This is a genomic window from Collimonas sp. OK242, assembly GCF_900107095.1.
Taxonomy (GTDB): domain Bacteria; phylum Pseudomonadota; class Gammaproteobacteria; order Burkholderiales; family Burkholderiaceae_D; genus Collimonas.
Genome location: NZ_FNOR01000002.1, coordinates 115,344 through 173,014, shown reverse-complemented (window position 1 = coordinate 173,014; position 57,671 = coordinate 115,344). Strand labels below are relative to the sequence as shown.

49 protein-coding genes (1 of these 49 only partly in view) are annotated in these 57,671 nt (G+C 57.1%); 19 read left to right on the top strand and 30 right to left on the bottom strand.

All coding sequences use genetic code 11. The annotated features are described in order from the left end of the window. The 8 genes from BLV81_RS02370 to BLV81_RS02335 all read left to right on the top strand — a co-directional run. Positions 1–363: the final stretch of an isochorismatase family protein gene (locus BLV81_RS02370; RefSeq protein ID WP_255364880.1), read on the top strand. The gene continues 399 nt to the left of window position 1, outside the view; 363 of the gene's 762 nt are visible here — the last part of the coding sequence; its start codon lies off the left edge, out of view; the stop codon is at positions 361–363. A 59-nt stretch (positions 364–422) separates the two neighbouring features. After that, positions 423–2,309 carry an amidohydrolase gene (locus tag BLV81_RS02365; RefSeq protein ID WP_092352018.1) on the top strand — a complete coding sequence of 629 codons (1,887 nt, stop codon included), beginning with the start codon at positions 423–425 and terminating at the stop codon, positions 2,307–2,309. 255 nt (positions 2,310–2,564) lie between these two features. Further along, the gene (locus BLV81_RS02360; protein ID WP_092352016.1) at positions 2,565–3,743 is read left to right on the top strand and encodes an MFS transporter; all 1,179 of its coding nucleotides are present in this window, start codon (positions 2,565–2,567) and stop codon (positions 3,741–3,743) included. Positions 3,744–3,810: 67 nt separating this feature from the next. Then, a complete protein-coding gene (locus tag BLV81_RS02355) occupies positions 3,811–5,067 on the top strand; it encodes a c-type cytochrome (protein WP_092352346.1) in 1,257 nt (418 codons plus the stop codon). Then, complete coding sequence (locus tag BLV81_RS02350) at positions 5,064–5,549, top strand: (2Fe-2S)-binding protein (protein ID WP_092352014.1); 486 nt, start codon at positions 5,064–5,066, stop codon at positions 5,547–5,549. The genes BLV81_RS02355 and BLV81_RS02350 overlap by 4 nt, the downstream gene beginning before the upstream one ends. Before the next feature lie 109 nt (positions 5,550–5,658). Then, positions 5,659–7,779: a xanthine dehydrogenase family protein molybdopterin-binding subunit gene (locus tag BLV81_RS02345; protein ID WP_092352012.1), complete on the top strand. Its 2,121-nt coding sequence runs from the start codon at positions 5,659–5,661 to the stop codon at positions 7,777–7,779. 76 nt (positions 7,780–7,855) lie between these two features. Continuing rightward, positions 7,856–8,806 carry an MBL fold metallo-hydrolase gene (locus BLV81_RS02340; protein ID WP_369823789.1) on the top strand — a complete coding sequence of 317 codons (951 nt, stop codon included), beginning with the start codon at positions 7,856–7,858 and terminating at the stop codon, positions 8,804–8,806. Positions 8,807–8,950: 144 nt separating this feature from the next. Continuing rightward, entirely contained in the window at positions 8,951–9,355 is a 405-nt protein-coding gene (locus BLV81_RS02335) for a hypothetical protein (RefSeq protein ID WP_092352344.1), read from the top strand. Between the two features lie 46 nt (positions 9,356–9,401). On the opposite strand, the gene BLV81_RS02330 is transcribed toward BLV81_RS02335, so the two are convergent. Beyond that, positions 9,402–12,326: a sensor histidine kinase gene (locus tag BLV81_RS02330; RefSeq protein WP_176992709.1), complete on the bottom strand. Its 2,925-nt coding sequence runs from the start codon at positions 12,324–12,326 to the stop codon at positions 9,402–9,404. A gap of 258 nt (positions 12,327–12,584) precedes the next feature. Further along, entirely contained in the window at positions 12,585–13,673 is a 1,089-nt protein-coding gene (locus BLV81_RS02325) for a porin (RefSeq protein ID WP_255364877.1), read from the bottom strand. Positions 13,674–14,026: 353 nt separating this feature from the next. Here BLV81_RS02325 and BLV81_RS02320 point away from each other — a divergent pair, with 353 nt between their 5' ends. Further along, complete coding sequence (locus BLV81_RS02320) at positions 14,027–14,653, top strand: flavin reductase family protein (protein ID WP_092352341.1); 627 nt, start codon at positions 14,027–14,029, stop codon at positions 14,651–14,653. Positions 14,654–14,890: 237 nt separating this feature from the next. On the opposite strand, the gene BLV81_RS02315 is transcribed toward BLV81_RS02320, so the two are convergent. The 7 genes from BLV81_RS02315 to BLV81_RS02285 all read right to left on the bottom strand — a co-directional run bounded on the left by BLV81_RS02315 (position 14,891) and on the right by BLV81_RS02285 (position 23,026). Further along, complete coding sequence (locus BLV81_RS02315; protein WP_092352006.1) at positions 14,891–16,075, bottom strand: M20 aminoacylase family protein; 1,185 nt, start codon at positions 16,073–16,075, stop codon at positions 14,891–14,893. A 71-nt stretch (positions 16,076–16,146) separates the two neighbouring features. After that, positions 16,147–17,550 carry a M20 family metallopeptidase gene (locus BLV81_RS02310; RefSeq protein ID WP_092352339.1) on the bottom strand — a complete coding sequence of 468 codons (1,404 nt, stop codon included), beginning with the start codon at positions 17,548–17,550 and terminating at the stop codon, positions 16,147–16,149. Between the two features lie 89 nt (positions 17,551–17,639). Further along, complete coding sequence (locus BLV81_RS02305) at positions 17,640–18,515, bottom strand: ATP-binding cassette domain-containing protein (RefSeq protein WP_092352005.1); 876 nt, start codon at positions 18,513–18,515, stop codon at positions 17,640–17,642. Continuing rightward, positions 18,512–19,501, bottom strand: coding sequence for an ABC transporter ATP-binding protein (locus tag BLV81_RS02300; RefSeq protein ID WP_092352003.1), 990 nt, complete (start codon positions 19,499–19,501; stop codon positions 18,512–18,514). The genes BLV81_RS02305 and BLV81_RS02300 overlap by 4 nt, the downstream gene beginning before the upstream one ends. A 50-nt stretch (positions 19,502–19,551) precedes the next feature. Further along, complete coding sequence (locus tag BLV81_RS02295) at positions 19,552–20,448, bottom strand: ABC transporter permease (RefSeq protein WP_218134241.1); 897 nt, start codon at positions 20,446–20,448, stop codon at positions 19,552–19,554. A gap of 60 nt (positions 20,449–20,508) precedes the next feature. Then, entirely contained in the window at positions 20,509–21,426 is a 918-nt protein-coding gene (locus BLV81_RS02290) for an ABC transporter permease (protein ID WP_092351999.1), read from the bottom strand. 85 nt (positions 21,427–21,511) lie between these two features. After that, positions 21,512–23,026: an ABC transporter substrate-binding protein gene (locus tag BLV81_RS02285; protein ID WP_255364903.1), complete on the bottom strand. Its 1,515-nt coding sequence runs from the start codon at positions 23,024–23,026 to the stop codon at positions 21,512–21,514. Positions 23,027–23,205: 179 nt separating this feature from the next. On the opposite strand from BLV81_RS02285, the gene BLV81_RS02280 reads away from it, so the two are divergent. Next, entirely contained in the window at positions 23,206–24,114 is a 909-nt protein-coding gene (locus tag BLV81_RS02280) for a LysR family transcriptional regulator (RefSeq protein WP_092351997.1), read from the top strand. A 54-nt stretch (positions 24,115–24,168) separates the two neighbouring features. Here BLV81_RS02280 and BLV81_RS02275 read toward each other — a convergent pair whose 3' ends face one another. Beyond that, positions 24,169–24,684, bottom strand: coding sequence for an Lrp/AsnC family transcriptional regulator (locus BLV81_RS02275; RefSeq protein WP_369823783.1), 516 nt, complete (start codon positions 24,682–24,684; stop codon positions 24,169–24,171). 207 nt (positions 24,685–24,891) lie between these two features. On the opposite strand from BLV81_RS02275, the gene BLV81_RS02270 reads away from it, so the two are divergent. Further along, positions 24,892–25,908, top strand: a complete 1,017-nt coding sequence (locus BLV81_RS02270; protein ID WP_092351995.1) for a 1-aminocyclopropane-1-carboxylate deaminase — start codon at positions 24,892–24,894, stop codon at positions 25,906–25,908. A 59-nt stretch (positions 25,909–25,967) separates the two neighbouring features. Here BLV81_RS02270 and BLV81_RS02265 read toward each other — a convergent pair whose 3' ends face one another. The 3 genes from BLV81_RS02265 to BLV81_RS02255 are packed head-to-tail and all read right to left on the bottom strand — an operon-like array spanning position 25,968 to position 30,005. After that, a complete protein-coding gene (locus tag BLV81_RS02265) occupies positions 25,968–27,140 on the bottom strand; it encodes an NAD(P)/FAD-dependent oxidoreductase (protein ID WP_092351993.1) in 1,173 nt (390 codons plus the stop codon). A 35-nt stretch (positions 27,141–27,175) separates the two neighbouring features. Further along, positions 27,176–28,705 carry an amidase gene (locus tag BLV81_RS02260; protein WP_092351991.1) on the bottom strand — a complete coding sequence of 510 codons (1,530 nt, stop codon included), beginning with the start codon at positions 28,703–28,705 and terminating at the stop codon, positions 27,176–27,178. Then, complete coding sequence (locus tag BLV81_RS02255) at positions 28,698–30,005, bottom strand: MFS transporter (RefSeq protein WP_092351989.1); 1,308 nt, start codon at positions 30,003–30,005, stop codon at positions 28,698–28,700. Before BLV81_RS02255 ends, BLV81_RS02260 begins: the two co-directional genes overlap by 8 nt. 178 nt (positions 30,006–30,183) lie before the next feature. Here BLV81_RS02255 and BLV81_RS02250 point away from each other — a divergent pair, with 178 nt between their 5' ends. Continuing rightward, positions 30,184–31,065 (top strand): LysR family transcriptional regulator, encoded by an 882-nt coding sequence (locus BLV81_RS02250; RefSeq protein WP_369823782.1) that lies wholly within the window; start codon positions 30,184–30,186, stop codon positions 31,063–31,065. A gap of 33 nt (positions 31,066–31,098) precedes the next feature. Here BLV81_RS02250 and BLV81_RS02245 read toward each other — a convergent pair whose 3' ends face one another. After that, entirely contained in the window at positions 31,099–31,563 is a 465-nt protein-coding gene (locus tag BLV81_RS02245; RefSeq protein WP_092351985.1) for an Lrp/AsnC family transcriptional regulator, read from the bottom strand. Between the two features lie 157 nt (positions 31,564–31,720). Here BLV81_RS02245 and mdeB point away from each other — a divergent pair, with 157 nt between their 5' ends. Continuing rightward, positions 31,721–34,405, top strand: a complete 2,685-nt coding sequence (gene mdeB / locus BLV81_RS02240) for an alpha-ketoglutarate dehydrogenase (RefSeq protein WP_092351984.1) — start codon at positions 31,721–31,723, stop codon at positions 34,403–34,405. A 70-nt stretch (positions 34,406–34,475) separates the two neighbouring features. On the opposite strand, the gene BLV81_RS02235 is transcribed toward mdeB, so the two are convergent. The 4 genes from BLV81_RS02235 to BLV81_RS02220 all read right to left on the bottom strand — a co-directional run bounded on the left by BLV81_RS02235 (position 34,476) and on the right by BLV81_RS02220 (position 37,977). Further along, complete coding sequence (locus BLV81_RS02235; RefSeq protein WP_092351982.1) at positions 34,476–34,955, bottom strand: acyl-CoA thioesterase; 480 nt, start codon at positions 34,953–34,955, stop codon at positions 34,476–34,478. 248 nt (positions 34,956–35,203) lie between these two features. Continuing rightward, the gene (locus BLV81_RS02230; protein ID WP_092351980.1) at positions 35,204–36,220 is read right to left on the bottom strand and encodes an ABC transporter substrate-binding protein; all 1,017 of its coding nucleotides are present in this window, start codon (positions 36,218–36,220) and stop codon (positions 35,204–35,206) included. Positions 36,221–36,280: 60 nt separating this feature from the next. After that, complete coding sequence (locus tag BLV81_RS02225) at positions 36,281–37,165, bottom strand: ABC transporter permease (RefSeq protein WP_092351978.1); 885 nt, start codon at positions 37,163–37,165, stop codon at positions 36,281–36,283. Positions 37,166–37,173: 8 nt separating this feature from the next. Then, positions 37,174–37,977: an ABC transporter ATP-binding protein gene (locus tag BLV81_RS02220; RefSeq protein WP_092351976.1), complete on the bottom strand. Its 804-nt coding sequence runs from the start codon at positions 37,975–37,977 to the stop codon at positions 37,174–37,176. A gap of 134 nt (positions 37,978–38,111) precedes the next feature. On the opposite strand from BLV81_RS02220, the gene BLV81_RS02215 reads away from it, so the two are divergent. Together BLV81_RS02215 and BLV81_RS02210 are read left to right on the top strand one after the other, a co-directional pair. Beyond that, positions 38,112–38,777: a response regulator transcription factor gene (locus BLV81_RS02215; protein WP_092351974.1), complete on the top strand. Its 666-nt coding sequence runs from the start codon at positions 38,112–38,114 to the stop codon at positions 38,775–38,777. Next, a complete protein-coding gene (locus tag BLV81_RS02210; protein ID WP_092351972.1) occupies positions 38,774–40,141 on the top strand; it encodes a sensor histidine kinase in 1,368 nt (455 codons plus the stop codon). Before BLV81_RS02215 ends, BLV81_RS02210 begins: the two co-directional genes overlap by 4 nt. A 133-nt stretch (positions 40,142–40,274) precedes the next feature. Here BLV81_RS02210 and BLV81_RS02205 read toward each other — a convergent pair whose 3' ends face one another. After that, the gene (locus tag BLV81_RS02205; RefSeq protein ID WP_143036247.1) at positions 40,275–40,688 is read right to left on the bottom strand and encodes an ACT domain-containing protein; all 414 of its coding nucleotides are present in this window, start codon (positions 40,686–40,688) and stop codon (positions 40,275–40,277) included. Between the two features lie 145 nt (positions 40,689–40,833). On the opposite strand from BLV81_RS02205, the gene BLV81_RS02200 reads away from it, so the two are divergent. Further along, a complete protein-coding gene (locus BLV81_RS02200) occupies positions 40,834–41,310 on the top strand; it encodes a YbhB/YbcL family Raf kinase inhibitor-like protein (RefSeq protein WP_092351968.1) in 477 nt (158 codons plus the stop codon). 85 nt (positions 41,311–41,395) lie between these two features. Here BLV81_RS02200 and BLV81_RS02195 read toward each other — a convergent pair whose 3' ends face one another. Then, complete coding sequence (locus tag BLV81_RS02195) at positions 41,396–43,366, bottom strand: hypothetical protein (protein WP_092351966.1); 1,971 nt, start codon at positions 43,364–43,366, stop codon at positions 41,396–41,398. 455 nt (positions 43,367–43,821) lie between these two features. Further along, positions 43,822–44,886, bottom strand: a complete 1,065-nt coding sequence (locus BLV81_RS02190; protein WP_255364873.1) for a proline dehydrogenase family protein — start codon at positions 44,884–44,886, stop codon at positions 43,822–43,824. 368 nt (positions 44,887–45,254) lie between these two features. On the opposite strand from BLV81_RS02190, the gene BLV81_RS02185 reads away from it, so the two are divergent. Next, positions 45,255–46,733, top strand: coding sequence for a sensor histidine kinase (locus BLV81_RS02185; RefSeq protein WP_255364872.1), 1,479 nt, complete (start codon positions 45,255–45,257; stop codon positions 46,731–46,733). Positions 46,734–46,784: 51 nt separating this feature from the next. Here BLV81_RS02185 and BLV81_RS02180 read toward each other — a convergent pair whose 3' ends face one another. The 8 genes from BLV81_RS02180 to cyoA form a co-directional block, all read right to left on the bottom strand. Beyond that, positions 46,785–47,273: an acyl-CoA thioesterase gene (locus tag BLV81_RS02180; RefSeq protein WP_092351962.1), complete on the bottom strand. Its 489-nt coding sequence runs from the start codon at positions 47,271–47,273 to the stop codon at positions 46,785–46,787. A gap of 224 nt (positions 47,274–47,497) precedes the next feature. Then, a complete protein-coding gene (locus BLV81_RS02175) occupies positions 47,498–48,034 on the bottom strand; it encodes a response regulator transcription factor (protein ID WP_092351960.1) in 537 nt (178 codons plus the stop codon). Further along, positions 48,024–49,373 carry an ATP-binding protein gene (locus BLV81_RS02170; protein WP_092352333.1) on the bottom strand — a complete coding sequence of 450 codons (1,350 nt, stop codon included), beginning with the start codon at positions 49,371–49,373 and terminating at the stop codon, positions 48,024–48,026. The genes BLV81_RS02175 and BLV81_RS02170 overlap by 11 nt, the downstream gene beginning before the upstream one ends. After that, on the bottom strand, positions 49,363–50,214 hold the full coding sequence (locus BLV81_RS02165; RefSeq protein ID WP_092351958.1) for an SURF1 family protein: 852 nt from the start codon (positions 50,212–50,214) through the stop codon (positions 49,363–49,365). The genes BLV81_RS02170 and BLV81_RS02165 overlap by 11 nt, the downstream gene beginning before the upstream one ends. Next, complete coding sequence (gene cyoD, locus BLV81_RS02160) at positions 50,211–50,702, bottom strand: cytochrome o ubiquinol oxidase subunit IV (protein WP_092351956.1); 492 nt, start codon at positions 50,700–50,702, stop codon at positions 50,211–50,213. Before cyoD ends, BLV81_RS02165 begins: the two co-directional genes overlap by 4 nt. Continuing rightward, entirely contained in the window at positions 50,699–51,343 is a 645-nt protein-coding gene (cyoC, locus tag BLV81_RS02155) for a cytochrome o ubiquinol oxidase subunit III (protein WP_092351954.1), read from the bottom strand. Before cyoC ends, cyoD begins: the two co-directional genes overlap by 4 nt. Beyond that, positions 51,336–53,339 carry a cytochrome o ubiquinol oxidase subunit I gene (gene cyoB, locus BLV81_RS02150; protein ID WP_092351952.1) on the bottom strand — a complete coding sequence of 668 codons (2,004 nt, stop codon included), beginning with the start codon at positions 53,337–53,339 and terminating at the stop codon, positions 51,336–51,338. Before cyoB ends, cyoC begins: the two co-directional genes overlap by 8 nt. Positions 53,340–53,447: 108 nt before the next feature. Further along, positions 53,448–54,386 (bottom strand): ubiquinol oxidase subunit II, encoded by a 939-nt coding sequence (cyoA, locus tag BLV81_RS02145; protein ID WP_092351950.1) that lies wholly within the window; start codon positions 54,384–54,386, stop codon positions 53,448–53,450. A 223-nt stretch (positions 54,387–54,609) separates the two neighbouring features. Here cyoA and BLV81_RS02140 point away from each other — a divergent pair, with 223 nt between their 5' ends. After that, complete coding sequence (locus tag BLV81_RS02140) at positions 54,610–55,959, top strand: MFS transporter (RefSeq protein ID WP_092352331.1); 1,350 nt, start codon at positions 54,610–54,612, stop codon at positions 55,957–55,959. A 228-nt stretch (positions 55,960–56,187) separates the two neighbouring features. Here BLV81_RS02140 and BLV81_RS02135 read toward each other — a convergent pair whose 3' ends face one another. Beyond that, on the bottom strand, positions 56,188–56,538 hold the full coding sequence (locus BLV81_RS02135; RefSeq protein ID WP_092351948.1) for a hypothetical protein: 351 nt from the start codon (positions 56,536–56,538) through the stop codon (positions 56,188–56,190). A gap of 390 nt (positions 56,539–56,928) precedes the next feature. Here BLV81_RS02135 and BLV81_RS02130 point away from each other — a divergent pair, with 390 nt between their 5' ends. Then, positions 56,929–57,663 (top strand): SDR family oxidoreductase, encoded by a 735-nt coding sequence (locus BLV81_RS02130; RefSeq protein WP_092351946.1) that lies wholly within the window; start codon positions 56,929–56,931, stop codon positions 57,661–57,663. Positions 57,664–57,671 lie beyond the last annotated feature (8 nt).

Sequence of the window (57,671 nt, the reverse complement as noted above, 5' to 3'; positions counted from 1 at the left end):
GTTTGGGAAGACGCCGCAGGCGTCGCCGCCGTTACAGCAACAGGCAGGAAGAAATTGCTGTTCTCAGGCATGCTCACCGAAGCCTGCATCAGCTTCGCCGTGCTAAGCGCGATCGAAGCCGGCTATCAATGCTACGTAGTGGCAGACACCTGTGGCGGACTCACCAAAACCGGTCACGAACTGGCTTTACATCGCATGGCTGCGCACGGTGCGCAGATGACGAGCTGGGTTCAGGTCGTCCTCGAGCTACAACGAGACTGGACCCGCAAAGAAACCTACGACGGAGCCCGTGCGGTAATCGAAAAAAATGCAGGCGGCTATGGCGCCGGCCTGCGATATGCACGTCAAATGCTCCCCAAATAACCGCAACGCAAGACTGTAACGCATTCGCTCTTTCCTATAGTTCATTAATGGAGTAGCACATGGAACAAACTATCTCAACATCGACGTTACAAGGCGCTCCCGATGTCCTGATTCTGATGAATGGCTGCTTTCACACGGTAGATCGGGAAAAACCACAAGCGAGTGCCGTAGCAATCAAGGACGGCAAATTTTTAGCCGTGGGCGATACCGATGAGGTGATGCGGCATCGCACCGCTTCCAGCCGGGTAATCGACCTGAATGGCCGCACAGTCATTCCGGGCTTAAACGACTCACATTTGCACCTGATTCGCGGCGGCCTTAACTACAATCTTGAACTGCGCTGGGAGGGGGTTCCCTCGCTCGCCGATGCGTTACGCATGCTGAAAGAACAAGCGCTGCGTACTCCAAATCCTCAATGGGTGCGCGTCGTCGGCGGCTGGAATGAATTTCAGTTTGCTGAAAAGCGTATGCCGACATTGGACGAAATCAATCTTGCGGCGCCCGATACGCCAGTGTTTGTATTGCATCTATATGATCGGGCATTGCTGAACCGTGCCGCGCTCCGAGTGGTCGGATACACAAAAGATACGCCAAATCCACCGGGAGGCGAGATCGTTCGCGATGCGTCCGGCAATCCTACCGGAATGCTGATCGCGCGCCCCAATGCCATGATTTTATACGCTACCTTGGCGAAGGGGCCGACATTGCCGCGCGAATTACAAGTCAATTCCACGCGGCAGTTCATGCGTGAGTTGAATCGCTTAGGCCTGACCAGCGCTATCGACGCGGGAGGCGGATTCCAGAACTACCCGGAAGACTATGCCGTTGTGGACCAGCTGGCGCGCGATGACCAGTTAACGATACGAATCGCCTACAACTTATTTACGCAAAATAAGGGCAAGGAGCTCGAAGACTTCGAGAAGTGGACAGACATGGTCAGTCCAGGAGAAGGAACAGATTTTTACCGCCACAACGGCGCCGGCGAGATGCTGGTATTTTCCGCAGCGGATTTCGAGGATTTTCTGGAGCCGCGCCCGGACCTGGCTCCGGGCATGGACGACGAGCTGGAAAAAGTGGTTCGTCATCTGATTTCTAAACGCTGGCCGTTCCGCTTGCATGCGACTTATGACGAATCAATCGAACGCATGCTGAATGTGTTTGAAAAAGTGAATCGCGACATCCCCTTTGATGGCTTGCATTGGATGTTCGATCATGCGGAAACAATCAGCCCGAAAAACATAGATCGTGTGCGCGCCCTCGGCGGCGGCATCGCAATTCAACACCGGATGGCTTTCCAGGGAGAGTATTTCGTTGATCGCTACGGCGCGGAAGCTGCGAAAAATACGCCGCCTATCGCACGCATGCTGGAAGCAGGCTTACCAGTTGGCGCCGGTACCGACGCCACGCGCGTCGCCAGCTACAATCCCTGGACCGCATTGTATTGGCTGGTGTCCGGCCGAACGGTAGGCGGTCTCCGTATGCATGATGCCGGAAGCCGTCTATCGCGCGACACCGCGCTAGAGTTGTGGACAGCCGGCAGTTCCTGGTTCTCCAGCGAGCAAGGTAAGAAGGGCCGGATCAAAGAAGGCATGCTGGCTGACCTCGCGGTACTCAGCACAGATTTTTTCACTGTGGATGAGGAAGCGATCAAGTCAATTGAATCTGTATTGACGATCGTGGGCGGGAAAATTGTGTACGGGGAGGCAGAATTCAAACCACTGGCGCCTGCGCCTATCCCTGTTTTGCCAGATTGGTCGCCGGTAAAAACCGTACCAGGGCACTATCGGCCGTCGCTGAAAAAACAGACCGTCTCTATGCCGCATCAATGCCAAGGCGCATGCGGCGTGCATGCACACGCGCATGACGTCGCCCGTAAATCGAATGTCCCTGCGTCGAACTACTCCGGCTTCTGGGGAGCACTAGGCTGCAGCTGCTTCGCCTTCTAACGTATGGGGGCAGTTACGCGAATTTTATGTAACTGCCCATCAAACGACGCGAGATGCTCACGCCAGAGTTGATGCTCGCACCGATTGTTCAATTAAAACGAACAGTATGAGCGCATCACGCCCCAATTATCTTTGCACGTATTTTGCCTAGAATGGCCTCCAGTAAATTAGTAAAAGAATTCCTCCCCATTTTCATCATGGCATTTCAAAGGACAAATCGTGAGCAACACCACTGAATCGGATATTTCTCCTGGCATGGTATGGCTGCTAGCCATCTCTACCGGGCTTATCGTTGCCAATCTATACTACGCACAAACTCTGGTTGGTCCGATCAGCGCAGCTACCGGCCTTTCGCCCGAGGCGGCAGGGCTGATCGTCACATTGACTCAAATTGGCTACTGCCTTGGATTACTGTTCATCGTTCCGCTTGGCGACCTGATCGAAAATCGCCGCCTGATCACTACCGCCCTTGCATTTACCGCCGTGGCGCTGCTCGTGGCGGCGACCGCGGTCAATTCGACCATGTTTCTAGCGGCAGCGCTGGCGATCGGACTTGGCTCGGTCGCAGCCCAGATCCTGGTTCCTTTCGCCGCCCATTTATCAAAAGAAGCAACACGCGGTCAAACTGTTGGAAAAGTTGTCAGCGGTCTCTTGATCGGCATCATGCTGGCACGCCCCGTTGCAAGTCTGGTGGCTGATCACGGCGGTTGGCACGTGGTATTCGGCGCCGCCGCCGTGGTCGTTGCCGCGCTGGCAGCGCTGCTGCGAAAGAAATTGCCGCAACGCATTCCCGTTTCACCTCTCACTTATCCCGAACTGCTTGCATCGCTCTGGCATTTGTTTGTGCGCACACCAGTGTTGCGCCGTCGCGCCGCCTATCATGCGGGGCTCTTCGGCTCATTTAGCTTGTTTTGGACAACCGTGCCTCTTGCGCTTGCCGGCTCGGAACTACATCTGTCGCAGACAGGCATCGCAATTTTTGCCATAGTTGGCATCGCGGGAGCGGTCGCCTCCCCGGTCGCCGGACGCCTCGCAGATAAGGGCTTTACCCGGCCTGCCACGGGTGTGGCGTTGCTTTTCGGCGTCGTCGGTTTTGTATTGCCGTTGATTGTTACAGATTCACGCAACTCGGCTTTAGCATTACTGGTCGCTGCTTCCATTATTCTCGACATGGGAGTTGCCGCCAATCTGGTGCTTGGTCAACGCTCGATCTTCGCCCTGGGCGCAGAAGTGCGAAGCCGCTTGAACGGCATTTATTTCGCTATCTTCTTCGCCGGCGGCGCACTCGGTTCCGCATTGGGAGCCTGGATGTATGCCAACCACGGCTGGAAGGCCGCCATGCTGACTGGAATGGCATTCCCTGGCCTGGCGCTGCTTTATTGGGCGACCGAATTCATCCAGGGTGGGGTAAAAGCATATAAAAGCGCCAGGTAAACACGCACTCTGCGATGACCCGCCAAATGATCCTTTCCTGCCAAATCCATAGATGCTGATCAGGTCCATGAAAACAAAAATTGCGAGCTTGATTATCGTCGTCGCGATATGCGCTACGGCTGCTTTGATATGGGCATGGCAACCTGCGATTTCCGCCGTCGGCAGAGCGGCTACTGCCGGACAAGATCCGCAGCTCATACTTCGCGGGAAGCAGGTTGTCGCGCTCGGCGACTGCATGGTATGCCACACATCAAAGGCGGGCGAGCCTTATGCCGGCGGCCTGCCGCTCCGGACACCGTTTGGCACCATCTACACAACTAACATTACGCCCGATCCAGATACGGGAATCGGAAACTGGTCATTGGAAGCGTTTAGGCGTGCAATACGACATGGCGTTTCCCGCGACGGCCATCTTCTCTATCCGGCATTTCCATATATCCACTATACGCAAATGAGCGATACGGATATTGAGGCTGCGTATCACTATCTGATGAGCCGTACGCCCGTCAGTTATATGCCACCTGATAATGAACTTCTGCTTCCGTTACGTTTCCGTCCCATGCTGGCATTCTGGAATTTACTCTATTTACAGCCGGGAGAACGTCCAATAACGCCTGCCGCTGACCTGCAGATAGAACGGGGCCGTTATCTGGTCAACAGCCTTGGTCATTGCGCCTCCTGCCATAGCGCACTCAACGTCATCGGCGGCGAGGCAAAACCCGCGCTTGGAGGTGGTTCTGTCGACGCTTGGGAAGCGCCGGCGCTGACCGCGCTAGCCCATGGCAGAACTCCCTGGACGGCGGAGCAGCTGGAAACCTATCTGCGCACCGGAATATCCGCGCAGCACGGAGCTGCAAAAGGACCTATGCGCCCAGTCACCGATCGTTTGGCCGATGCCTCCCAGGCTGATGTCGCGGCTATCGCAAAATATGTCATGTCGATACAGGTTGCTGCTGCTCCGTCTCAGCAGCAGACTGCTTCTGGCCAGCGGTTACCTCAACAGGGAGCTGATCTGTTCGCCGCTGCATGTGCTTCCTGCCATAGCGCCTCAGCCCCGATGTCTATGATAGCTCGGCGCCCTTCCCTGACGCTAAGCCGTTCAGTCACCGCCGACACTCCTGTCAATCTTATTCAAACCGTGCTTGGTGGTGTGCCATGGACAGTTCCACATAGCGGCATTTACATGCCGCCTTTCGCAGACGTCCTGACCGACGAACAAATTGCGAGCGTCGCGCAATTTGTTCGCGTTGAGATCGGCCAGCGCCCGCCATGGCAAAATCTACCGCAGAACATCACCCATGCCCGCAAGGAAATGCTGCCATGACTACCCAGATACACCTCAACGGCGTCGTTAAAACTGTAGCGTCCGCAACGTCGACGCCATTGCTATATGTATTGCGCGATGAATTAAACCTTAACGGCGCAAAATTCGGATGCGGCTTGGGCCAATGTGGCGCGTGCACTGTCTTGTTGGATGATAAACCCGTTTTTTCCTGCCTGACTCCGCTCGGCGCGGCCGTGGGACGTCATGTCCGCACCATCGAAAGCTTAGGTTCGGCAGCGGCGCCAGGGGCCTTGCAAGCAGCCTTCATCAAACACCAGGCGGCTCAATGCGGCTATTGCATCGCAGGAATGGTAATGCGGGCGCAAGCCCTGCTTGAACGAAACACCGCCCCCACCGACGAACAGATCCGGGCACACATGGAGCCCAATCTGTGCCGATGCGGGACGCATATGCGGATTTTAGCCGCGATACGCGAAGTTGCGGCGGCAGGTAGCCTTCAGCAAACAAGGAAAGGAGGCTGACGTGGGTGATGCATCGACAAATTTCACGCGTCGCACTTTTCTTAAAGGAAGCGCGTTAATCGTCGCATTTTCTTTATTCCCAAAACAAGCGCGATCCGAACTGAACGCGATGGGGTTGCCACAGATTTTAAATAAAAATTTGCCCGGAAGTCTGAAAAGCACGCCATGGCTGGATGCATGGATCAAGATCGAACGAGATGGAAAAGTGACTGTTTGCAGCGGCAAGGTCGAACTGGGTACTGGCGTCCGAACCGCCCTGCTGCAAATTGCGGCGGAACAGCTTGAGCTTAAGCCTTCAAGCATTTTCTTTATTGCCGGCGACACTGGTTTAACGCCAAACGAAGGCTTTACAGCAGGCAGCCATACCATACCGGATAGTGGCACCGCCCTATTCTACGCGGCAGCCCAGGTTCGCGCATTGCTACTGGAGGGGGCTGCCGCAAAACTGAATGCCAGCGTCAGCAGTCTCGCCATCCGTGACGGAAGAATAACAAGCCAGGATGGACGTAGCATCGACTACGGCACAGCCATCACCGGCATTGATCTGCACCGGCAGGCGAATTCCTCGTCCCAGTTAAAACCACCTGACAGTTACCGACTAATTGGCCATCCGGTCCATCGCCTCGACATTCCTAACAAGCTAACCGGCGGCGCCAGCTACGTGCACGATCTTCGACCGCCAAAAATGGTGCATGCGAGAGTGATTCGCCCGCCAGTACAGGGCGCTCGCCTGACATCGGTCGATATCGCTGCCGCGGAGCGCCTGCCAGGCGTACTGAAAGTGATACGCGATGGCAGCTATCTCGCGGCAGTGGCCTCGGACGAATGGAGCGCCATAACGGCAATGCGCGCCCTGACAATCAGCGCACGATGGGATGGCGGCGGCAATCTGCCGAACCCGCAAACCATCCATGCAACCTTGCAGGCATTGCCTGCAGAGGACATCGTTATCCTCAATGAGGGCAACATGAAAACTCCGCAAGCGCGCTCGTTCAAGGCCAGATATACGAAACAGTACCTCATGCATGGATCGATCGGGCCGTCCTGTGCGCTGGCGCTGCTGGAGGGCGGCCAAATGACGGTCTGGACACATACCCAGGGAGTTTTCCCGTTACGCCATGCGCTAGCGGAACTGTTGGATATGCCCGACGAACAGGTTCGCTGCATCCATACCGAAGGCTCCGGATGCTACGGCCAAAACGGCGCCGATGACGTCGCCGCAGACGCGGTCCTGATTGCCCGCGCAATGCCGGGAAGGCCGGTGCGGGTGCAGTTGATGCGCGACCAGGAAAATCAATGGGAACCGTTTGCTCCGGCGATGATCACCGAGATCGAAGCGGGATTGGATAACACCGGCCGTATCTCGCACTGGCACTACGAATTATGGAGCGGCTCGCACAACGAACGCCCGGGAAATGCGGGAAAGCTAGTCCCAGGCTGGCTACTGTCGAATCCGCTCATTCCGAGTCCGTCCCTGCCGATGTTACAGCCGGAAGGAGGCGGCGACCGCAATGCACTCCCCTTGTACGCAATACCGAACGCGCGCATCACCAACCATTTTTTACCCCGCACGCCTTTGCGCACTTCTGCCATGCGCTCACTCGGGGCACATATCAACATCTTCTCCATCGAAAGCACGATGGATGAACTGTCGGCCATGGCCGCCACGGATCCGGTGGAATTCCGCCTGCGCCACCTGACCGATACGCGCGCGTTAGATGTCGTACATGCAGCGGCCAGGGAGTTTGGCTGGGAACATCGGGAAAAGAAACGTAATCGCGGCACTGGTTTTGCCTTTGGCCAGTACAAAAACCTGATGGCGTATGTAGCCATAGCCCTGGAGCTGGAGGTGCAGCCAGACACGGGAAAAGTGAATATTCTGCGTGTGGTCGCTGCTGTCGACTGCGGCCAGATCGTCAATCCGGACGGCGTAAAAAATCAGATTGAGGGCGGCATATTGCAATCGGCGAGCTGGACCTTGTATGAGCAATTGCAGTTTTCGACCGATGGCATCAAAAGCATTGACTGGTCCAGCTATCCGATCATGCGGTTCTCCCAGGTGCCGGCCAAGGTAGAGGTGCACCTGTTGGACCGGCCTGGCTTGCCATTTCTCGGGGTAGCCGAAGCTGCTCAGGGGCCAATGGCGGGAGCATTGGCCAACGCCCTGGCGCAGGCGACAGGCAAGCGCTTACGCAATTTGCCATTGGCCGGGCCGCAGTTGCGTTCATGAATTTCAAGTGTTGTACAGGGAAGGTTTTCTAAAGAAGAAAATTATGCACACCAAAAATTATTCTCACACCGGAATCATGAATTTCATAGCCTTGTTCCTATGGATTCTTGCCATGGCGCCTTTGCCGGCAAATGCCGCCGCGCCACAGGTGCGTACCCAAGGCCAGGGATTTTATCGAATGACGCTGGGTGATTTTGAGATTACCACTTTGCTTGACGGTACCCATCCTTTCCCTATCGATAAAGTCATGATTGAGGTCTCGAAAGAAGAAATTGCACGCGACTTGTCCCGTGATGGTTTGACGGCTCCGGTTCAAGGTTCGATCAATGCATTCTTGATCAATACCGGACCAAAGTTGATTCTTATAGATACAGGAGCCGGCACGCTGTATGGCGATTGCTGCGGACATTTGCTGGCGAATCTTCGCGCCGCGGGATATCAGCCGGAGCAGGTCGATGAAGTGTATCTGACCCATCTTCATAAGGACCATGTCGGCGGCATTTTTCTTGATGGGAAGATGGCCTTTCCCAATGCCGTCCTCAGAGTGTCGGCAACTGATGCGGATTACTGGCTTACACCTGCAAACAAAGCCACCGCACCGGAATTCCTCAGTACATTCTTCGACAGCGCGATTGTATCGGTCGCGCCTTATATCAAGGCTGGGCGCTTCAAGACATTTTCTGCGAATGAACAACTTATACCTGGCATAACATCAATGGCAACACCTGGACATACGCCGGGACATACCAGTTTTCTGGTCGAAAGCCAGTCGAACGCTCTGCTGGTTTGGGGGGACATCATTCATGTGGCGCCTATTCAATTACAAAACCCTAAGGCTTCAGTTGAATACGACAACAATCCGTTGTCAGCGCAGCGCTATCGTCGCGAACTATTAGACCTCGCTGCCAAGAAACACTACATCGTTGGCGCTGCCCATATCGCATTTCCGGGGTTGGGTCGCATACGTAAAAACAAGCATACATATGACTGGATCCCGGTGAACTACGAGGGTGCCCCCGGAAAATAGTCTATAGACAAACCGCCAAATTAGAAATCAAACAGAATGCTCTATCATTGCAAATTACATGAGTGCAAAACATAATTGAGCATTCAGCTATGGCGCCAGCTTTCGTTGCAAAGCCAGATCACTAGCCAATTTCAAAGGAGTTTCATGATGGATGCAGACCTTTCTCAACGCGCAAAACTGACCGCTCTAGGCCGAGTGCTGCGCGACTTACATAAGCAATTAATTCAAGTTGAAACTCAACACTTTGGCGTCGTCGGCAGCCCGCTGGAACATCTGCATCTGGTGGTTAATCACCCACATTTTTCGTGGTTGCAAAAATTATCAGGTTTGATGGCGCAGATGGATGAACGCCTTGATGAGCCGGAAGACATCAGTGTTGCCGATGCTTTTGCATTTCGTGCCGCAATAGAGGAGCTGATTGGACCAAACGAAAAGGGAGATATGGCATTTCGCGCCAAGTACAACGCGTTATTGCACGACTCCCCCGACATCGTGATGGCGCACGGCGCTGTGCGCCAAATACTCGTTGGCATTGCTCCGCAAAACTAGCATAGCAAGTAACCGCCTTCTTCCGCCAGAACCGCCGGGCGGCGGCTCACGTCGTCCGGCGAAAGATCCAGCCAAAACGGCTTGGCGACGGCTTGTAAGCCATTATGGCGGGGATACTCAACCGTAGCAGTGTTCCCTTTCCTGGCTCAGACTCTAACACCAAGGTGGCGCCGAGCTTGTTCGCACGCTCGCGCATGCCGGGCAGTCCCCAGTGCCCTGCGAGCTGGCCCGAGCGCATCACTTCCGCGGGTAAGCCGCGTCCGTTGTCCCGCACCACCAGAATCAAGGCTTTTCGCTCATGCATCACGTCAACCTTTACCTGGGTAGCCTGAGCGTGAAGGAAAGCATTGGTGAGCGCTTCATTCGCAATTCGGTACAACTCATGCCCGACAAACGGCATGATGCCGCGCTGTTGCGCCGATTCCACGAATTCGAACTGCACGCCGTTTTCCTTAGCCAAAGCCGCGCCGCTAAGCTTGATCGAAGCAGCTACACCAACTCCGAAATGGTCATGAGCGCGAAGGTCGTGCACCCGTTCTCGTCCTTCCAGCAACATGGTATCTGCGCCCTCCAACGCGCTGTCTATTTTTTCACGGACCGGGTCGTGCGGTGGAACGTGCGCCGTTGCAGCATGAACGCGCAGGATCATCGCCTGGATTCCCTGCAGCAAAGTGTCGTGTAATTCGCGCGCAATGCGTTCACGCTCCATGAGCCTCTCTTCGATGCGGGCGCGTATCTGCCGCGCGACCTGCGCCATGCGCAAATTATAGATCGCCCAAAGGATAGCGATGATTAACATCGCCATTAGTATTCGGAACCATAGCGTTTGATAAAAGGCAGGGATTACATAGAACGGCATAACTGCAGCCTCATCGTTCCATACGCCATCGTTATTGGCGGCCCTTACTTTGAATCGATATTCTCCCGGCCCCAGGTCGGTGTATGTCGCAGTTCTGCTGGTACCGGCGTCTTGCCAACCGCTATCCACGCCTTCCAACTGATAGCTGAATCGCATACGCTCAGGCATAGTCAAGCCCAATGCGGTGTAGTCAATCTGGATACGGCCTGGATGCGGGGGCAAGCGCGCCGGTGTTCCTGCAACAAATGGAAAGGCAGCATGTTCTGTGGTGATGCCGCGAACGTACACTGGTGGCGGAAGGAGATTCTTGATTACCTTCGAGGGATTCAGCCAGAATACGCCAGCTGTCGTACTGAACCACAAAACACCATCACTGCCAGCCACCGCAGACGGCAACGGCTCGTATTGTGTCGCCGTGCCGCGCATTCCATCTTTATGGTCAAGGCGACGAAACTGTATGCGATATCCAGGGTCTCTCTGCGCGTGCCTCAACTCATCCATATCAATACTGGTGATGCCTGCTGTGCCGTTCAGCCACAACGCTCCATTGAACTCCAGCATACCTGAGACGCCGAGCATGCTCTCATCGCCGACACCCAAAATGGAAGTGAATTTCTGGCCGTTAAAATGGAACAGGCCGTTTTCCCCACTTACCAAAATATCGTTGCCGTTACCGCTGATCTGCACAGGCGTGCCAACTTGAAGACCTTCGTCGGCGCCATATTGCTGCAGCTTTCCCCTGTTGAGCATCAGCACTTTATTGCCACGACATGCAAACCACATCCGACCATCTCGATCTGCGTGCATCCATAGAACCTTCTGCCTTAGTTCCGGGAAGCCGCCGCCAGCCTCCCATACGCCATCCCGTAGCCGATAAGTTCCTGCCCTTGACACGGCTATCCACAATGCCCCTTCAGCATCACGGACAATGGCATGAATGCGTGGAGACCGGACTTCCTTAGGCAGGGCAATTTGTTCTTGTACTAATCCGCGTTGATGAAACAGGCTCTCTCCTGCCCCGATCCACAAGCTGTCAGGCGCTTCCTTCCACAGCACTGTGACGGTATCTTCGCCACTTTCCGGCGGAATACTTGCAAATGCTTCTTTTGTCGGTTGGGCCAAAAGCTTTTTCCCGACCCATAAAGCGCCATTTTCACCGGCTGAAAGTGCCGGGCTGTCTCCATAAATTTGAGGCAATGCGACACCGGAAAGTGCGTTACGCCTGAAACGATCCAGTCCGTTCTCAGTTCCGACCCAAATATTGCCCTCTTTATCTTGCAGGATGCTATTTGGAATAGCGCCACTAAGACCATGTACGACGCCAAAAACCTCGTTGCTTCCGTCAGTACCAGCTCGGATCAACCCGTCTGCGCGGGTAATCCATAGATGTTCGGCGTCTCGGTCGAACAGCATGGTTCCTCCACTTACCCGAGGCTGTGGCCATGCATGTTTCGGCCCCTTCGCACCTACATTGTTAAGAGCGACAATCTCGCCTTTGGGACCTCCTACGCTCCATACGGTCATATCCGGCCCCTGAACCAATCGCCCCATACCCACGGGACCTGGCATCTGAACGAAGGCTTGTCCTTGCGGGGGCAATCTGAATGCCCCGGATTCGCACTGCGCCCAGACACTCCTATCTTTGTCCTGCAACAGCGTGCATGAGCCTTCCGGCGCATGATAGTGCTGTGCCGGCTCATGCCAACGCTTACCATCAAAAACACGTAATCCCTGGCTTGTCGCAGCCCAGACCCTATCGGCGCCATCCTCAGCAAAATCGTAGACCGTGGCCGTTGACATTCCTTCTTCAAGGCCGAAGTTGCGGAGATGTCCGTCTTTCCAGACGCTGGAACCGCCACCCGCATAGCCGAACCAGAGTGAACCCGATGTCAGCAAGCGCATGCCCCAGACATTGCTGGACATAAGCTGCACTCCGTTTGGGCGGAAGCGTTCAAAAGTAACACCGTCAAATCGAAAAATACCGCTAGGCGACGCAAGCCACAGCCAGCCATCAGAGGTCTGAGCGATTGCGATAATGACCGGGGGAGCCCCGTCCTTTGCAGTCCAGCTCGTGTGATGCATATCTATCGGGATGGCATTACTGGCGGTCATGGGATTTGGCGGAACCTGCGATGAGGAACGGCTAGCCGAGAAAGCAGTCTGCTGCAATAGCAGTGCCATTAATGCGACAACCCAACCCGCTATAAATTTTTGATACCCATTGAAAGCCACCCACCGGAAGGGTAATGCCTCGTACTTTCCTTCTACCCTCATGTTCCATCCCCGAAAAACGCACGCCGGCGGCCAGAGCGGTCTCTTTTGACCCGCTTGGGCAAACGCGTATATGGGGGTAAATGTTACGCTAAATTCTTAAAAAGAATGGCGCATCCCGAGAGCTGCGCCCTGAATCGTTGCGCCAGGTGTGACTCCCAGGCTATTTATTGCCATATCATAGATCCCGTTTTTTTCATTTCTCAAGTACGTGTAATAGACGAAAATGCTCGTGCGTTTGGAGAAATTATAGTCGTAGCCTAACGTCGCATGCATTGCTCCGGTATCTTTGCCTTTCTTCATGTAGCCGATTTTTTTGGTTGAAGCGCCGGTCACATCGTCCGCGAACGCAAGTCCGAAACGCAAGACATGCCTTTCTATCTGATGCGTGGCAGATATGTAGTAAGACTTCCGCTCCAGTCCCCCGGTCAATGTTTCATATCTCAGTTTTTCAGCGATTGCCGAAACGCGGCTATTTCCAAATTTGTAGGCTATTGCAATTTTTGTGCCGACATCTCTAAGTCCGGGGCCTTGGTATTCGTGATGAAGCTCCTGCGCAAGAGTCACATAATACGGACCGCTTTCATAGATGAATGCGGCGGAAGTGAGGGATGGCTTGGCGCCCGCCACCACTACTCCTTCATTAAAGCCGTGGGCGATCTGCGCCGAAAAGCCGCGCCACTCCGGTGTCCAGTAGTGCAAGCTATTCTGCTGACGCCTATCAAACGAAGAGGTATCGCTGACATTGTCTGCCGTGGATGCTGAACCATTTCCCATAATGCTCATATAGCCAGCCGTCGTCGGATAAAACGGATCGAGCGAAGACGTAGCCGAATTATAGGGGGTGGTCCAGTTTCCTGCGAACAAGGTCCCCCTTGGTCCCTGCAATCCCACGCGGGTGTCACGCGTTGCAATGCCACCGCCCCCCGTGTCCACAGATACCGCTCCTTCAATCTGGAAAATTGCCTGCAGACCGCCTCCCAAATCCTCATCTCCTTTGAACCCAAGGACAGAGCGATTGTTTGAGACGCGGTAGACCGTTGAATTCTGACCTTTCGCATCGCTAGTGTCGTGAAAATCTTCGACGGCTGCATTCATCCGGCCGTAGACTTGGACGGATGTGCTCTGTGCATGACAGATTGTGCTGGCGAACAGCATGCACATACTGGTTACGGACTTTAGTTTCATTCCAGTTCCTGGGATTCTAAGATCGACACTTCACTTTAAATGGTGGTGTGAGTCCTGCTAACGCTTCTGGATATTCTTGCGGATTGCCTTTGCGTACGCACTTAACGAGCTAAGCATCCCAAAAAATTACCGGAATGGCGACTAGAAAAAGGCTAGTTGTTTTTTCTCGTATCCGAGCCTAGATTTGAGGACCGCGCGCGAGATTTCTTATAACAAGGCCGGTGTCGCACTTGCGCTGAATTAGCTGTGCGAGTTCGGTTAGTATTAGCAAGAATTCGAATTGAAACAGAAGAAACTGTCGATCCGGAGCAAGACAACCTTATGCCTCACATTTGACGACGATGGAATTGCGCATGACAGACGAGAAGCATTTTTACGAGCCGGCCAAAGGACATGGATTGGCGCATGATCCCTTCAATGCCATTGTCGGCCCGCGTCCGATCGGCTGGATCGCGTCGCACGCGGCTAACGGCGTGCTGAATCTGGCGCCCTACAGTTTTTTCAATGCATTCAATTACACGCCGCCCATCATCGGTTTTGCCAGCATCGGCCGTAAGGACAGCCTGAACAATATTGAGCAAACCGGTGAATTTGTGTGGAATCTGGCGACTCGGCCCCTGGCAGAGGCAATGAATCGCAGTGCCGCGCCGGCGCCGCCCGAAACAGACGAGTTCGGTTTGGCTGGCCTAACTCCTGTGCCTGGACGTATCGTCAGGGTGCCGCGTGTGGCAGAAAGTCCGGTTGCGTTCGAATGCCGCTGCAGCCAGATACTGCAGTTGACCACCGCCGCCGGCGGCGAAGTCGAGACATGGTTGGTGTTGGGCGAGGTAGTCGGCGTGCACATCGACCAGGCTATGTTAAAAAACGGCAGCTACGATACGGCTGCTGCGCATCCGATCCTGCGGGGCGGCGGACCAGCCGACTATTTCGAAGTGACGGCGGACGCCTTGTTCCACATGCGGCGCCCGCCATATCCTTGATATACAAGACCGAAATACAAGGCCGAGCAAGTAGTGGGACCTGGTCGCGAATGTGCCAGCGTCGAATAATACCTAGTAATGCCACGTCGATCACTCCAATCCCCTACTCAATGTTGTGAGCAGGATTGTGTCTTAAACGTGGGGCAGTTTCGTGTGCAAATTATGCGGCAAAGTGGGTCCATTTTGGATGCAAATAAACACGGCCAGTTTCTAACGGGAAGTTTTCCATAATAAGGGTTAACGAGACAAAAACCGTTCAACCAGCCGGCTCCAGTAAGCCGCTCCGACGGTGACGTTATCATCGTTGAAATCGTAAGCGGCGTTATGCAGCATGGGCTTGCCCACTCCATTCCCCAGCCGGACGAAACAGCCGGGACGTTGCTGCAGAAAGTATGCGAAATCCTCGCTGCCGGCGATCGCTGGAAACGGCGACATCACATTTTCCGAGCCGACCAGCTCCTCGGCGACTTGCATCGCGAATGCCGTTTCCGAGTCGGAATTGACCAGCACCGGATAGCCGTGAATATAATCAATCCCGGCTTGCGCGCCATATCCTTCGACATGTGCCTCGATCAATGCGCGGATTCTCTGCTCCAGCAGGCGGCGGACTTCAGGATCGAATGAACGCACGCTCAGCTCCAGCGTGGCCTGCTCTGGAATCACGTTGGCGGCATGACCGGCGTGCAGCGCGCCCACGGTGACCACGGCCATCTCCGCCGGATCGATATTGCGCGCGACAATAGTCTGTAAAGCCATTACCAGGCTGCTGGCGACCACCACCGGATCAATCGACAGATGCGGCCGGGCTGCATGCCCTCCCCGGCCCGTGATGCAAACCTTTACCGTATCGCAGGCGGCCATGAAGGGGCCCGCGCGAAACATGAAGGTGCCGGTCGGGAAGCCGGGATGGTTGTGCATGCCGAAAATGGCATCGCAGGGAAATCGTTCGAACAAGCCGTCGCGCAGCATTTGTTCGGCGCCGCTGTTGGATCCGGCTTCTTCGGCCGGCTGGAAGATCAAGTTGACGGTGCCATGGAAATTGCGGGTACGGGCCAGATGCCGGGCTGCGCCCAATAGCATCGTGGTGTGTCCATCATGTCCGCATGCATGCATTTTCCCGTCATGACAACTGGCGTAGGGCAAGCCGGTTTTTTCACGGATAGGCAAGGCGTCCATGTCGGCCCGGATGCCTATGCAGCGCCGGCTGTCGCCGACCTTCAGGGTGCCCACCAGGCCGGTGCCGCCTATGTTGCGCGTGACCGCATAACCCCATGCTTGCAGCTTGGCTGCGACCAGGTCCGAGGTATCGAATTCTTCATACGATAGTTCCGGATGCCGATGGATATGGCGCCGAATCTCGATTAATTCATCCTTTGCGTCGTTCAAATCCGCCAACTGAGAATATTGTATTTCTTGTTTCATCGCTTGCCTCGATATTTTGTGAAAGACGCAAAATCGTAAGAAAGAATTGTAAACTTCCTGGCTACGCGTCCTTATGCCCTTTGCGCATGGACTTGTCCGCCCTCTTCGGCCAGATCCCAGAACATGCCGGCCATGATCTGCAGCGATTCGCGCGATACACTGGCCAGAATATGCTCGTTGGGCGCATGTTGCGAGCATGCAGGATAGGAATGCGGCACCCATAGCGTTGGCAAGCCCAGTACATCGGCAAAGACATCATTTGGCAGCGATCCGCCCAGATTCGGCAACAGCGTCGGCGCCGTACCGGTGGTGCGTTGCATCGAGGCCAGGCCCCAGCGCACCCAGGCGTCATCCGGATCGAGACGGGTGGCCTCGAATTGGGTCCCGGATGGCAGCACCTCGACATCATCGTAGCCATGCGCATCGAGATGGCTGCGGATGTGCGTCAGGAAATTCTTGCTGTCGCTGCCGACCACATAGCGGATCTGGCAATGCGCGAATGCGTGGCCCGGAATCGCATTCACCGGCGCCTCCGGATTGCCGGTCTTCATCGCCAGCACCTCCAGCGTATTCCAGCCGAATACGCGCTCCGCAGGCGATAGACCCGGTTCGCCCCAGCCGCTGTCGACATCCGGGTCGCCCGCAGAGCCGCCGACCTCGACGCCGTCAAGCGCGTCGCGCACGCTCTGCGGCAAGTTGTCCGGCAACAGCTGGGCGACGCGGATGCATCCTTTTTCATCGATCAGGCTGGCGATCGCATTGGCCAGCCGTACACCGGGATTGCGCAACAGGCCGCCCCAGTTGCCGGAGTGATGCGCACCATCGCGCAGTTTGACCCGCAGATCGAAATTGCAGCCGCCGCGCGAGCCCAGGAACATTGTCGGCTTGGCGGCGGCAACGCGCGGGCCGTCGGATGCGATGAACACGTCGGCCGCCAGACGCTCAGCCTGCAGCGCGCAGATTTCCTTCAGACCGGGGGAGCCGATCTCCTCACCCATCTCCAGGATCACCTTGACGTTGTAGCCGAGCTTGCCGTGGCGCACCGCCAGCACTTGCGCCAGCGCGGCGAAGTTGATCGTATGCTGCGCTTTGTTGTCGGCGGCGCCGCGGCCGTACCAGCGATCGCCCTCGACGATGATTTCCCATGGATTCAGGCCGCTGCGCCATTGGCTGTCGTAGCCGCGTACGACATCGCCGTGACCATAGGTAAGAACGGTGAATGCAGCGCCCTGCTCGATCCGCTCGGCAAGCAGGAACGGGCTGCCGCCAGCCAGCGGATTGGCGACGATCTGGCAGCTAAAGCCCAGCGTGCTCAGTTCAGGCACGATCTGCTCTTCCAGATACGCTCGCAGGATGGGCCCGCTGCCGGCCTCCTGGCTCTCGGTACGCAGCGCGACGCGGCGCGCCAGGGTTTCCCGGAATCGTCCGTCGTCGAAATAGGCGCTGGCCTTGGCGATAGCTTCTGTTCTGCTCATATTGTTTTCCTCGATTGACGGCGGCATCGGCGCTCAACCGATGCCAAGGGTAGATGGTTTTTGCGTTCCTGCAGCAGGTATTTATGGAGCTATTGCATGGCGTCCGCCGGCGAAGCCTGCAGGACGATGTCCGGAATGCCGAGACCAGGTTCCGGCGACAATGCCGACGCCAGCAACATCCGCGTATACGGATGCTGAGCCTGCGAAAAGATCTTTTCGCGCGTCTCCAGTTCGACGATGCTGCCCTGATGCATCACCGCGACGCGATCCACCAGATGTTCGACCACGGCGAGATCGTGACTGATGAACAGATAAGTCAGACCGAATTCTCGCTTCAGGTCGAGCAGCAGGTTCAGTATCTGCGCTTGCACCGATACATCGAGCGCAGACGTCGGCTCGTCGCAGATAAGGATGGCGGGCCGCAGAATCAGCGCACGGGCGATCGCCACGCGCTGGCGCTGTCCGCCGGATAGCTGGTTCGGGTATTGATGATGAGTGCGTTCCGGCATACCGACCAGATCCAGCATCTCGCGCAACTTGCTGCGTTGCTCGGCGGCGTTGCCGATACCATGCAGCTTGAGCGGCAGGCCGACGATTTGCGACACGGTCTTGCGTGGATTCAGCGACGAATACGGATCCTGGAATATCGGCTGGATATGGCGCGCCGCAGCCATGCGCTGCGCCGGATCGATCTCCATGCCATTGATCAGCACATTTCCTGAACTCGGTTCAAGCAGGCCCAGCAGCATTTTGGCCAGCGTACTCTTGCCGCAGCCGGACTCGCCGACCAGTCCCAGCGTCTCGCCGCGATACAGGCGCAGCGAGACATCGTTGACGGCTTTGATTTCACCTTCGGCCTGAAAAAAGCCGCGATTCACTTTGAAAGTCCGGCTTAGCGCACACAATTCCAATGCGATGTCGCTGCTGCCAGTGTTGCCGCCCTGTTCTTCGCCGATCCTACTCATGCCGCCACCTCCGCGCCATGCGGATGAACGCTGTTGCAGCGTGCATAATGCGCATCCTGGATGGCGACATTCGGCGGCAACTGCTCGCAGCCATCGTGCGCCTGCGGACAGCGGTTGCGAAAGGCGCAACCCTGCACCGGTCCGACCAGGCTCGGCACCACGCCCGGTATCGCCGCCAGGCGGCTGCCCGGCGGCGTCTTGCCGCGCACCGGAATGCAGTTGAGCAAGCCGCGCGTGTATGGATGGCTGGGGCGGGCGAACAGCTGCGCGACCGGCGCCGTTTCGACTATCTCGCCGGCGTACATGACCGCCACGCGATCGGCGATGCGCGCCACCACACCCAGATCGTGCGTGATGAATACCACTGCGCTGCCGAATTCCTTTTGCAATTCTCTTATCATCCGCAGAATCTGCGCCTGTATCGTGACATCCAGCGCGGTAGTCGGTTCGTCGGCGATGATCAGATCCGGTTCACACATCAGCGCCATCGCGATCATCACGCGCTGGCGCAAGCCGCCTGACAGCTGGTGCGGGTACTGCCGCATGCGGTCCTCGGCATTCTTGATCCCGGTGCGGTGCAACAGGTAAATCGCCCTATCGCGGGCTTCCGCATACGACACCTGGCGATGCTGGAGCAAGGCTTCGCACAATTGATTGCCCAGCGTATAGGACGGATTGAGCGAGGTCATCGGATCCTGGAAAATCATGGCCATGCGCTGGCCGCGCAGGTCCGCCATCTTGCGTTCCGGCAGCTGCTGCAGATCGATGCCGTCGAAACGGATGTGAGCGGCGCTGCGCTGCGCCTTGCGCGGCAACAAGCCCATCAACGCCAGCGATGTCATCGATTTGCCGCATCCCGACTCGCCGACCAGGCACAGCATCTCGCCGCGCCTGACCTGGAAATCGATGCCGCGCACCGCGTGCAGCATGCCATGCTCCGTCGGCAAATCTACCCGCAGGTCTTTTACATCAAGCAGTGTGTTCATACCGGACTCCTGGTTGCACTCGTGTTCTGACGTTCATCGAGGAAGCCGATTCAATTGCGGCCATCGGGAGCATTCATGTCGCGCAGGCCGTCGCCGACCAGGTTGATCGCCAATACCAGTAATATCAGCGCGATGCCGGGAATCAGGATTACCCAGGGCTGGAAAAACATATAGGCCTTGCCCTCGGCCACCATCAGCCCCCATGAAGGAGTCGGCGGCTGCACGCCGAGGCCGAGAAACGACAGCGTCGCTTCCAGCAGGATCGCATGCGCCATTTCCAGCGTCGCCACCACGATCAGCGCGCTCATGATATTGGGCAGGATTTCGCGCAGCAGGATGTAAGGCGTCGACGCCCCCAGCACCTGGGCCGAAGCGATGAACTCGGCATCGCGCAATTGCTGGGTGGCGGAGCGCGTGACCACCGCGAAGCGGTCCCACAGCAGCAGGCCCAGCAATACGATGACCACCTTGAGCGAACCGCCGGCCAGCGACGCCACCGCTAGCGCCACCAGCACCACCGGCATGGCTAGCCGGGTCGTGATGATGTAGCTGATCACGGCATCGACGCGGCCGCCGAAGTAACCGGCCAGCACGCCCAGCGTGCTTCCTATCAAGCCTGAAATCAACGCCGCCGAAAAGCCGATCAATAGCGACACGCGGGCGCCGAATATCAAGCGGCTCAGATAATCGCGCCCGAGCTTGTCGGTGCCGAGCGCATGCAGCCAGCTGCCATTGGCGTGCCAGACCGGCGGAATCAGGCGTTGCGTGACATCCTGGCTGTAAGGATCGTGCGGCGCCAGCCAGGGTGCAAACAGCGCTGTCAGCACGATCAGGACAAGCACTGCCGTTCCCAATGCCAGGCCGTGATCGCCAAGAAATCTGCGCAGCTTGCTATGCCACATCGGGGCTGGCGCCGGCACGGCTTGCAAAGCGGCGGAGGATGACATTGCTGCAGCAGTCAACGAGGACGGCAGCTGAGGCGACAACGGAGACGACATACGATTCCCTTAGCGAGTGCGGATGCGTGGATCAAGCACGGCGTTGATCACGTCGGCCAGGAAAGTCAGTGCGATATAAAACACCGCGATGATCAGCACCACCGCTTGCACCACCGGATAATCGTTGCGCGAGATCGCATCCCACGCCAGTTGTCCCAGGCCTTGCAGCGAGTAGACCGATTCGATCACTACCGAGCCGCCCAGCATGAACCCCATTTCCACCGCAGCCAGGGCAACCACCGGAATCACCGCATTGCGCAGCGCATGCTTGAGAATCACGCGGCTCCTGCTCAGGCCTTTGGCTCTGGCGGTGCGTATGTAATCCGAATCAAGCACATCGAGCATGCCGGCGCGCGTCAGCCGCATCATCGCCGGCGTCGCGTAATAGCCCAGCGCAATGGCTGGCAGTACGAAATGCTGCCAGGTGGTATTGCCCGCCACCGGCAGCCAGTGCAGGCCGACCGCAAAGATCACGATCAAGGTCAGGCCGAACCAGAAACTGGGCATGGCTTGGCCGATCACCGCTATCAGCAAAGCCAGCCGGTCCAGCCAGGTGTCACGGAAAATCGCCGCCAGCACGCCCAGCGGGATCGCCACGAATACCGCAAGCAGCAGCGCGATGCCGCCGAGCTTGAGGGTGATCGGCAACCGCTCCGCGACCAGTTCCATGACGGAACTCTGGAAATAGTAGGAACGTCCGAAATCCAGCCGCACCGCATTCCACAGCCAGTCGGCAAATTGCGCCGTAAGCGGCCGGTCCAGGCCGTATTGGGTGCGTATCGCCTCCACTTGCGCCGCGCTGGCTTCCGGCCCGGCGATGGCGGCGGCCAGATCGCCGGACAGATGCAACAACATGAAGCTGACCACGGATACCGTGATGGCGACGCTCAACGCGATCATTAAACGACGAAGGATGTAGTTCAACATGGTGATGGCTGCCCTGGCTGGTTTGAAATGGCTGGCGTCGATCCCGGCGTCGTTCTCGAATGAATGGCCGGGGCCGGACCGCGGATTATTTCCAGCTGGCCTCGTAGAAGCGCGGCAATTCGTCCGGGTAGCCTTGGAATTTCAACGCTGACGTGTAGGCGTAATTGGTGGAATAGGAAAATAGCGGAGCCGCCAGCGCCTGCTGCGAAATGCGCTGCAATGCCTTGCTGTAGTTTTCCTTGCGCACCGCGGCATCGAGCGAGGAATCGGCCGTATCCAACCAGGTTTTTACCTGCGCATCCTTGCTTACATCGTCAGCGCCGCCCTTAAACCAGACGCCGGTGAAGGCGGAAGTGTCGTTCACTGAAAACGAGCCCCACGCCTGAAAGGTCATCGGCGTCTTGCCGGCGCGGTATTCGGTTTGCAAGGCGGCAAATTTCATGTAATGCAGACGGGCATTGATGCCGATCTTGTGCAAATCGCCGATCAGGGCTTCCGCATATTCCCGCTCGCGATATGCATAGATCTCGGTGTCGAATCCTTTCGGATACCCGGCTTCGGCCAGCAGAGCCTTGGCCTTCGCCGGATTGTATTCATATTTGACGACCGCCTTGGTTTCGCATCCGAATTGCGCGCGGAAACAGGCCGCATACACCGGCTGGCTGCCGCCGCGCACCAGGCTGCCGGCCAGGCCGTTGCGGTTGACGGCATAATTCACGGCCTGCCGTACGCGTACGTCCTTGAACGGCGAATTCGCTGCCGAGCTGCCGGTGCTATCCATGGTCAGGAAACCGATGCGCATGGTCTCGCCGCTCTGCACCGTGATGTTCGGCATGCTGCGCATCGCGTCGGCTTGGTCGGCGGCCACCCGCCAGATCCAGTCGATTGCACCGGTCATCAGCTGCGCAACCCGGGTTTCCGGATCGGGTATCACAACGAATTTCAAATTAGCTATCTTCGGCTGGCCTAGCGGACTGTCCTTGAAGTAAGCGCTGTTCTTGACCATGCTCACGCCCTGCCCCGGGGCGACACTGACGATGCGGTAAGGACCGGTGCCGATTGGCGCCTTGCTGAATCCTTCCACGCCAACCTTCTTGAAATACGCCGCGGGATAGATCGGCGTCGGACCGGACAGGTATTCGAGCGCCGCAGGGAACGGCTGTTTCAGGTTGATCCGCACCCGATACTCGCCCAGCTTTTCGGCGCTTTTTATCCAATCGGTATTCTGGCGCGTAACTACCTTGGATTCCGGGGAAGCCACGTAGTTGAAGGTAAACACGACATCGTCGGCGCTGAACTTGTCGCCGTTGTGGAACGTGACGCCTTGGCGCAAATCCAGCACCAGCGCAGTCGGCGACTCCCATTTCCAGGAAGTCGCCAGTTGCGGTTTGTATTCGTTGGTTTTGGGATCGCGATATACCAATGTATCCCACGCCAGGTGCGCAATGATGACTCCTTCGCGCAAATTGTTGTGATAAGGACCGATATTCTCAACCTCGCTGTCGGACGCGTAGACCAGCGTATCGTTGGCCTTGCCGGCCAGCGCCGATGCCGAAAAGGTAGTAGCGGTGGCAGCGACGGCGAACAGGATACAGCGCATCCGGGCAGTGGAAATTGTCATCACAAACATCCTTTTCGAGAATTTTTCTGGAAAAACCGTGGCTTCGAATTGATACTAGGCCACAATGCAACTTGCAACAACTATCAAATTTCTAACTCTGCGTTGCTGAAAATGGAACGCAGAAAACGTCAGAAAAAATTAGAGATGAGGCCATTTCCATGAAATCGCATCAATTGCAAGAAACGTCGCTGCGCTATTTTCTCGAAGTCGTTCGCTGCGGCTCGATCAGCGAGGCTTCGCAGCGCCTCAACGTAGCGAGTTCAGCAATCAGCCGGCAGATCAGCGGCCTGGAGCAGATTCTGGATACCGTGCTGTTCGAGCGCCGCCCGCGCGGCATGGTGCTCAGCGCCGGCGGCGAAGTGCTGGCCGCGCATGCGCTCAAGGCGGCATTGGAAGCCGACCGCGTAGTAACGGATCTGCTGTCGCTCAAAGGATTGAAGAGCGGCAGGATCAGGATCGCCAGCACGGAAGGTTTCGCCATCGATTTCCTGCCGCGCCTGGTCGCGGATTTCCAGAAAAAATATCCGGCGATCGTATTCCAGTTGTATGTGGGGCCGCCAGCCAGCGTTTCGCGCCAGGTGCGCGAGGGTAATGCGGATATCGGCCTCACCTTCAGCCGCATCCCTGAGCCGAATATCAAGGTCGTGCACCAGCAGCCCGCTCCGGTCATGGCCGTCATGCGCAAAGACCATCCGCTGAGCCAGTTCAAGCAGGTGTCGCTATCGCAATTGGTCGCCTATCCGATCGCCCTGCCGGAACCGAACACCACCTTGCGCCAATTGTTCGACATTGCCTGCAACCGCCAGCAATTGCTGTTCGAGCCGGTGCTGACCAGCAACTATGTCGAGGCCTTGTACAATTTTGTGATGTACGGCGGCGGCGTCTCCGTCTCCGGCGAAGTATCGGTTCGGGACCGGGTCGCGGAGGGAAAAATGGCCATGCTGCCGATCCGCGACCGCGGCCTGGATGGACGCCAGGTCGAAGTGCAAACCTTGATCGGGCGCAACCTGCCGCGCGTGGTCGAGACATTCCTGGACTATCTGTTGAATCATCTGAGGTCACAGTAAATCGACAGCTCGACATTAGCGGATGCAAGTCGGCCCAGCACGGGCAATCGCGTGCTAGATCGGCAGCTGGGTGGTTGAGAGAACCTGCTTGAGCACCATGAATGTGCGGATTTGCCGCACTCCCGGCAAATACAGCAGCTGCTCTGCATGGAGGCGGTTGTAACTGTCGTTATCCTTGGTCCGCAACAGCATGAAGTAATCGAACTCTCCTGTCACCACATGGCATTCGAGGCAGCCCGACACCTTTTGCGCTGCCCGCTCGAAATCGGCAAACGACTCCGGCGTCGACCGGTCCAGCACCACGCCGATCATCACCAAGGTGCCGGCATCCAGGGCACGCGGATCGAGCAGCGCCACGATCCCCTTGATCAACCCCAACTCCTTGAGCCGCTCGACTCTTCGCAGACATGCGGGAGCGCTCAGATTGACCTTGGCCGCCAACGCCACATTCGACACCGAGGCGTCGCGCTGCAGCGCCCTGAGGATCGCCCGGTCGGTGCGATCCATGGTTTCGCCGGCGGCATCAGCGGGCGACGCCTTTGAACGCAATTTTGTTGCTTTCATATGCATTTAGTCAAAATAAAAGATAACTATATTTTTAATATTCATATTTTAAGTCTGAATAATTGAAAGAACTTGCAACCATGTTTCTTGCGATTGATTTTAATATGGATTTGATCTCAACATCAATGAATGCTGGATTTGAGCATGCCTGTTTTCTTTGCCAGCTTTGATGCGTGGATACCCACTCCCACCCCAACCCCAGGAGCCGTTGCCATGAACCTGAAAAAATTTCCACGTCACCAGCTTACTTTCGGACCGACGCCTATCCAGCCGCTGAAACGGCTAAGCGCTCATCTCGGCGGCCAGGTCGAGCTTTACGCCAAACGCGAAGACTGCAACAGCGGCCTGGCCTTCGGCGGCAACAAGACCCGCAAGCTCGAATACCTGATCCCTGAAGCGTTGGAAGGCGGCTACGACACCCTGGTTTCCATCGGCGGCATCCAGTCGAATCAAACGCGCCAGGTGGCAGCGGTGGCTGCGCACCTGGGCCTCAAGTGCGTATTGGTGCAAGAGAATTGGGTGAACTATTCGGATGCCGTGTATGACCGGGTCGGCAATATCGAGATGTCGCGCATCATGGGCGCTGATGTGCGGCTGGACAGCGCCGGCTTCGATATCGGCATCCGGCAAAGCTGGGAACAGGCCATGGAAGATGTACGCAAGGCCGGCGGCAAGCCCTTCCCTATCCCTGCCGGCTGTTCCGAGCATCCGCGCGGCGGCCTGGGATTCGTCGGTTTTGCCGAAGAAGTTAGGCAGCAGGAAGCCGAGCTGGGTTTCAAGTTCGACTACATCGTCACCTGCTCGGTAACCGGCAGCACGCAAGCCGGCATGCTGGTCGGTTTTGCCGCCGACGGCCGCGCCGACCGCGTGATCGGCATCGACGCTTCGGCCAAACCGCAACAGACCTTCGAGCAGATCCTGCGTATCGCGAAAAATACCGCGGGGCTGGTCGAACTGGGGCGCGACATCAGCGCCAAGGATGTCGTGCTGGATACCCGTTTCGGCGGTCCGGAATACGGTTTGCCGAACGACGGCACGCTGGAAGCCATCCGCCTGTGCGCGCGCATGGAAGGCATGTTGACTGACCCGGTCTACGAAGGCAAGTCGATGCACGGCATGATAGAAAAAGTGCGGCTGGGCGAATTCCCCGCAGGTTCCAAGGTACTGTATGCCCACCTGGGCGGAGTACCCGCACTTAACGCTTACAGCTTCCTGTTCCGCAACGGTTGAACGGTTGATTCACCGGTGCGCGGCGCGGGCATCCGCAAGGCGCACGGTAAGAAATCATCTTAAATGCCGCTCGACCCGCCATCCCCATCTTTTCCGCTCAAGCGTGCGGGACTGAGCGCGGCAGCGTCGACCCCGTGCGCCAGTATGTGATCCGGGATCGGCAAGCCGCGCAGCATTGCGGCATACGCTTCTCCGGCCGCCGGCGCCGATTGAATGCCGTAGCCGCCTTGCCCGGCAGCCCAGAAAAATCCCGCCAGCTGTTGATCGAAACCGGCAACCAGGCTGCCGTCCGCGACGAACGAGCGCAAACCGGCCCAGACATGGCTGGGCCGGCGTACATGAAGTGTCGTCAAGTTTTGTATGTGATCGATCGCAATCGCGATATCGAGCTCTTCGGCCTGGACGTCGTGCGGCGCCACCGGATCCACATTGGCGGGAGAGCCGAGCAGCATGCCGGCATCCGGCTTGACATAAAAGGATTCATCAATCCGCATGAACAGCGGCCATGACGATACATCCATGCCGGCCGGCGGCTGGAAAGTGAATGCCGAGCGCCGCATGGGCGCCAGTCCTATATGGGCGGCGCCGGCCATCTGTCCGATAACGTCGGCCCAGGCGCCGGCAGCATTGATTACTACCGGCGCACTGAACCTGCCCTGCGTGGTGGTGATTTCCCAGGTTTGCGTCCGATATGCCAACGCCAGCACTGCCGCATCGCAAATCAGCTTAGCCCCGGCCGCCCCAGCCTTGGCTCCGCGCAGGAATCCCTGGTGCAAGGCATGCACATCGATATCGGCGGCATCCGCCTCATAGACCGCAGCTGCCACCAGTTCGCGGCGCAATACCGGTACGCGCCGGCAGGCCTGCTCGGCATCGGGACGTTCGACTTTATCCGACACGGAACGTACGATCGCTTCGTGCTTATCCAGTTCAGCCAGCTGATCCTGCGTCGCAAACATCAAGGCGCCGCGCGGTATGAGCAGTGGATGGCCGGCAAAGCCCGGCGGCGGATGGTCGAAGAAAGCACGGCTGGCGCAGGTCATGGCGCGTACCTGCGGCGGTCCGTAGCTTTCCATATACAACGCCGCCGAACGGCCGGTACTGTGATAGCCGGGCTGCGACTCGCGCTCAAGGATGATCACGCGTGCGTGCGGCGCGAGCCAATAGGCGATCGATGCACCGGCAATACCGGCGCCGATGATGATGTAATCTGCTTGCATCTCATTGTCCATGCAACCTCGCTTTCGATTTCATGCTTGGTCCGGCCCTATACTGCGGGCATGGCGCCGGCTGGGGCTGCGCTTGCCTGCGGCATATTCTGCGGCGGATGCGTAACGATAGACGTCAATTCGGCATGGGTCTTTGTCAGTGCATCCAGGTCAGGCCGCGGCCGGCGCAGTTCCGGGTGGCTGTCGAACAGCCGCTCGAACGCACCGGCGCATGCCAGCAAGTAGTTATCTGCCCGGAAAGCGCCGATCAGTTGAAGGCCGAACGGCATGCTCTTGTGATCGCTGCCGCATGGCATCGACAGCGCTGGATTGGTTGCCAGTGTGACCACATAGGTGAGCGACAGCCAGCGATAGTAATTTTCGAGGGCGACGCCGTTGATCTGTTTCAAAAACAGATCGGACCAGGGAAAAGGCGACACCGGCGTGGTCGGCGCAAGTATCAGGTCATAGTCGGCGAACAGCGCTTGAAAACGACGGAACAGGCGCGTCTGCTCAGCCTGCGCCCAGGCGCAGTCAGTCAGCGTCATGGCCGCGCCCAGTTCGTAGTTGGCGCGCGTATTCGGTCCGAGCGAAGCGGGATCGCGTTTATAGGCGGCCTCGAAACCGGCGACAAAACTCTCGGCCCGGATCACGTCAAAGCAGCGATGCGCATCGCCCAAATCGACGGCCAGCGGCGTGCATTCCTTGACAAACGGGCGCAGCGCGGCGATCTTGCTGCGGAACACCTGGCGTATGTCGGCATCGACTTCGCAAACGCCGAAATCTTCGGTATAGCCGATGCGCAGCTCGGACAAATCGATATCCCGGAGCGCGCTGAACGCATCCGCAGCGATCGGATAACTGAGCGGATCCGCCGCATGCATGCCGACGCTGGCTTGCAACTGAAGCAATATGTCGGCCATGTTTCTGCCCATCGGCCCGACCACCGAGATCGGAGTCCAGCCCAGCAATTTCCGCTCGCTGGGGATCAAGCCGGGTGAGGGGCGGAATCCGACCACGCCGCATTTGGCTGCCGGGATGCGCAGCGAACCGCCGGTGTCGGAACCGCTGCACATAGGCAGCATATCTACCGCCAGCGCCGCCGCCGAACCGCCGGAAGAGCCGCCCGCGTTCAGGGTTGGATTGAAAGGATTGCCGGTGGCGCCCCATACGGTATTCCTGGTATTGGCCCCCGCCCCCATTTCGGGCACATTGGTTTTGCCGGCCACAATCGCGCCTGCGGCACGCAAGCGCGCCACCAGCGCATTGTCTTTCGTGGGAATGTTATGCCGATAGATCGGCGAGCCGTAAGTCGTCAGCAAGCCTTCGGTTTCTTCGAGATCCTTGATGCCGATCGGCAATCCATGCAATAGCCCCAGCCGCCGCCCTTGCAGCACAGCCGCCTCGGCAGCGACAGCTTCAGTGCGGGCGCGCTCGAAACAGGTAGCGGTAACGGCATTGATATACGGATTGATCGCCTCTATCCTGTCGATGCAGGCGTCCAGCAATTCCACCGGCGATATTTCCTTCGAGCCGATCAGGCGGCGCAATTCGACCGCGCTTTTCTCAACGATATTTTTTTCAAGCATGGGATTCCTTGGAAAGGTTCGCGGCTTCAAGCTGCAGCCCGTTTTTTTCGATGTCGGCTAGTGTGTCTATTTCTGTTTCTGCTGTGCTTTGGGCGGTCTGGATAAACAGGCTGACGATGACCGAAAAGCATGCCGCGGCAATCAGGAAGCCGAACGCGTAGTTGTAATTGTTGAAAGCGCTGACCAGGAAACCTATCGCCAGCGGCGAGATGAAACCTGCGGATTGTCCACCGAGATTGACCATGCCGATGCTGCTTCCCACCAGGCGTGCCGGAAATATCTTGGTCGGCAGGGCGATACAAGTCGCCAGCACGAAGGATTTAAAAAAATAGACGATGCATTGGTAGGTAATGACGCCGGCGACGCTGTCGGCCGTGTACATGAAATACAGGAAAACGGCCGTCAATACCGAGCTGGCGATCAACAGGTAGCGCTCCCTGCCATCGAAAAAGCGCACCATCACCCAGCCGCCGATCGCCGTTGAGATGCCTGCAAGCACATAGGGCAGAGGCAGAAGCAAGCCTATCGATTTCAGATCCAGCCCGCGTTGCGTCATCAGATAGGCAGGCATCCAGGAATCCAGTCCCTTGTTGACAATGCTGAGCCCGAACCACACCGCGACGATTTTCCACATCAAAGATGTCTTAAGCAGATTCCGGAAAGCTTCCTTGTCTATCCGCTTCTTCTCGGCGGCCGCCGCGCTGCCCTTACCTAGTTCGATGACCCTGGCCGGCTTGATGAAGAACCAGTACGCCGCGCTGAACATCAGTCCGGCAATGCCCATATAGTGGAATACGTTGCGCCAGCCGAAATGAATGATCATCGGCGCAATGATCAGCGGCGCCAGCATGCTGCCGACGTAGTTGGACGACATCAGCAGCGACGACATCTTCGGCCGTTCTTCTTTTGAAAAGACTTCGGCCACGCCCTTGACGCTGGCCGCCGGGAATGCGCCTTCGCCCAACCCGAACACGAACCTGATCAGCACCATGCTGGTCAAGGACCAGGCGATGCCGGTGACGCCGGTGAATATCGACCATAACAGGATTGAAACCACGATCACGGGTTTCGAACCGAAGCGATCCGCCAGCCAGCCGCCAGGCAGCTGCATCAGCGAATATCCGAGAAAGAAACTGCTCAGCAGTATGCCCAGTTCCGCCGGCCGCAGCTGGAAATCGCTGGCGATATGCATGACGGCGAAAGTGATCGCGGCCCTGTCGATATACGAAACGCACCATCCCAGGTAGAGCAGCGCCAGAACCACGTACTTGTGACTGTTTTTCCCCAATGCCGCATTCATGCTCGAATCCTCCGGATCTCGATATACAACAAGCCAGCCTGTCACAAAACACAAGACTCATGCTAAGGCGCGCCGAGGTTTGCAACAAGTACAATGTTTCGAATAATCGTTTGCCGTTTCGGCAAACCATAAATAAAATGGCAGCATGATAAACACCAGGGTTTTGCAGGAAACAGGCGTGCGCTACTTTCTTGAAGTAGTGAGGAGAGGCTCGATCACCGAGGCCGCGATTACGCTCAACGTCGCCTCTTCCGCCATCAGCAGGCAGATCGCGCGGCTGGAGAGCGAGCTTGATACGGTGCTGTTCGACCGGGTCGCGCGCGGCATGAAGCCGAACGCGGCCGGCGAACTCCTGGCAGCCTATGCCTTGCGCATGCAGCTTGAAACCGAGCGCATCGGCAATGAGATCCTGGCCTTGAAAGGACTCCAGCGGGGCGAGGTCAAACTGGTCAGCACCGCCGGTTTTGCGGTGGACTTCCTGCCCGCGGCAATAGAAGATTTCAGAAGAAGCCATAGCGGCATCCATTTCCATTTGTCGGTGGGTTCGGCCGCACATGTCGCCCGCCTCCTGCGCGAAGGCGAGGCAGACATAGGGCTGACCTTTGCGCTCGCGCCGGAGCAGGACATCAAGGTCGAATACAGCCAAAGCGCGCCTATTCTGGCCGTGATGGGCACCGGGCATCCGCTGGCGGCACGAAAGCACGTGGCCTTGTCCGAGCTGATCGCCTATCCGATCGCGCTGCCGCAAAAGAAAATCACGATGCGACGGCTCATCGACGCCTGCTGCAGCAAAAAGAACCTGCTGATCGAACCGGTATTCAGCAGCGATTCAATCGATGCGTTACTGAGTTTTGTCAACGCCGGCGGAGGCATAGCGTTTTCCGCCGAATTACCGATTCGGAAATTGTTGGCGACGGGGCAACTGGCCGCCGTCCCGATTAAAGATCGAGACATGAATGCCCTGCAGATGGAAATTCAGTCGCTGTCCGGACGCACGCTGTCGCAAGCCGCAAAAGCGTTTTTGAACACATTGATAGTCAAGGCGCCGACACCGGGATGATTGCCGTTTACAAGGTTGACTGGCGCCACCGCCTTAGAGCTTGATCGGCAGCGCCGTCTTGTATTTCACCTGCTTCAAGGCGAAGCTCGAACGGATGTTCTTGATACCCGGAATCTTTGTCAGGTGATCCAGGATAAAGCGTTCCAGCGCCTGGATATCCGGCACCACGATGCGCAGCAGATAGTCCTCGTCGCCGGTCATCAGGTAGACCTCCATCACCTGCTCGAAGTGGCTGACGGCTTTTTCGAAGCGCGCCAGCGCGGCGGACTCCTGTTTTTCCAGGCTCACCTGGATGAAGACGTTCATTTTCAAGCCAAGCGCCGGCGGGTCGACCAGCGCGACGTAACGCGAGATCACCTGGCCCGCTTCCAGGTTCTTGACCCGCGCCAGCGTCGGCGACGCCGACAGATTGATCTTCTTCGCCAGGTCGACATTGCTGATATTGGCGTTTTCCTGCAACTCCATCAAAATACGCAAATCCGTTGAATCAAGATCCATATGCGGTATAAAAATCTGATTGATTAATAATAAAAGTATTTTATGCTTAATTAATGTAAATACACAGGCGATTTAGGTTACCCATGCTGCTTCTTTGCCGTTACCTTATGCTGAAGGTGAAACTCAAGCTAAAGCTCAACGGCAAGGAACGAGGACCATGGAAATGTCATCCGTCAACAATCTGAACAATCCCTTCGACAGTGATGCGCAGGAAACCGAAGAATGGCTAGCCGCTCTGCAGTCCGCCATGCAAGCCTCCGGTCCGGAACGCGCCCGTTACCTGCTGTCGCGCCTGAGTGCTGCTGCCCAGAACTGGGGAGTCAAATGGCGCGATGCGCGCAATACGCCCTATGCCAACACCATTCGTGTCGAGGACGAACCGCCGTTCCCGGGCGGCTCGGATGCCCTAGCGACCGAACAACGGCTGGCCAGCCTGATGCGCTGGAATGCGCTGGCGATGGTGGTGCGCGCCAACCGCGCCTATGGCGAACTGGGAGGCCATATCGCCAGCTACGCTTCCGCAGCCGATCTGTTCGAAGTCGGCTTCAACCATTTCTTCCGCGCGCGCACAGACTCTTTTGGCGGCGACCTGGTCTATTTCCAGGCGCATTCGGCGCCCGGCATTTATGCGCGCGCCTTCCTGGAAGGCAGGCTGACGGAGAAAGAACTGTCGTTCTACCGGCAGGAAATCGAGGCGAAAAAACATGGCGCGCAGGGCCTGTCTTCATATCCGCATCCGTGGCTGATGGAAAACTTCTGGCAATTCCCCACCGGCTCGATGGGGCTCGGGCCGATCAGCGCCATCTATCAGGCGCGCTTCATGCGCTACATGGAGCATCGCGGCTTGCTGGCGCCGCAAGAGCGCAAGGTATGGGGCGTATTCGGCGACGGCGAGATGGACGAGCCGGAATCGCTGGCTGCGCTCAGCCTGGCGTCGCGCGAAACGCTGGACAACCTGGTGTTCGTGGTCAACTGCAATTTGCAACGGCTCGACGGCCCGGTGCGCGGCAACGGCCATATTGTCGATGAGCTGGAAACCATATTTGCCGGCTGCGGCTGGAATGTCATCAAGCTGCTATGGGGTTCGGACTGGGATCCGCTGTTCGCACGCGACCAGGCGGGCGACCTGCTCGATGCGCTTAACCAGACGGTAGACGGCCAGTTGCAGACCTTCGCCGCCAACGATGGCGCCTTCAATCGCGCCCGTTTCTTTGGACAAAGTCCGGCATTGCAGGCAATCGGTGCGACGCTGACCGATGACGAGATCGATCGTCTGCATCGTGGCGGGCACGACATGAAAAAAATCCATGCGGCCTACCTCGCCGCCGCAAATCATCGGGGCCAGCCGACGGTGATACTCGCGCAAACCAAGAAAGGCTTTGGCATGGGCGCTGCCGGACAAGGCAAGATGACCACCCACCAGCAGAAAAAACTGGACGCGGACACCTTGCTCGAATTCCGCGACCGCTTCCGCCTGCCGATTTCCGATGAAGACTGCGCAGCGCTGGCATTCCACAAGCCGACGGACGGCAGTCCCGAAATGCGCCATCTGCTGCAACGGCGAGCCGCATTGGGGGGATTTATGCCACGTCGCAGCGCATCGCAGACAAAGATCGGGGCGCCGGAGATGGCCTCTTATGCGAAGTTTGCACTGGATGCCGATGGCAAGGAAATGTCGACCACGATGGCCTTGGTGCGCATGCTGGGCGCCCTGCTGAAAGACGGCGGTATCGGCAAGCACGTCGTGCCCATAGTCGCCGACGAAGCGCGCACTTTCGGCATGGCAAACCTGTTCAAGCAGGTCGGCATCTATTCGTCGCAGGGCCAGCTGTATGAGCCTGAGGACATCGGCTCGATTTTGCCTTACCGCGAAGCCAAGGATGGCCAGATCCTGGAGGAAGGCATTTCGGAAGCCGGCGCAATTTCTTCCTGGACTGCCGCCGCGACCAGCTATTCGGTACATGGCCTGCCGATGCTGCCGTTCTACATTTATTACTCGATGTTCGGCTTCCAGCGTATCGGCGACCTGATCTGGGCGGCAGCGGACCAGCGGGCGCGCGGTTTCCTCATCGGCGCCACCTCCGGGCGTACTACCCTGGCGGGCGAAGGCTTGCAGCATCAGGACGGCTCCAGCCATGTGGTTGCAGCTACGGTGCCGAACTGCGTTTCCTATGATCCGGCCCATGCCTATGAATTGGCGGTGATCGTACAGGATGGCATGCGCCGCATGCTCGGCAGTAATGAAGATATTTTCTATTACATCACCGTAACCAATGAAAACGAGGCGCAACCAAGCATGCCAGCGGGCGCCGAAGAAGGCATCAGGCGCGGCATGTATTGCCTGCAGCCACAAGAGAATGCGGATGTACGTTTATTGGCGGCCGGCCCGATCCTGAAGGAGGCGATCGGCGCAGCGGCTCTGTTGAAGGAAAAACTTGGCATCATCGCCGAAGTCTGGAGCGTCACCAGTTATACGGAGCTGGCGCGCGATGGCGTCGCGGCCGAACGGCTGCGGCGCCTGTCGAGTTCTTCCGCGGACGCCTACATCACGCAGCAACTCGGACGCAGCAACGCACCGGTCATCGCCGCCAGCGACTATGTGCGCAGCATTGCCGAAAGCATCCGCGCTTATGTGCCGGCACGCTACGTCACGCTCGGTACGGACGGTTTCGGACGCAGCGACACGCGCGCCAATCTGCGCGACTTTTTCGAAGTCGATGCGAAATGGATTGCCTTTACTGCAGTGCGTGAACTGCCCGTTGGAAAAGATGCGGCGCAGTTGCCGAAATTTGCAGAGGCGCTTGGTCTGGATTTGACGAAACCCTGGTCGATAAAGGCGTGAAACCAGGCGGCAAACTCTCAATCCTCTCCGGCACTTGAGGAAATTGATTGCGCGCTACCTTCCGCTACCCTCAAGTAGTCTTGACATCTTCAAAGCGGCGCGCAAGTTCCTGGCGCAACTGCTTGCGCAGGACCGCAGCCTCAAACCGCCGCTTCTCATCGGCGCTGAACGGACGCAACGGCGGCACCGCAACCGGGCGGCGGTCGCCGTCTACTGCTACCATTGTGAAAAAGCAACTATTGACGTGGCGCACCACCTGGGTGCGGATGTCCTCGGCCACCACCTTGATGCCGACCTCCATCGATGAGGTGCCGGTATGATTGACGCTGGCAAGGAAGCTGACCAGTTCGCCTACGTGGATGGGCTGGCGAAAGGTCACCTGGTCCACGCTCAGGGTCACCACGTACTGCGCGGCGTAGCGGCTGGCGCAGGCATAGGCTACCTGGTCGAGTAGTTTGAGAATCGCACCCCCATGCACATTACCGGAAAAATTAGCCATGTCGGGCGACATCAGCACGGTCATGGTGAGTTGGTGAGATGGCATATCCATAATTGACGGGTTTTCTGTTTGCTTTAAGAAGGCTGCGAAAGCGGCAAGCCTATCCCAAAACGACCGAAACTAGCAAGAAGCAGATAGGTCGAAACGCCCCGTGTTGCAGAAATGCGGCAGATCCCGTCTTGCAGGATTCCGTAAGAGCGCAGGTAAGTCGGATGCGAATTTATGTTGCTCGGCCGACTTCGCATCCGCCCTCGCCTATGCCGGCTCAAGGCAGCAGGCAAACTGCTTCAGTCTGTTCCTTAGCTCCCCTGCCGTCCGCGCACGGATGGGATAAACATGTCCGACCATTTTGCCGGCCGGGTTTTTATCGTGCCGGCTTTGTCCATGAACAGCACGTACTGCATCAAGCCGTTGGGCGTGGTGTGGAACTGGACGTCAGGATCCGAGAGCATTTTTTCCACTTCGTCGACCGTCAACTTGATTTTGGAGACGCGGATGAATGTTTCGGCCGCACCATGCCGGTCCTTTGCAATGTAGGTATTGGCCTCTTCTTGCGCAGCCATGAAAGCCTGGACCAGCTTTGGATTGTTCTCGGTGAACTGTTTCAACGCAAACACCACGTCCAGCGTGATGTTGCCCAGCACGTCCGAGGAATTCAGCACCCGAGTAATTTTTGGATTCTTCAGTTCCTGATAGGAGAACGGCGGCGAAGTGAAATGCGCCGTGATCTCGGTTTTGCCGGACATCAGCGAACCCACGGCTTCCGGGTGTCCCAGGCTGACTGTCAAAGGATCGAGCTTGGCATAGTTCTCGGCGCCGAAGGTTTTGGCGACCGCCATCTGCAACACCACGGCTGACAGCGAAGTCTTGATGCCCGGAATCGCAATCTTGTCTTTGGGAGTAAAGTCTTTCAGCGATTTGACATTCGGATTATTCGTGTTCAGCCACAGCGATGAGGTGCTCAACGCGCCCAGCCCGATCACTTCCGAGCGCGGGATTCCCTGCGCCTTGGACCACAAGGTGATGAAGCCCGGCGCCCCGGTGCCGGCAATGTCCAGGTTCCCGGCCAGCATCGCATCGTTGATCACATTGCCGCCGTCCAGCGTCAGCCAGTTGATCTTGATCTCGCCCAGGCCCATTTTTTTTGCCTGTTTTTCCAGCAATTGCTGGTCGCGCATCACCATCAGCGGCAGATAGAGGATGCCGTAGCCGTGCGAAATACGCACAGTGGACGCCTCGGCGTGCGCGACGTTCATGAAGGTGGACAGGGCCAATGTCCCTGCTAGCACCAGTTTGCTGAAAGCTCTGCGTTTCATTGATGTCTCCTTTTATATGCTGTTATTTTATATACCCTACTGCGCGTTCCGGACAACCGGTCAGTGCTGCATTCCCCAACGACGGATGGTCCGCTTCTCAATCGTGGCAAAGATGAAATTCTCGACAAACAGTCCGATGATGATCACGAAGAACAGGCCGGCAAATACATTCGCCGTTTCGAGCTGGTTGCGGTTTTCAAAAATATACCAGCCCAGGCCGCCGCTGCCCGACGACACGCCAAACACCAGCTCGGCCGCAATCAATGTGCGCCAGGCAAATGCCCAGCCGACTTTAAGGCCGGTAAGAATGCTGGGAAAAGCAGCCGGGATCAGGATCGCGCCAACCAGCGAGAACCGTTTCAAGCCGTAATTCTGACCAACCATGCGCAAGGTATTGGAGACTCCGCGAAAGCCGCTGTGGGTATTCAGCGCCACCGCCCATAAGACCGAATGCACGATGACGAAGATAATGCTGCCGGTGCCCAGGCCGAACCAGATCAGCGCCAGCGGCAACAGCGCAATCGCCGGCAGCGGATTGAACATGGAGGTCAGCGTTTCCAGAAAATCGGTGCCGATGCGCGAACTGATGGCAATCGTGGTCAACAAGGTCGCCAGCGCAATGCCGAGGCCATAGCCGATCAGCAAGGTCTGCATGGAGACGGCGGCTCTTTCCAGCAGAACACCGCTGCTGATGCCGGCCCAGAATGCCTGCACCGTATCCAGAAAACTCGGGAACAGCAATGCATTGTTCAGCCAGCGGCCATATACCTCCCACACCACGGCCAGCACCAGCAGGATAACGATTTTGCGTAGCCATCCGTGGCGATAAAGCGATTCGGCAAGCGATAGCGGGCGCTGGATTTCGGCGGTGTCGGCACGCTGCGGATCGAGCACAAATTCCGGACGTACGAAGAGTTCGGGCAATGCAGTAATGCTTGATTTCATGGCTGACCTCAATGTGAAAACAACATGTCGTTAATCCGGGCTTCCAGCTGCGCCTGGCTGGCGCTGCCGATTTCTTCCGGCGGAATGCTGTTGAGTTCGGCCTTGACCTGGCCCGGATGAGGCGACAGCAGCAAAATGCGGTTGCCGATGCGGATAGCTTCTTCGATCGAATGGGTGACGAATAAAACGGTGAAGCGCGTGTCTTCCCACAGCCGCAGCAATTCATCCTGCATTTTGCGGCGGGTCAGCGCATCGAGTGCTGCAAACGGCTCGTCCATTAACAAGACGTCGGGTTCCATTGCCATGCCGCGGGCGATCGAGACGCGCTGCTTCATGCCGCCCGATAGCGTATGCGGAAAGCTGTCGATAAATTTGATCAGGCCGACTTTTTCGATGTAATAAACGGCGCGTTCAGCCGCTTCGCTTCCACGCAGGCGGCCGCTGGCGTGCAAGGCGAATTCGACATTCTGGCGCACGGTTTTCCATGGCAGCAGCTGGTCGAATTCCTGGAACACCATCATCCGGTCCGGCCCCGGCTGCGTCACTTCCCTGCCTTTCAGGCGGATCGTCCCATGTACCGGCTCCAGATAACCGCCGATGGCTTTCAGCAACGAGGATTTGCCGCAACCGGAAGGGCCGAGCAAAATATAACGATCGGATGGGTAAACCTTGAAGCTGACCTGCTTGGCTGCAGTCACCAGATGGTCGCTGGTCTTGTATTGCAGGGTAACGTTATCGATTTCCAGCAGCGGCGCGGGGGCCGCAGGGAACGCGCTTGCGCCTTGGCGGACGAGGGACTCGTCTTTTTCCATGTTTGTCTCCATATTTTTTATATTTCCTACGCTCCGATGCTAATCTGCGAAACTGTAACGAACCTGACGGTTTTAAATTCATGACAAGCACATTGCCAGAATATAAATATATAGCTAGGAAATAGAGATACAAGATGCGCATTCTTTTGGTGGAAGACACGACAGACGTAGCCGACGCGATTGTCGCGCATCTGTTGCGCCTGGGGCATACCGTGGATTGGGAGGCCAACGGCCGCAAGGCCGCAAACATGGTGACGGACGAGCGTTACGACCTGATCATCCTGGACGTCATGCTGCCGGAGCTTGACGGCTATGCCTTGCTGAAGCGCATACGCGGCGTGCCGCTCAACACCCAGGTACTGATGCTGACCGCATGCGCCGAAATTGAAGAACGGGTGCATGCGCTGGATACCGGCGCCGACGATTACCTGACCAAGCCTTTTGATTTTCGCGAGCTGGAAGCCCGCATCCGGGTGCTGTTGCGACGCTGTGGCGGCGACTCGACCAACCTGCTGAAATGCGCCAATCTGAGCTTGGACCGCAAAAACCGGACGGCCAAGGTTAACGATCTGCCCTTGGATCTGACGCGGCGCGAAATAACCCTGCTCGAAATTATCATCTCCCATCCGGGGCGGATATTCGGCAAGGACGAACTGATCGATAAACTGTTCACCATCGACGACAATCCCAGCGCCAATTCGGTGGAGCAGTATATTGCGCGCCTGCGCAAGAAGCTCTCGCACGCCCAGTTTGAAATCCGTACCTTGCGCGGCCTCGGCTATCAAGTTGTGTTGTCATGATTGTCGCCGGCCGTTCGCTCTATCTGCGCTTGGTGATCCGGGTCGGGCTGGTGCTGGTGGTCAGCGCCATTGCGCTATTGATTGCGATCTGGTTCTCTACCAGGCTGGCAGCGAATGAAGCCTATGACCGAATCCTGAGCGGCAGCGCGCTGTCGATTGCCGAGAATACCTGGTACAACAACGGCACAGTGAACGTCGATGCGCCGATTTCGGCATTCTCCATGCTGACTGCCGGCGATCAGGTGTTCTATGCGGTGCTCGATCCTGCCGGACGGACGGTTGCCGGCGATCCGGAATTCAAACCGGTCATTCCCTGGGACAAGCTGGCCGACGGACCGCTGGTAATCCGCGGCGTGTACCTGGATCTGCCGGTCAGCATCGCCATCGTCGGCAGACGCCTGCCGGCCGCGGGGCCGCAATCCTGGGCTGTGATCATGGTGGCCCAGACCAACAACGGGCGCGAATCGTTTACAAAAGACCTCGGCGCCAACGCGTCGCTGGTGATCGGCGTGATGGGTCTGCTGACGGTGATTGCGGCAATGTTTACCTTGTATCAAACTTTGTCGCCGTTGAAGAATATCGGCATCGCGATTCAGCGCCGCGACCTGCATGACCTGTCGCCGCTGAGCATAGAAGTACCGGCCGAAATCCATCCCCTGGTGAGTTCGATCAACCAGTTCATGCACCGACTCACCGTGCACCGCGAACTGATGCGCCGCGTCATCGGCGACGCCGCCCATCAGCTGCGCACGCCGGTGACGGCGCTGGTATCGCAGATGGAACTGCTCTCGATGCAGCGCGACGAGAGCGGCCGGCTCCGGCACATTGCCAGGCTGAGCGAGCTGACGCATCATCTGGGCAATCTGATCAATCAACTGATCAACCACGCCATGGTGCAGCATCGGGCAGACTCGGTGCAGCTCGAAACGCTAGACCTTACGCTACTGGCCAGGCGTGAAATGAGCGACATGTTATCCGGCCACGCCCGGCGCAACCTCGACATCGCCATGCTGGCGCCGGACGAACCGTGCCTGATACTGGGCGACAAAATCAGTATCCGCGAAGCGATAAAGAATATTCTCGGGAATGCCTTGCAATACGGCGCGCCGTCCAGATTGCATATTGAAATCAGCCGTAAAAACGCCGATTGGGAATTGCAATTCCGCGACGACGGTCCCGGCATCCCCGAAGCCGACCAGGATCGCATCAGGAAACCGTTTTCGGCGCGTGGCGGCGATCGCCTTGGCGCCAGCCTGGGCCTGTCGATCGTTGAAGAAGTCATGCGCGCGCATCACGGCCACATGCGCTTTGGCTATGCGGCCAACCAAGACTTCGTCGTCACCCTCAGTTTCAAGGCGGTCTAGTCACACTCCAGTCGTACATTTCTCGCGCGTATTTTTTCCCCATGTGCATTGAAACTGCTTGCCGGACGATCTCCAGAATGCGCGCTCTGGATAAATAATGCAGCAGCGTCGCCAACGATCTGCGCTTCCGCGTTCATTTTGCGCCTAGCAGTTTGGCCGCCTTTGCGACGTTTTTCGGCTTCACCCAAAACAGCGCGCCGTACCGACCGCCACCACCGACCACAGCATCCATCGCGGTCACCTTTATGCCGGCATCGGCGAGTTTCTGCAGCCCTTCCAGCAGTGCTCCGACACGATCCATGCCCTGCAGCAGGAAACCGGTCTTTTTGGGATTCATGTCCCAGCCCGCCTTCTTGGCGACTGCGACAAATTTCTTCGTATCTTCGGGGACAAAATCCACCTGGGCCCGCTTGCCGCGCGGAAAACCGGTAAACGCAAGCAGGTTCACGCCGCCGTCAGCCAGAGCAGAAAGCACCTTGGCGCCCTCGCCCGCCTTGTTGGAAATCGCCATTGAAAAATAGGTAACCTTGCGTATGGAATCAGCCATTTTTTTCTCCTTGTTGTCTTCGCAGTCATTCGCCAACGAATATTCAGAAATGATTATTCAATTCAGGCTTAGCAAAGATTAAGATGAATAGCAAGGCGTTCTTTGAACCAATCGGCACTACCATCCCGTCCGGAGAGGCGAAACCATGATCATGATGCTGAATTCTCCCGCGTTTTCACATGACGGCGCGATTCCCAGGCGCTACACCTGCGAGGGCGAGGATATATCTCCCGAGCTGGTATGGAGCGGGGCGCCGCCGGCGACCCGCAGTCTGGCCCTGATCGTCGACGACCCTGATGCGCCCGATCCGGCGGCGCCGCAAACCACCTGGGTGCATTGGGTGCTCTACAACATCCCGCCTGAGGCGGACGGACTCGAGGCAGCGGTTCCGGAAGCGAAACTGCCGGCCGGCACCAAGGATGGCTTGAACGACTGGAATCGCACCGGCTACGGCGGCCCCTGCCCGCCGATCGGACGCCATCGCTATTTCCATAAGCTGTACGCCCTGGACGTCGTACTTCCAGACCTCGAAAAACCGACCAAGGCGATGCTGGAAAAAGCCATGGCGGGCCATATCATCGCCAGCGCCACGCTAATCGGCAGCTACCAGAAGGCAAACTAAGAAATGGGGGCCGTCGATGATGATCGCCACGAAAAAACGGCTCCAGGTATGGAGCCGTCATTCATGCGAACTATCGAGTCAGGCTTCAGGGCTCAATACGGCTGATGCGAGTTGCCCAGTTAGTCAGGGCGACGCGGCTCCCGTTGCAACTGAACAGCGCTGCTGGATCAGTGTATTGCGCCAGCGTGCAAGCATGCCCGATGTATTCATTGGCTAGCCAGATATCGTCGCCGTCAACCGCTGCCGCGCCGTAATCGCCCCAGCGGCTGCGCGGCGTCCCAAAGGCGTTATAAGAGCCGAATTCATCGTCAGGCCCGAGGCCGTTTGCAATGACCTTGACCAGTTCGCCTCGATGACCATGGTCGCGGTTGAAATGAATATAACCCGCACTCGGATAGTGATCTGCTCCGACCACGGTAAAGCCGATCACTCCTTTGCCGTTAGGCAATGCAGCGATGGCCGGCCGCGTCACGCTGTTGCCGGCAATCGCTAGTTGGCCTTGCTTGATGACCGATGCGCTAACGAGATTCGGTGACACAGACGGATTCAACACGTAATAGGCAATCCCTGTCTGTTCTGCGCCGGCGACATTGACGGCGGTATCGAGTGCGCCATACAAACGGTTGCCGGTGAAAAATACCTGTTGCATGCGCGAATCGTTGGGATCAATCGCCGCCAGAGTTTCCGGCAGTGTCGGCTGGACTGCGGTCAAATAGTTCCAACATCCAACGCCGGCTGGCGTCACCATGCTGCGGTCGTTCAGGCAATCTCTCAGAGGGGCGCTTCCCGGTTTCTGCGGAATCGCAGGCGGCACCCCATAGGCATCTACGTTGACGACGTTGTGCACGAGTGTCAGCGCAGGCGTTGTACCGTTCAGCGATTTGGTATTGCCAACGGCCCACACCCGCAGGCGATTATCGTTGCCGGAATTGCTAAATACCGCGACCGAACTCAAGAGGTATTCGGTGCCTTGGTTGCTCCGTTCAAAATCACCGGCCGGAGACACTGCCGGCCATACGGTGAAACCCGGATTGCCCTCGAGTAGATAATCAGCGGTGTCCAGCTGTACCACTTGAATCGAGGTACTACCGCTGATCAGCGCCTTTTTCGATATCGCATAGATTTGCGCACTGTTGAATCCGCCGGAAAACGGGAATTCGTTGGTTGTCAGGTAGATGCCGTGCGCGTCGGCGCCGATGTGCGGGTAGTCGCCCAGGCATGGGCAGTTTGGATGTTGCGGCGAGCCCTGGGTGCCGTCGTCCTGCACTGCAATCTTGTACACGGTCCAGCTCCCGAGCGGATCTGCTGACGAGCTGACAGCCAGGTCAAGATGATTGCTGCCGGTTTGCGCGCCCGTAGCGGGATCGGTGTCCAGCGTCAAGACCAGGTGGAACCAGCGTTTCACTTCCGGATCGAAATAACAGGCCGGGTCGGTAATCGAGGGGCCGAAAACTCGTGGATTGACCTGCCGGTTGATTGCCGGCGCATATCCATAAAACGCGTTGAGCGCGATATCTCCGCTTAACGCGACGCCTTTACGATTATAGATTTTCATGACGTCATTCAGCGATTCCATGACGTAGCCGTTGCCGGCGCAGAGTCCCTGATCCGGCGGCTCTATCGAAAACTGGTTGCCGTTGCTGGCAAGCCGCTGGTTGCGCGAATTTTCGCCGTCAAAACTGAGTTGCACACGCCGGTCGGGCTCATCTTTGCCCAATGCTTCGGCCCACTCGCCTTTCCCCTGCGCCTTGGCGATACTGCGGTTTATCTTGAACTTCGCTACGCGCGCGAGCACGCCGGCGGTGCTTTGCGTTCCTTTTATTCCAGCTGCGCCTGTCGTGCCTGCTGCAGTGGGACCGTCGGCGAGATTAGGGACGTTCGAAAATGTCGGCGATGTTTCGGGTGACGACAAACCATCGACACCGACGGTGGTGCTTGGGATTTTGACTGTGCCGCTGCTGCTTATTTGCCTTGTGATGGTGGTGCCGAAAGCCGAGCCTATGGTGAAACAGGCGAAGCTGAGAATTAATCCAAATCTACTAAAATTCCGATTCATTTTCTTCTCCAAAAATTGTCATTTTTGAGCCTCTTCAGGGTAAAGAAAAAACCTTACTTTGCAGACCGCAGCTCCTCAGTCAAAAGATGATTTTTCTAAAAAATCCTGTAACCGCCTTTTTGCTGCGTTAAATCAAGATCAACCCTGTTCGAGAAATGTTTTTATAGATAATCTTTTTTCCTCGGGATCAGTGATGAATTGTGACGGGCAATAATTGCCGTGCGGAAATTATATATACATTCCTTCGCGACGCAGCATATATTTTTGAGTGTTAAATAAACAAGAACTTTGATTGGCCGAAGCAGCGCGCGCGCTTCTCGCGCGACAGGGAATGGCTCTGACATAAGAGCCATTTTTTATAGCCTGTCCAACTTTGGAGATGTGATTACCTTGCCGCTCAAAATGCTACCGGCAACTCTGAGTCAGCCGGTCGATTTGAACCATAAGGATATTTGCTATCGCGCTGGCCGCGGGTACATCGGCGGCGCCATGATGTCCACGAGCGCCTGATAGAGCCGTATAGGCTCTTCCGCGATCCGGTTTAACACGTACAGAAAATATTCTTCGCCATAGACGGCGTATTCACGCGTTGGAAAACCACGCCTCTGCAAGTCATCTAATTGCTCAGTGCCGAGACCGATCAGAGATTCGAATTCGTAGTGGCGCCGGCCAAACAGATTTTGCTGCATGATTAAATTCGTGAGATCTTCTTGAATCGAGCGATCATGTGTGGCAATCGAACATTTGTGTCCGCTAGTCAGCAACTCGGCTGCGAAGCGCCTGTAGCAAGCGGCCAGTTCAGGGCTGTTGCGCTCGTAGGCAATATGCGCAGGCTCAAGAAAAGCGCCCTTCACCAGCCGGATACGGCCTGGATATTTCATCAGTTTTGGTAAATCTTGCGCACTGCGATGCAGCTTGGCCGGCACCGTGATGCCGACGTTGGCCAGTCCTGGATCTGCATGCAGGCGGGCATAAGTATGATAAATGTTATCGGCGCGGTCGGACCCTTCCATCGAAATCATGACCTCGCAACCGCTTGCCGCTGCAACGCGGGCAATTTTCCTGGCGTTGAGAAAACCGAGTTCGGGATCGATCACGGAACCGATGTGGGACAGATCGAGTGAAACCGAGCAATTCAAATCTCCCTCGCTGATGGCGCCAATCAACGCAAGAAAAACTTCCGTTTCCGCATTAGCCCTGCTCTCATCACGGCAACTCTCTCCCATATACTCGGCAGATGCAGCATGGCCACGCGCATTGATCTGGCTTACGCGTCCCAGTGCATCTGGCGTTGTCTGGCCGGCGACGTAGCGCCGGGCGACACGATGCATGAATGGCCGTAGCATCGGATCGCTACAAAATCGGGCCTTGGCTTCTTCATCCAATGCCAGTTCGCGCAGCACATTGGCGGCCTGCTCGACCAATGCTTGCCACTCCAGGGGAAACGCCGGTTTATTACTGTTCGTCATAGTTGATAGTCGATAATCGATAGTTGAGGCGATTGGTGAAACACGCGTCATGAAATTCCGCCTGAAACTGCGGCTCCTTGTTTCCAGGAAATCATTCTAAAGATTCGATGTGAGGCGGCAAAACCAGTAATTTTCCGTGCTTCTGCTAATTTTTCTCACATTGCCAAGGATGCCACGGCGCATGGCGCGAAATTGGGGCCGTTTGGCATTGGTAGTTATAATCATTGGGTAAAAATGCCATTTATGCTATTTGAGTGATATATTTCCGTACTGCAACTTATTGTTTGGGTAAGGAACAGCATAATTTGCGCATATTTGCGTATATTTATCCCGGCCAGACTTGGAACGGCGTTATAAGTTATGGAGTAAGCAACTTTCATCTATTTCTTCACGTGGATACCTACCCTTAAATATTGCCAATGTACTCAATACTGCCCGCCTTGGTCGCATCCGTTTTTCTGGGTTACGGCCTGTACGTACTTTGTACGCAAGGCTTTACCCGCATCGGCATCAGCTTTTCCGTGCTGTGTCTCATTTCTGCGTTTTGGCAGGGAACCTGGGCTGTGCTGTTCCAGGTTCACACGCCAGGCCTGGCGATGTTCCTGATCAAATTCGGCTATCTCCTGATCCTGTTCTTGCCGACCAGCCTCTATCATTTTCTGACGGAAGTCTCGGATCGCCCGAATGAACGCCATCTGGTCTATCTGTCATATGGGATAGCCTCGGTCCTGGCGCTTTTCCTGATCGGAAGCGACCTCTTCGTTGCCGGCTTCTATGAATATTTTTGGGGATACTATCCGAAGGCAGGTCCCCTCCATCCGATTCATGTGCTGCAAACCGTGGTGGTGGTGTGCCGCGGCCTCTATATCACCCTTCTGCAGCAAAAAACTGCGCCGCCGATTAAGCGCATCAGGCTGCGCTTGTGTATCGCCGGCATATTTACTTATTTTTTTGCAGCCGTCGATTATCTGTGTAACTACGGGTTCGAGTTTTATCCGCCTGGCGTGTTGTTCATCGCCGTCAGCCTTGGCATCATCACGGTGGCAATTGTCAAGTACGGCTTGTTCAATCCAATGGCGATTGCCGCCAGCGTCGCCCACGAGATGCGTACGCCGCTGCTCTCGATCCGCAATCAGGCGCAAGGAATCCATAAATATATCCCGACACTTCTCGATAGCTACCAACTGGCGATTGCCAACAATCTTTGCGCCCCCTCTTTACCGCCGTTTGCCTTGAACTATCTTGCCACCATAGGCAAAACGCTTACCCATGAAGTGGATCGGACCAGCGCGGTACTCGACATGATGCTGGCCTCCATCAAAATGGACCAGATCGACAAAACCTCATTTGCCCAGCACGGCATGGGACATTGCCTGAACGAGGCGATTGAACGCTACACCTATGATCGCCAGGACCGGGAACGCATCATTGTCAGCGTTACAGAAGATCAGGAATTTCGATTTTACGGCTCGGATACCTTGCTGATACTGGTACTGTTCAATTTGCTGAAAAATGCCCTGTACGCGATCAAGGTTGCCGGCAAGGGAGAGATCCAGATATGGGCGGTGCGAGGGCCTACCGTCAATCGTTTGTATTTCAGGGATACCGGAACCGGGATTGCCGGAGACGCGCTGCCGAATATTTTTGATGGATTTTTTACGACCAAACAAAGCGGCGGCACCGGTGTCGGGCTCACTTTCTGCCACCGCGTGATGGCGTCTTTCAGTGGCCGCATACGCTGCGATTCCATTGCCGGTCAATATACGACATTTACTCTCGAATTTCCGAAGGTGGAAAATGCTCCGGACGAGCCGCTTGCCTCAGCTGCTTCAGCGCCTTCGGCACCGCTGCGACAAACGGAAGAAAGTAAAGTGCACTCTCCTCCGCATGTTCTTTAGTTCAGCTCAAGCATTTGCCAAACAAGAGATTACTCCCTTCGTTCGCGCCCTTCATTCGACTTCGTATTCCCGGATTTTTTCAAGAATGTGCTCAGGCAAGCGCGTGATTCTCTTTTCCTTGTTGGCGAAAACTATTTGCTGATGGCCCTTCGCAACAAGTTTGCCATCTACAAGAAATCGGAACAACAATGAAAACGAACATTGCTTGATAGCGAAAGTGTTGACTTCGCACGCAATCTTTTGAAATGCAAATGTCTCGCACACATACTCCTGTTGCGCCTCCTTGGTAATGAAAACACCAAGCGATTGCAACATGTCGGCAGAAATGCACTCGAAAAACCAACGTTCGCGGCAGATCCCTTGCCATTCAAAATGCCGGGCAAAATAGATATTCCCGGTGGCATTCGAGTCTTTCAGGTAAACATCGATCGAATGGTGGAAGGTTTTTGGCAGGCCGGGCCGTAAGACGATAAACGGCAGCGGGGTAACTTCTGCTTTGTTTTCTTTGGCGACCGGATGCTGGGACAGGATAGCTGACATGATGGAACTCCATAAGCAAATAGAAAAATGGCTGAAATGAACAGCCGCTATTGCCGCCTCGTCTCTTCCAAGTCCGAGGAAGCAGCTTATAGTGTTGATCAAGTTCTATTACTTGCAAGCAATAGACCGTAAATACGCGTAAATTGCAGCGAAAACCACGTCAACAAGGGAACAGTCGATATGCAGTCATCGCCGTTCCGGTGCATGAGCTTTGTCTGTTGCAGTTATTTGATGCGCTGCTTCTCCAACTTGCGCGCCAGCGTGCGCCTGTGCATCCCCAGGCGCCGCGCGGTCTCGGAAATATTGAAACCGGTTTCCACCAGTACTTCATGGATGCGTTCCCATTCGAGGGTCTTGATCGACGTCGAGCGATTGCTCAGTTCGATCTCGCCAATCCCGGCTACATGGCCGAAAGCAGCCTCGATATCATCGGTATTGGACGGCTTGGCCAGATATTGGCAAGCGCCAAGCTTGATGGCCTCAACCGCCGTGTTGATGCTGGCGAAACCGGTCAGCACCACGATCAGCATGGCGGGATCATGCTGATGCAGCATCTGGACGCAAGCTAGTCCGGAGGTGCTGTCGTTGAGCTTGAGGTCGACTACTGCGTAGCCCGGCGAATGCTGGCGTAGCAGCGCGGCAGCCTCACCCAGATTCGTCGCCAGCAACACGGTATAGTCGCGGCGCTCGAATGAGCGGCCGAGCGTGCGGGCGAAGGTCGCGTCGTCTTCGATGATCAACAGCAGACGATCAGTCGCCATGCGGGGTTTCCTCTTCAAGGCTGATCGCCGCCAGAGGCAGGGTAAGCTGGACCAGCGCTCCGCCCTGCTCCCGATTGCGGGCGGTCACGGTGCCGCCCAGTTTGCGGGCGACATTGACGACGAAAAACAGGCCCAGGCCACTGCCGGGGCGCCCCTTGTTCGACTGATAGGGTTTGCCTATCTGCGCCAGCATCGCGGGAGCAAAACCGGGGCCGGCGTCGGTCACCACCAAGGTCAGCGCATCGGCTTCCCGGCTCGCTTCCAGGCTTACCCATTGCGGCGATGCTTCGAGCGCATTGTCGAGCACATTGCAGATCATCTGCTTGAGGGCGGAATCGAAGGCTACCGGCATATCTTGCTCTATCCGGTTTTCATAGGCAAACGAGACAGTCGGCCGGGTCGCGCACCACTCCTTGGCCAGATCGTTCAAAAAAGTGCTGATGGTGGTCTTCACGGACGATTCGCCACGCGCCTCGCCGGCCGACAGCAGAATGCCGCTGACAATGCTCTTGCAGCGCTGCAGCTGGGCCTGCATTTCACTGATCTCTTCCAGTAATTCGCTATTCTTGCTGAACTCCGGCATGCGTCGCCAGTCGCCCAGGATCACGGACAAGGTAGCTAGCGGGGTGCCGAGTTCGTGCGCAGCGCCCGAAGCCAGCAGGCCCATGCGGACGATATGATCTTCCTCCGCCGCGCGCTGGCGCAAATCGGCCAGCTGGGCGTCGCCGGCCCGCAGGTTGCGGCCGATGCGGGTAATGAAGAACACCAGCAGAGCCGCGTTCAGTACGAAGCAAATCAGCAAGCCCTCGACATACAGGCTGGACAAGACGCTGCCATGATCGGACGGCAATGCCAAGGGATCGGAAAACAGCGACAAACCGGCCAGGCAGGCGCTGGTGATGGCAACGATGATCCAGGTCGACCAGGTTTCCAGCAATACGGCGCTGAGAATCACTTGCAGCAGATAGAGGAAGGCGAAAGGATTGGAGGTTCCTCCGCTCAAAAACAGCTGGGCGGTCAGGATGCCGACATCGACCAGCAGCGCCAGGAACAATTCGCCGTTGCTTGCCACCCGCCGTTCATGCCAGCGCAGATGGCTGGCGATGTTGAAGGCCACCAGACAGGCCAGCACCTTCAGCATGTCCGGCAGCGGCAGCTGAATGCCAAAGCCGAGGATGACGATAGCGATAGTCGTGATCTGCCCGATCACGGCGATCCAGCGCAGTTGGATCAGCTGCAGCATATTCTTGTGGCCGGCGGCATTTTCAACCCCGGCCGCCACCGTGCCGCGGCGTTTCAAGTCCTCGGTCTTTGCAAGAATATCAATTTTACTTGCCATCTTCACTTTCACGGTCGATACCATCAGTATTGGCGGCGGCGCTGCGCCGCGAATTCCTTTCCTCGCGGCCAACCCAAAAACAGGCGCCCGCCGCCATCAAGGCAAGAGCATACCAAGTGAGAGCATAAACCAGATGATTATTGTGAAAGGCAATCACCGTTAAACCGCCGATCGGGTACTGTTGCCCCTTAGCCTGAGGGCTGACGCCGGCTTCAGTTACGCCCTTCGCGTCCGCATCCACGAAATAAGGTGCCGTCTGCGTCAGGCCACGTGCCGCTGCGATGGCTTGCACATCGCGTGAATACCAGCGGTCAGCGGCAGGATCATTGTGGCGCAGGAAGCCGCCGCCAGGCTCGCTCATGCGCAGGAGTCCTGTAACTACCTCGACACCGCTATCCGCAGCGTCATGGCGATCGTTTTCCTTGGTGGAGATGAAGCCGCGATTGACCAGAACCACGCTGCCGTCTGCACTGCGCAGCGGCGTCAGCAGCCAGAAGCCGCTGCCAAGTTCGGTAACAGCCTGGACCCGCGCCGTGAGCCCATACAGGAAAGTACCTGTGAGCCGGACGCGCCGATATTCGTCGGCGCCGGCATTGATGTGCTGCCAGCGTTCGGGGCCGGGAGCGGCAACGGCTGGCGCGCGTACTCTTTGCTCAACCCGCTCGATGAGATCGAGCTTCCATTGCAGGCGCTTGAGCTGCCAGCTGCCTAGCCCGGCAAACAGCAGCCCGCCGCAGATGGCCAGCAACAGCAGCACGGTTGCGGAGCGGGAGCGAGGCTGGAGCGTAGCAGTTGCGGCGCCCTTGCCGTCCGTCACCGTGCCGTGCTGCGGCCGCTTCATTGCATCTTCATATTGTGCATATTGTGCACATCTTCCATGCTGCGCGCGCCGTGCGTGTCGGGCATGTCGTGCATCGACTCCGGCACGACTTCCGTCGAGTCCGGCATCATGCCCGGCATCATGTTGTGGTTCAGGTGGTACATCACCCATAACGAACCGCTCAGCATGATGAACACCAGCATGATCGTGAAGATCAGCGCCAGCATCGACCAGCCGCCTTCGGATTTAGTGTTCATGTGCAGGAAATACACCATATGCACAACGATCTGCACCGCAGCGAAGCCCAGCAGAACCAGTCCCGTAGTGCTGGACTTGTCGATGACTTTACCCATCACCAGCCAGAAAGGAATGGCCGTCAGAATGACTGCCAGGATGAAACCGGTGGTGTAGCTTTTCAGACTGCCGTGATCGGCATGCGTGTGGCCGTGATGACCGTCGTGGCCGTGGCCGACGACGCGGGCCGGATGTTCTTGATGTCCGCCGCTCATGGCAAAACTCCCATCAGATAGACAAAGGTGAAGACGCCGATCCAGACCACGTCCAGAAAGTGCCAGAACATGGACAGGCACATCAGGCGCCGGCCGTTCTCAGGGGTAAGTCCATGACGCTTGACCTGGAACATCAGCGTGATCAGCCAGATGATGCCAAAGGTGACGTGCAAGCCGTGCGTTGCCACCAGCGCGAAGAACGAGGTCAGGAAGCCGCTGCGTTGCGGTCCCGCGCCTTCATGGATCAGGTGTGCGAATTCAAACAGCTCGATGCCGATAAAGCAAGCGCCGAACAAGCCGGTCACTGCCAGCCAGGCCAGGGTAGCGCCCTTGCGCTTGCGCTGCATCTCCAGCATGGCGAAACCATAGGTGATCGACGACAGCAGCAACAGCGTGGTGTTGACTGCCACCAGCGGCAGGTCGAACAGTTCGGCGCCGGTCGGGCCGCCGGCATAGTTGCGGCCAAGTACGGCATAGGTCGCAAACAGGCAGGCGAACACCAGGCAATCGCTCATCAGGTAGAGCCAGAAGCCGAGCAAGGTGCCGTTTTCCGGGTGATGCTCGCGCACGAAAAAGCGCGCACTCAGGGAGCTTGAGTCAGCGCTCATGGCGCCGGCGGAAGTTTGTGTAATCTTAGACATGGCTACCCAGCAAGCGTGTGCGTTGACCCTCGGTACGGACGACTTCGTCCGCCGAGATGTAGTAATCGCGGTTGTAATTGAAGGTGTGGATGATGACCGCGGCCACCATTGCCGCAAAGCCGAGGCCGGCCACCAGCCACATTTGCCAGATCAGGGCGAAACCGCAGGCTGCGGCAAGCGCGGCGATGATGAAGCCGGCACTGGTGTTCTTCGGCATGTGGATGGCGGTAAAGCCATCTTGCGGCCGGGCGTAACCCTGGCTCTTCATGTCGTGCCAGGCGTCGTTGTCATGCACCATCGGCGTGAACGCAAAGTTGTAGTCTGGCGGCGGCGACGAGGTCGACCATTCCAGGGTGCGCGCACCCCATGGATCGCCGGTGTGGTCGCGCAGCGCTTCACGATTGCGATAGCTGACGATCAGCTGCACCACGAACGCGGCGATGCCGAGGGCGATCAATACCGCGCCAACCGCTGCGATCTGGAACCAGATCTGCAGCGACGGATCTTCGAAGTGGCCCAGGCGGCGTGTTACACCCATCAAACCGAGCACGTACAGCGGCATGAAGGCGACGTAGAAACCGATAGTCCAGAACCAGAAGCAGCACTTGCCCCAGAAATCATCCAGCTTGTAGCCGAACGCTTTCGGGAACCAGAAATTGATGCCCGCAAACATGCCGAACAGCACGCCGCCGATGATCACGTTATGGAAGTGGGCGATCAGGAACAGGCTGTTATGCAAGACGAAGTCGGCCGGCGGCACTGCCAGCAGCACGCCGGTCATGCCGCCGATGACGAAGGTGATCATGAAGCCGATAGTCCACAGCATCGGCACTTCGAAACGGATGCGGCCGCGATACATGGTGAACAGCCAGTTGAAAATCTTGGCGCCGGTCGGGATCGAAATGATCATCGTCGTGATGCCGAAGAAGGAATTGACGCTGGCGCCGGAACCCATGGTGAAGAAGTGATGCAGCCACACCAGGTAGGACAGGATGGTGATCACCACGGTGGCGTAGACCATCGAGGTATAACCGAAGATGCGCTTGCTGCTGAACGTCGAAACGACTTCCGAGAAAATGCCGAACGCCGGCAGGATCAGGATGTAAACTTCGGGGTGGCCCCAGATCCAGATCAGGTTGACATACATCATGGCGTTGCCGCCCATGTCATTGGTAAAGAAATTGGTGCCGAAGATACGATCCAGCGACAACATGGCGAGCACCGCAGTCAGCACCGGGAAAGCCGCCACGATCAGCACGTTGGTGCACAAGGCGGTCCAGGTGAATACCGGCATCTTCATCATGTTCATGCCCGGTGCGCGCATCTTGACGATGGTCGCAATCAGGTTGATGCCGGACAGCAGCGTCCCTACCCCGGCAATCTGCAACGCCCAGATATAGTAATCGACCCCCACATCCGGACTGGCGAGAATGCCCGACAGCGGCGGATACGCCAGCCAGCCGGTACGCGCAAATTCACCGACGAACAAGGAAGCCATGACCAGGCCGCCGCCGAAGGTGGTCATCCAGAAACTGAAGTTGTTCAGGAATGGGAATGCGACGTCGCGCGCGCCGATCTGCAGCGGCACGACGTAGTTCATCAGGCCGGTAACCAATGGCATGGCGACGAAGAAGATCATGATCACGCCGTGCGCGGTGAAGATCTGGTCGTAATGATGCGGCGGCAGGAAGCCGGCCGAATCGCCGAAAGCGAACGCCTGCTGGGCGCGCATCATCAAGGCGTCGGCGAAGCCGCGCAGCAGCATCACCAGCCCGAGTATGCAGTACATGATGCCGATCTTCTTGTGGTCGATGCTGGTGAACCAGTCGCGCCATAAAGTGCCCCACAGGCGGAAATGCGTCAGCGCCCAAAGCACTGCGATGCCGCCGATGGCTACCATGGCGAAGGTCGCCAGCAGGATCGGTTCGTGATAGGGAATGGCTTCCCAGGTGAGACGGCCGAAGATCAGCCTGGTCAGATCAATATTGTCTAGCATCGTTACTTTCCGGTGAAAAAGGGAAACGCGGCGCCCACCGCGCATTCAGCACATGCTGCAGCGCCGCCGCAGGCAGCACCGAGCGCTGCCTGCGCATATTGCAAGCGATTAGTCATTGTGCTTCGTCATGTTCGTCATCTGATGGCCGCCGTCGGCAGCCATCATTTTGTCCATGCACGTCTGGCCTGGCTCGATGCAGCGATTGACGATGGCGTGATACAGGCTTGGGTCGACCGCGCCGTAGTAGCGTACCGGCTCCTTCGCGCTTGGTTGCTCGAGTTGCAGGTAGTCGGCCCGATCCAGTTTGCGGCTTGCCGCCTTGGTGGTTTGCACCCAATGCTCGAAATTCTCCGGAGTCATGCCGTGGAATTTGAACTTCATGTCCGAGAACCCGGCGCCGCTGTAGTTGGCCGAGAAACCATCGTACTCGCCCGGCCGGTTGATCACCGCGTTCAGGGAAGTCTGCATGCCCGGCATGGCGTAGATCTGGCCGGCCAGCGCAGGAATGTAGAAGGAATTCATGATGGCGGATGAGGTGATCTTGAAACGGATCGGCATATCGACCGGCGCCGCCAGTTCATTAACGGTAGCGATGCCCTGTTCTGGATAGATGAACAGCCACTTCCAGTCCAGCGCCACCACTTCCACCGTGAGCGTCTTGGCGTCGGCGGGAATCGGACGATCCGCATCCAGGCGCGATATCGGCCGGTACGGGTCAAGGGTGTGGGTGCTGATCCAGGTCAGCAGGCCGAGAGCGATGATGATGAGCAGCGGCGCGCCCCAGATCACCAGTTCCAGCTGGGTCGAGTGATCCCAGTCCGGTTCGTAGCGTGCTGCAGTGTTATTTTTGCGGTAGCGCCAGGCAAACCATATCGTCAGCGCAATCACCGGAACGATGATCAGAAGCATCAGAATGGTGGAGACCACGATGAGGCGGCCCTGCTGCGAGGCGATGTCGCCGGATGGATTCATCACCACAGTGTTGCAACCAGCCAACAAAACAAGGAGAAGGAGGAGCAATCCGCGCCGAAATATGTGAGAAACCATAGGGGAAAAGTACCGTCAAAGCTATCAGATCGTGATAATGTACACTGGCTGGTATGCGTTGGCGATTGGACGTTTTGTCCTACCCTTGCCAGTGCGGGGCTTCGAGGGTAATGGAGCTTAAAAGTTTCATTATTTGCGGGGACTGCACTTCATCATCGGGAAGGGTTCGACACGGCCGGTTGGCAAGGCCATTAATAGAAACCTAATAAGAGACAATATTATGATGACGAGCACCCATAGCCATAATGGCGAAGTTTCCGCTAATTTCTCGTCGCATTCGACCGTCAGTAATGCGCGAAACGCCAAATCAGACCATGCAAAAATCGCCCCGGGCGAGATCGCTATCGGCGTAGTTATCGGCCGTGCGTCTGAATATTTCGACTTTTTCGTCTACGCAATGGCCTCGGTGCTGGTGTTTCCCTCTGTTTTCTTCCCGTTCGAGCAGCAGCTGGAAGGCACGCTTTACGCCTTCGTGATTTTTTCCTTTGCCTTCCTTGCAAGACCTTTTGGCACCGTGCTGTTCATGGCGATCCAACAACGCCTCGGGCGCGAGGTCAAGCTTACCGCGGCGCTCTTCATTCTAGGTATTTCCACGGCCGGCATCGCCTTCCTGCCGACCTTCCAGCACCTGGGCTTCGCCTCTATCGTCCTGCTGTCGCTGTTGCGCATCGGCCAAGGCATAGCGCTGGGCGGCTCCTGGGATGGCCTGCCCTCGCTGCTGGCGCTGAATGCACCGCAGAACCGGCGCGGCTGGTACGCCATGCTGGGCCAGCTGGGCGCGCCGGTCGGCTTCATGATCGCCGGCGGCCTGTTCGCCTACCTGATATCGAACCTGAGCACGGAAGACTTCCTCGACTGGGGCTGGCGCTATCCGTTCTACGTGGCGTTCGCCATCAACGTCGTGGCGCTGTTCGCCCGCTTGCGCCTGGTGTCGACCCCTGAGTATGCCCACCTGCTCGACGAACGCGAACTGGAACCGACCAATGCGCTGGAAATGACGCGTTCGCAAGGCCGCAATGTCATCATCGGCGCCCTGGCCGCCTTGGCCAGCTACGCCCTGTTCCACCTGGTCACCGTGTTCCCGCTGTCATGGATCAGCCTGTATTCGATGCGTTCGGTGAGCGACTTCCTGATCATCCAGGTCATTGGCGCGGCTCTGATGGCGCTCGGCGTGATCGCTTCCGGCTTGATTGCCGACCGTTTCGGCCGGCGCACCACTCTTGGCACCTGCGCTTTGCTGATCGCGGTGCTGAGCGCCTTTGTGCCGTCCTTGATGAATGGCGGCGATTTTGGCCAAAATGCGTTCATCCTGCTCGGCTTCAGCTTGCTTGGACTGTCCTACGGCCAGGCAGCCGGCGCCGTCACCGCCAACTTCCCTGCAAAATACCGCTATACCGGCGCCGCCCTCACCTCCGACCTGTCCTGGCTGGTCGGCGCGGGCTTTGCACCACTGGTGGCGCTTGGCCTTTCAGCGCATTTCGGTCTGGCCTATGTCAGCTTCTACCTGCTGTCAGGCGCGGCTTGCTCGTTGGCTGCACTCAGCCTTAATCGCGCCCTGGAAATCCGCGACTAGTTGGAGCCCGCCATCCGGCATCGCGAAGCGGGTCAGTGTCCAGGCACTGACCCGCTTCGGTTTCGACGACAGGCAGCGGAGATCGACGTCAGTGCTGCGGCATTGGCGCTTGTCTGGCGCAATGCAGAACGCTGCCTCGTACCAACGGCATTATTTCACGAAGTAAAAATCTGACAGGATTTGACCGGGATAGAACCGCTCAATGACGGGATGATGACGCAGATTTGATCAGGCGATCCATTTAGACAGCACGGTAAAAGCGCCAAGAGTGCATACAACGATGCTGCCTAGCTTGACAGTTAAGCGCAGTTCCAATTTTTCAAGCTTGGCGTCAATGCGCGTCTCCATCGCTTGCATATCTTTGCGCACACCATCAACATCACGCCTCACATCACCTACATCGCGCCTCACATCGTCAACGTCACGTTTTACGTCGACAATGTCACGTTTGGTCGCGACATCAGCCGCCTCATGCGAATCGCGAACAGCATCAGAAAGCGCTTCGGCCTGCGAAAAAGGGACGCCCGCAGCCTCCAGTGTCTTTACAAATTTCAAGGTATCGAATGTCACGGTTGCCATGCTAGCTCCTGTCCTGACGACTTTATCAGACTACCTAACTGACCTGATGAAGCCTATAAGGCATTAACCTAACTGATACGTAGAGTGGGCGCCTAATTGCGCCCATCTGGAGTCTACGCACCGACCCGCTTAGGCTTCGACGGCAAACCGCCGAGAGCGATGCATCTGGCAGCCATCCGGACAGCAGCCCCGGCGGTTTTCGGAAACCACGCTCGGTTCCCATCAGATTTATTGTTGATTATTTTTGAAAAGTATTGGCAATTTACGCTGCTTTATCCATAAAAAACAAACGGGCATGATGTACTCACCGCCCGGCAAACTGATATCCAGGAGCACAAGGGTGGTTCAGGCAACATTCTGCAACACTCAAGCAACTTCAAGGAGCATCAAATGAACCAGCAAAAAGTAGCCATCGTCACCGGGTCTTCACGCGGCATCGGCGCAGCAGTCGCGCAACGCCTGGCCGCCGACGGCTTTGCCGTGATCATCAACTATTCCGGCAGCGCAGCCGCCGCCGAAACGCTGGCGCAGCAACTGTTGCAACAAGGCCGCCAGGCAATGGCGGTGCAGGCCGATGTCAGCGACCCGGCAGCCGTGCGCGCCCTGTTCGATGCCGCGGAACGGACATTCGGCGGCGTCGACGTACTGGTCAACAACGCCGGCATCATGGTCAATGCGAGCATAGGCGAAACCGATGACGCCAGTTTCGACCGCCAGGTCGCCATCAATCTCAAGGGCAGTTTCAACACGCTGCGCGAAGCAGCCAAACGGCTACGCAACGGCGGCCGTATCATCAATTTCTCGTCCAGCGTGGTCGGCATGCTGCAACCAACTTATGGCGTGTACGCCGCCACCAAGGCTGCGGTGGAAGCCATGACCAGCGTTCTTGCCAAGGAGCTGCGCGGCAAAAATATCACTGTCAATGCCGTGGCGCCCGGGCCGACTGCGACGGATCTGTTCCTCAACGGCAAACCGCAAGAACTGGTCGAGCGCCTGTCCAAGCTGGCGCCGCTTGAGCGCCTGGGCCAGCCGCAGGATATCGCCGCCGCTGTCGCCTTCCTGGCCGGCGCCGACGGCGGCTGGATCAACGGCCAGATCCTGCGCGCCAACGGCGGCATCATCTGATCGCCTGG

What these genes read in the sequence shown, in the direction of transcription:
- BLV81_RS02165 (WP_092351958.1), bottom strand. Translation starts at nt 50,214, where the DNA reads ATGAAGCGGCCGCAGCACGGCACGGTGACGGACGGCAAGGGCGCCGCA.
- BLV81_RS02270 (WP_092351995.1), top strand. Translation starts at nt 24,892, where the DNA reads ATGAACCTGAAAAAATTTCCACGTCACCAGCTTACTTTCGGACCGACG.
- BLV81_RS02345 (WP_092352012.1), top strand. Translation starts at nt 5,659, where the DNA reads ATGGGGTTGCCACAGATTTTAAATAAAAATTTGCCCGGAAGTCTGAAA.
- BLV81_RS02350 (WP_092352014.1), top strand. Translation starts at nt 5,064, where the DNA reads ATGACTACCCAGATACACCTCAACGGCGTCGTTAAAACTGTAGCGTCC.
- BLV81_RS02305 (WP_092352005.1), bottom strand. Translation starts at nt 18,515, where the DNA reads ATGAGTAGGATCGGCGAAGAACAGGGCGGCAACACTGGCAGCAGCGAC.
- BLV81_RS02335 (WP_092352344.1), top strand. Translation starts at nt 8,951, where the DNA reads ATGATGGATGCAGACCTTTCTCAACGCGCAAAACTGACCGCTCTAGGC.
- BLV81_RS02340 (WP_369823789.1), top strand. Translation starts at nt 7,856, where the DNA reads ATGAATTTCATAGCCTTGTTCCTATGGATTCTTGCCATGGCGCCTTTG.
- BLV81_RS02200 (WP_092351968.1), top strand. Translation starts at nt 40,834, where the DNA reads ATGATCATGATGCTGAATTCTCCCGCGTTTTCACATGACGGCGCGATT.
- BLV81_RS02190 (WP_255364873.1), bottom strand. Translation starts at nt 44,886, where the DNA reads ATGACGCGTGTTTCACCAATCGCCTCAACTATCGATTATCGACTATCA.
- BLV81_RS02205 (WP_143036247.1), bottom strand. Translation starts at nt 40,688, where the DNA reads ATGGCTGATTCCATACGCAAGGTTACCTATTTTTCAATGGCGATTTCC.
- BLV81_RS02235 (WP_092351982.1), bottom strand. Translation starts at nt 34,955, where the DNA reads ATGGATATGCCATCTCACCAACTCACCATGACCGTGCTGATGTCGCCC.
- BLV81_RS02315 (WP_092352006.1), bottom strand. Translation starts at nt 16,075, where the DNA reads ATGAAACAAGAAATACAATATTCTCAGTTGGCGGATTTGAACGACGCA.
- BLV81_RS02220 (WP_092351976.1), bottom strand. Translation starts at nt 37,977, where the DNA reads ATGGAAAAAGACGAGTCCCTCGTCCGCCAAGGCGCAAGCGCGTTCCCT.
- BLV81_RS02135 (WP_092351948.1), bottom strand. Translation starts at nt 56,538, where the DNA reads ATGGCAACCGTGACATTCGATACCTTGAAATTTGTAAAGACACTGGAG.
- BLV81_RS02290 (WP_092351999.1), bottom strand. Translation starts at nt 21,426, where the DNA reads ATGTTGAACTACATCCTTCGTCGTTTAATGATCGCGTTGAGCGTCGCC.
- BLV81_RS02320 (WP_092352341.1), top strand. Translation starts at nt 14,027, where the DNA reads ATGACAGACGAGAAGCATTTTTACGAGCCGGCCAAAGGACATGGATTG.
- cyoB (WP_092351952.1), bottom strand. Translation starts at nt 53,339, where the DNA reads ATGCTAGACAATATTGATCTGACCAGGCTGATCTTCGGCCGTCTCACC.
- BLV81_RS02180 (WP_092351962.1), bottom strand. Translation starts at nt 47,273, where the DNA reads ATGTCAGCTATCCTGTCCCAGCATCCGGTCGCCAAAGAAAACAAAGCA.
- BLV81_RS02300 (WP_092352003.1), bottom strand. Translation starts at nt 19,501, where the DNA reads ATGAACACACTGCTTGATGTAAAAGACCTGCGGGTAGATTTGCCGACG.
- cyoD (WP_092351956.1), bottom strand. Translation starts at nt 50,702, where the DNA reads ATGAGCGGCGGACATCAAGAACATCCGGCCCGCGTCGTCGGCCACGGC.
- BLV81_RS02310 (WP_092352339.1), bottom strand. Translation starts at nt 17,550, where the DNA reads ATGAGCAGAACAGAAGCTATCGCCAAGGCCAGCGCCTATTTCGACGAC.
- BLV81_RS02210 (WP_092351972.1), top strand. Translation starts at nt 38,774, where the DNA reads ATGATTGTCGCCGGCCGTTCGCTCTATCTGCGCTTGGTGATCCGGGTC.
- BLV81_RS02215 (WP_092351974.1), top strand. Translation starts at nt 38,112, where the DNA reads ATGCGCATTCTTTTGGTGGAAGACACGACAGACGTAGCCGACGCGATT.
- BLV81_RS02265 (WP_092351993.1), bottom strand. Translation starts at nt 27,140, where the DNA reads ATGGACAATGAGATGCAAGCAGATTACATCATCATCGGCGCCGGTATT.
- BLV81_RS02130 (WP_092351946.1), top strand. Translation starts at nt 56,929, where the DNA reads ATGAACCAGCAAAAAGTAGCCATCGTCACCGGGTCTTCACGCGGCATC.
- BLV81_RS02275 (WP_369823783.1), bottom strand. Translation starts at nt 24,684, where the DNA reads ATGCATATGAAAGCAACAAAATTGCGTTCAAAGGCGTCGCCCGCTGAT.
- BLV81_RS02355 (WP_092352346.1), top strand. Translation starts at nt 3,811, where the DNA reads ATGAAAACAAAAATTGCGAGCTTGATTATCGTCGTCGCGATATGCGCT.
- BLV81_RS02285 (WP_255364903.1), bottom strand. Translation starts at nt 23,026, where the DNA reads ATGCGCTGTATCCTGTTCGCCGTCGCTGCCACCGCTACTACCTTTTCG.
- cyoA (WP_092351950.1), bottom strand. Translation starts at nt 54,386, where the DNA reads ATGGTTTCTCACATATTTCGGCGCGGATTGCTCCTCCTTCTCCTTGTT.
- cyoC (WP_092351954.1), bottom strand. Translation starts at nt 51,343, where the DNA reads ATGTCTAAGATTACACAAACTTCCGCCGGCGCCATGAGCGCTGACTCA.
- BLV81_RS02170 (WP_092352333.1), bottom strand. Translation starts at nt 49,373, where the DNA reads ATGGCAAGTAAAATTGATATTCTTGCAAAGACCGAGGACTTGAAACGC.
- BLV81_RS02280 (WP_092351997.1), top strand. Translation starts at nt 23,206, where the DNA reads ATGAAATCGCATCAATTGCAAGAAACGTCGCTGCGCTATTTTCTCGAA.
- BLV81_RS02140 (WP_092352331.1), top strand. Translation starts at nt 54,610, where the DNA reads ATGACGAGCACCCATAGCCATAATGGCGAAGTTTCCGCTAATTTCTCG.
- BLV81_RS02330 (WP_176992709.1), bottom strand. Translation starts at nt 12,326, where the DNA reads ATGACCGCCAGTAATGCCATCCCGATAGATATGCATCACACGAGCTGG.
- BLV81_RS02255 (WP_092351989.1), bottom strand. Translation starts at nt 30,005, where the DNA reads ATGAATGCGGCATTGGGGAAAAACAGTCACAAGTACGTGGTTCTGGCG.
- BLV81_RS02230 (WP_092351980.1), bottom strand. Translation starts at nt 36,220, where the DNA reads ATGAAACGCAGAGCTTTCAGCAAACTGGTGCTAGCAGGGACATTGGCC.
- BLV81_RS02365 (WP_092352018.1), top strand. Translation starts at nt 423, where the DNA reads ATGGAACAAACTATCTCAACATCGACGTTACAAGGCGCTCCCGATGTC.
- BLV81_RS02260 (WP_092351991.1), bottom strand. Translation starts at nt 28,705, where the DNA reads ATGCTTGAAAAAAATATCGTTGAGAAAAGCGCGGTCGAATTGCGCCGC.
- BLV81_RS02325 (WP_255364877.1), bottom strand. Translation starts at nt 13,673, where the DNA reads ATGAAACTAAAGTCCGTAACCAGTATGTGCATGCTGTTCGCCAGCACA.
- mdeB (WP_092351984.1), top strand. Translation starts at nt 31,721, where the DNA reads ATGGAAATGTCATCCGTCAACAATCTGAACAATCCCTTCGACAGTGAT.
- BLV81_RS02175 (WP_092351960.1), bottom strand. Translation starts at nt 48,034, where the DNA reads ATGGCGACTGATCGTCTGCTGTTGATCATCGAAGACGACGCGACCTTC.
- BLV81_RS02195 (WP_092351966.1), bottom strand. Translation starts at nt 43,366, where the DNA reads ATGAATCGGAATTTTAGTAGATTTGGATTAATTCTCAGCTTCGCCTGT.
- BLV81_RS02245 (WP_092351985.1), bottom strand. Translation starts at nt 31,563, where the DNA reads ATGGATCTTGATTCAACGGATTTGCGTATTTTGATGGAGTTGCAGGAA.
- BLV81_RS02185 (WP_255364872.1), top strand. Translation starts at nt 45,255, where the DNA reads ATGTACTCAATACTGCCCGCCTTGGTCGCATCCGTTTTTCTGGGTTAC.
- BLV81_RS02295 (WP_218134241.1), bottom strand. Translation starts at nt 20,448, where the DNA reads ATGTCATCCTCCGCCGCTTTGCAAGCCGTGCCGGCGCCAGCCCCGATG.
- BLV81_RS02360 (WP_092352016.1), top strand. Translation starts at nt 2,565, where the DNA reads ATGGTATGGCTGCTAGCCATCTCTACCGGGCTTATCGTTGCCAATCTA.
- BLV81_RS02225 (WP_092351978.1), bottom strand. Translation starts at nt 37,165, where the DNA reads ATGAAATCAAGCATTACTGCATTGCCCGAACTCTTCGTACGTCCGGAA.